45 protein-coding genes are annotated in these 53,261 nt (G+C 58.0%); 11 read left to right on the top strand and 34 right to left on the bottom strand.

The window, feature by feature from the left end; genetic code table 11:
* From BM007_RS16630 to BM007_RS16505, 25 genes are all read right to left on the bottom strand, one after another.
* A partial coding sequence (locus BM007_RS16630; protein ID WP_217642347.1) for a contractile injection system protein, VgrG/Pvc8 family occupies positions 1 to 421 on the bottom strand: 421 nt, incomplete at its 3' end.
* A 64-nt stretch (positions 422 to 485) separates the two neighbouring features.
* The gene (locus BM007_RS16625) at positions 486 to 896 is read right to left on the bottom strand and encodes a hypothetical protein (protein WP_231597158.1); all 411 of its coding nucleotides are present in this window, start codon (positions 894 to 896) and stop codon (positions 486 to 488) included.
* A gap of 233 nt (positions 897 to 1,129) precedes the next feature.
* On the bottom strand, positions 1,130 to 2,548 hold the full coding sequence (locus BM007_RS16620; RefSeq protein ID WP_090419883.1) for a serine/threonine protein kinase: 1,419 nt from the start codon (positions 2,546 to 2,548) through the stop codon (positions 1,130 to 1,132).
* Positions 2,549 to 2,572: 24 nt separating this feature from the next.
* Positions 2,573 to 5,188, bottom strand: coding sequence for a type VI secretion system ATPase TssH (gene tssH / locus BM007_RS16615; protein ID WP_090419880.1), 2,616 nt, complete (start codon positions 5,186 to 5,188; stop codon positions 2,573 to 2,575).
* A gap of 34 nt (positions 5,189 to 5,222) precedes the next feature.
* A complete protein-coding gene (tssG, locus tag BM007_RS16610) occupies positions 5,223 to 6,263 on the bottom strand; it encodes a type VI secretion system baseplate subunit TssG (protein WP_090419877.1) in 1,041 nt (346 codons plus the stop codon).
* Positions 6,260 to 8,131 carry a type VI secretion system baseplate subunit TssF gene (gene tssF, locus BM007_RS16605; protein ID WP_090419874.1) on the bottom strand — a complete coding sequence of 624 codons (1,872 nt, stop codon included), beginning with the start codon at positions 8,129 to 8,131 and terminating at the stop codon, positions 6,260 to 6,262. The genes tssG and tssF overlap by 4 nt, the downstream gene beginning before the upstream one ends.
* Positions 8,132 to 8,133: 2 nt before the next feature.
* Positions 8,134 to 8,697, bottom strand: coding sequence for a type VI secretion system baseplate subunit TssE (gene tssE / locus BM007_RS16600; RefSeq protein WP_024909842.1), 564 nt, complete (start codon positions 8,695 to 8,697; stop codon positions 8,134 to 8,136).
* Positions 8,690 to 9,502: a type VI secretion system accessory protein TagJ gene (locus tag BM007_RS16595; RefSeq protein ID WP_024909841.1), complete on the bottom strand. Its 813-nt coding sequence runs from the start codon at positions 9,500 to 9,502 to the stop codon at positions 8,690 to 8,692. The genes tssE and BM007_RS16595 overlap by 8 nt, the downstream gene beginning before the upstream one ends.
* 9 nt (positions 9,503 to 9,511) lie before the next feature.
* Complete coding sequence (locus BM007_RS16590) at positions 9,512 to 10,510, bottom strand: hypothetical protein (RefSeq protein WP_032647680.1); 999 nt, start codon at positions 10,508 to 10,510, stop codon at positions 9,512 to 9,514.
* A 16-nt stretch (positions 10,511 to 10,526) separates the two neighbouring features.
* Positions 10,527 to 11,324 carry a PP2C family protein-serine/threonine phosphatase gene (locus BM007_RS16585; RefSeq protein ID WP_008502637.1) on the bottom strand — a complete coding sequence of 266 codons (798 nt, stop codon included), beginning with the start codon at positions 11,322 to 11,324 and terminating at the stop codon, positions 10,527 to 10,529.
* Positions 11,321 to 13,093 (bottom strand): type VI secretion system-associated FHA domain protein TagH, encoded by a 1,773-nt coding sequence (tagH, locus tag BM007_RS16580; protein WP_090419872.1) that lies wholly within the window; start codon positions 13,091 to 13,093, stop codon positions 11,321 to 11,323. Before tagH ends, BM007_RS16585 begins: the two co-directional genes overlap by 4 nt.
* A gap of 87 nt (positions 13,094 to 13,180) precedes the next feature.
* Positions 13,181 to 13,534 carry a T6SS amidase immunity protein Tai4 family protein gene (locus tag BM007_RS16575; RefSeq protein WP_090419870.1) on the bottom strand — a complete coding sequence of 118 codons (354 nt, stop codon included), beginning with the start codon at positions 13,532 to 13,534 and terminating at the stop codon, positions 13,181 to 13,183.
* Complete coding sequence (locus BM007_RS16570; RefSeq protein ID WP_032645536.1) at positions 13,531 to 14,022, bottom strand: type VI secretion system amidase effector protein Tae4; 492 nt, start codon at positions 14,020 to 14,022, stop codon at positions 13,531 to 13,533. Before BM007_RS16570 ends, BM007_RS16575 begins: the two co-directional genes overlap by 4 nt.
* A gap of 58 nt (positions 14,023 to 14,080) precedes the next feature.
* Positions 14,081 to 14,563, bottom strand: a complete 483-nt coding sequence (locus tag BM007_RS16565; RefSeq protein WP_008502640.1) for an Hcp family type VI secretion system effector — start codon at positions 14,561 to 14,563, stop codon at positions 14,081 to 14,083.
* A gap of 180 nt (positions 14,564 to 14,743) precedes the next feature.
* Entirely contained in the window at positions 14,744 to 15,163 is a 420-nt protein-coding gene (locus BM007_RS16560; RefSeq protein ID WP_254780653.1) for a T6SS amidase immunity protein Tai4 family protein, read from the bottom strand.
* A 71-nt stretch (positions 15,164 to 15,234) separates the two neighbouring features.
* Positions 15,235 to 15,666 (bottom strand): Rap1a/Tai family immunity protein, encoded by a 432-nt coding sequence (locus BM007_RS16555; protein WP_090419868.1) that lies wholly within the window; start codon positions 15,664 to 15,666, stop codon positions 15,235 to 15,237.
* A gap of 342 nt (positions 15,667 to 16,008) precedes the next feature.
* Positions 16,009 to 17,508, bottom strand: coding sequence for a type VI secretion system contractile sheath large subunit (gene tssC, locus BM007_RS16545; protein WP_014884232.1), 1,500 nt, complete (start codon positions 17,506 to 17,508; stop codon positions 16,009 to 16,011).
* 3 nt (positions 17,509 to 17,511) lie between these two features.
* Positions 17,512 to 18,036 carry a type VI secretion system contractile sheath small subunit gene (gene tssB, locus BM007_RS16540; protein ID WP_008502644.1) on the bottom strand — a complete coding sequence of 175 codons (525 nt, stop codon included), beginning with the start codon at positions 18,034 to 18,036 and terminating at the stop codon, positions 17,512 to 17,514.
* A gap of 75 nt (positions 18,037 to 18,111) precedes the next feature.
* Positions 18,112 to 19,128 (bottom strand): type VI secretion system protein TssA, encoded by a 1,017-nt coding sequence (gene tssA / locus BM007_RS16535; RefSeq protein ID WP_090419862.1) that lies wholly within the window; start codon positions 19,126 to 19,128, stop codon positions 18,112 to 18,114.
* Between the two features lie 11 nt (positions 19,129 to 19,139).
* A complete protein-coding gene (gene tagF, locus BM007_RS16530) occupies positions 19,140 to 19,856 on the bottom strand; it encodes a type VI secretion system-associated protein TagF (protein ID WP_024909832.1) in 717 nt (238 codons plus the stop codon).
* A 16-nt stretch (positions 19,857 to 19,872) separates the two neighbouring features.
* Complete coding sequence (tssM, locus tag BM007_RS16525; protein WP_090419859.1) at positions 19,873 to 23,493, bottom strand: type VI secretion system membrane subunit TssM; 3,621 nt, start codon at positions 23,491 to 23,493, stop codon at positions 19,873 to 19,875.
* A gap of 3 nt (positions 23,494 to 23,496) precedes the next feature.
* Positions 23,497 to 24,735, bottom strand: coding sequence for a DotU family type VI secretion system protein (locus BM007_RS16520; RefSeq protein ID WP_024909830.1), 1,239 nt, complete (start codon positions 24,733 to 24,735; stop codon positions 23,497 to 23,499).
* Positions 24,736 to 24,752: 17 nt separating this feature from the next.
* Positions 24,753 to 26,096, bottom strand: a complete 1,344-nt coding sequence (tssK, locus tag BM007_RS16515) for a type VI secretion system baseplate subunit TssK (protein WP_024909829.1) — start codon at positions 26,094 to 26,096, stop codon at positions 24,753 to 24,755.
* A 28-nt stretch (positions 26,097 to 26,124) separates the two neighbouring features.
* Positions 26,125 to 26,628 (bottom strand): type VI secretion system lipoprotein TssJ, encoded by a 504-nt coding sequence (tssJ, locus tag BM007_RS16510; protein ID WP_024909828.1) that lies wholly within the window; start codon positions 26,626 to 26,628, stop codon positions 26,125 to 26,127.
* Positions 26,629 to 26,651: 23 nt separating this feature from the next.
* Positions 26,652 to 27,146 (bottom strand): hypothetical protein, encoded by a 495-nt coding sequence (locus tag BM007_RS16505; protein ID WP_024909827.1) that lies wholly within the window; start codon positions 27,144 to 27,146, stop codon positions 26,652 to 26,654.
* Positions 27,147 to 28,147: 1,001 nt separating this feature from the next.
* On the opposite strand from BM007_RS16505, the gene BM007_RS16500 reads away from it, so the two are divergent.
* Complete coding sequence (locus tag BM007_RS16500) at positions 28,148 to 30,436, top strand: FdhF/YdeP family oxidoreductase (protein ID WP_090419856.1); 2,289 nt, start codon at positions 28,148 to 28,150, stop codon at positions 30,434 to 30,436.
* Positions 30,437 to 30,458: 22 nt separating this feature from the next.
* The gene (locus BM007_RS16495; RefSeq protein ID WP_090419853.1) at positions 30,459 to 31,355 is read left to right on the top strand and encodes a LysR family transcriptional regulator; all 897 of its coding nucleotides are present in this window, start codon (positions 30,459 to 30,461) and stop codon (positions 31,353 to 31,355) included.
* Here BM007_RS16495 and BM007_RS16490 read toward each other — a convergent pair.
* Both BM007_RS16490 and BM007_RS16485 read right to left on the bottom strand, forming a co-directional pair.
* A complete protein-coding gene (locus BM007_RS16490) occupies positions 31,334 to 32,092 on the bottom strand; it encodes a phosphate/phosphite/phosphonate ABC transporter substrate-binding protein (protein ID WP_090419850.1) in 759 nt (252 codons plus the stop codon). The two genes, BM007_RS16495 and BM007_RS16490, sit on opposite strands and share 22 nt — an antisense overlap.
* The gene (locus BM007_RS16485; RefSeq protein ID WP_090419848.1) at positions 32,085 to 33,056 is read right to left on the bottom strand and encodes a fatty acid desaturase; all 972 of its coding nucleotides are present in this window, start codon (positions 33,054 to 33,056) and stop codon (positions 32,085 to 32,087) included. The genes BM007_RS16490 and BM007_RS16485 overlap by 8 nt, the downstream gene beginning before the upstream one ends.
* Before the next feature lie 149 nt (positions 33,057 to 33,205).
* Here BM007_RS16485 and BM007_RS16480 point away from each other — a divergent pair, with 149 nt between their 5' ends.
* Complete coding sequence (locus tag BM007_RS16480; RefSeq protein ID WP_090419845.1) at positions 33,206 to 34,186, top strand: GlxA family transcriptional regulator; 981 nt, start codon at positions 33,206 to 33,208, stop codon at positions 34,184 to 34,186.
* Between the two features lie 78 nt (positions 34,187 to 34,264).
* Positions 34,265 to 35,275: a type I glyceraldehyde-3-phosphate dehydrogenase gene (gap, locus tag BM007_RS16475; RefSeq protein WP_090419840.1), complete on the top strand. Its 1,011-nt coding sequence runs from the start codon at positions 34,265 to 34,267 to the stop codon at positions 35,273 to 35,275.
* A gap of 40 nt (positions 35,276 to 35,315) precedes the next feature.
* Here the strand turns inward: gap and BM007_RS16470 are convergent, their stop codons facing one another.
* Positions 35,316 to 36,503: an MFS transporter gene (locus BM007_RS16470; RefSeq protein ID WP_090419838.1), complete on the bottom strand. Its 1,188-nt coding sequence runs from the start codon at positions 36,501 to 36,503 to the stop codon at positions 35,316 to 35,318.
* Between the two features lie 115 nt (positions 36,504 to 36,618).
* Between BM007_RS16470 and BM007_RS16465 the strand changes: the two genes are divergently transcribed.
* Both BM007_RS16465 and BM007_RS16460 read left to right on the top strand, forming a co-directional pair.
* Positions 36,619 to 37,575, top strand: a complete 957-nt coding sequence (locus BM007_RS16465; protein ID WP_024909819.1) for an AraC family transcriptional regulator — start codon at positions 36,619 to 36,621, stop codon at positions 37,573 to 37,575.
* Positions 37,576 to 37,677: 102 nt separating this feature from the next.
* Positions 37,678 to 39,363 (top strand): alpha,alpha-trehalase, encoded by a 1,686-nt coding sequence (locus BM007_RS16460; protein WP_090419835.1) that lies wholly within the window; start codon positions 37,678 to 37,680, stop codon positions 39,361 to 39,363.
* A 64-nt stretch (positions 39,364 to 39,427) separates the two neighbouring features.
* Here the strand turns inward: BM007_RS16460 and BM007_RS16455 are convergent, their stop codons facing one another.
* Positions 39,428 to 41,530 carry a TonB-dependent siderophore receptor gene (locus BM007_RS16455; protein WP_090419832.1) on the bottom strand — a complete coding sequence of 701 codons (2,103 nt, stop codon included), beginning with the start codon at positions 41,528 to 41,530 and terminating at the stop codon, positions 39,428 to 39,430.
* Between the two features lie 112 nt (positions 41,531 to 41,642).
* Positions 41,643 to 41,897, bottom strand: coding sequence for a GlsB/YeaQ/YmgE family stress response membrane protein (locus tag BM007_RS16450; protein WP_008502662.1), 255 nt, complete (start codon positions 41,895 to 41,897; stop codon positions 41,643 to 41,645).
* Between the two features lie 208 nt (positions 41,898 to 42,105).
* Here BM007_RS16450 and BM007_RS16445 point away from each other — a divergent pair, with 208 nt between their 5' ends.
* Positions 42,106 to 42,837 (top strand): flagellar brake protein YcgR, encoded by a 732-nt coding sequence (locus BM007_RS16445; protein WP_024909816.1) that lies wholly within the window; start codon positions 42,106 to 42,108, stop codon positions 42,835 to 42,837.
* Between the two features lie 37 nt (positions 42,838 to 42,874).
* Here BM007_RS16445 and emtA read toward each other — a convergent pair whose 3' ends face one another.
* Positions 42,875 to 43,486 (bottom strand): membrane-bound lytic murein transglycosylase EmtA, encoded by a 612-nt coding sequence (gene emtA / locus BM007_RS16440; RefSeq protein WP_024909815.1) that lies wholly within the window; start codon positions 43,484 to 43,486, stop codon positions 42,875 to 42,877.
* 107 nt (positions 43,487 to 43,593) lie between these two features.
* On the opposite strand from emtA, the gene ldcA reads away from it, so the two are divergent.
* Positions 43,594 to 44,508 carry a muramoyltetrapeptide carboxypeptidase gene (ldcA, locus tag BM007_RS16435; RefSeq protein ID WP_090419829.1) on the top strand — a complete coding sequence of 305 codons (915 nt, stop codon included), beginning with the start codon at positions 43,594 to 43,596 and terminating at the stop codon, positions 44,506 to 44,508.
* A gap of 97 nt (positions 44,509 to 44,605) precedes the next feature.
* A complete protein-coding gene (locus tag BM007_RS16430; RefSeq protein ID WP_090419826.1) occupies positions 44,606 to 46,339 on the top strand; it encodes a potassium/proton antiporter in 1,734 nt (577 codons plus the stop codon).
* Positions 46,340 to 46,436: 97 nt separating this feature from the next.
* Here the strand turns inward: BM007_RS16430 and dadX are convergent, their stop codons facing one another.
* Both dadX and BM007_RS16420 read right to left on the bottom strand, forming a co-directional pair.
* Complete coding sequence (gene dadX / locus BM007_RS16425; RefSeq protein ID WP_032647719.1) at positions 46,437 to 47,507, bottom strand: catabolic alanine racemase DadX; 1,071 nt, start codon at positions 47,505 to 47,507, stop codon at positions 46,437 to 46,439.
* A gap of 9 nt (positions 47,508 to 47,516) precedes the next feature.
* The gene (locus BM007_RS16420; RefSeq protein WP_032647721.1) at positions 47,517 to 48,815 is read right to left on the bottom strand and encodes a D-amino acid dehydrogenase; all 1,299 of its coding nucleotides are present in this window, start codon (positions 48,813 to 48,815) and stop codon (positions 47,517 to 47,519) included.
* 321 nt (positions 48,816 to 49,136) lie between these two features.
* On the opposite strand from BM007_RS16420, the gene BM007_RS16415 reads away from it, so the two are divergent.
* Positions 49,137 to 50,669, top strand: a complete 1,533-nt coding sequence (locus BM007_RS16415) for a SpoVR family protein (protein ID WP_024909810.1) — start codon at positions 49,137 to 49,139, stop codon at positions 50,667 to 50,669.
* 117 nt (positions 50,670 to 50,786) lie between these two features.
* On the opposite strand, the gene fadR is transcribed toward BM007_RS16415, so the two are convergent.
* Positions 50,787 to 51,506: a fatty acid metabolism transcriptional regulator FadR gene (gene fadR, locus BM007_RS16410; RefSeq protein WP_024909809.1), complete on the bottom strand. Its 720-nt coding sequence runs from the start codon at positions 51,504 to 51,506 to the stop codon at positions 50,787 to 50,789.
* Positions 51,507 to 51,707: 201 nt separating this feature from the next.
* Between fadR and nhaB the strand changes: the two genes are divergently transcribed.
* Entirely contained in the window at positions 51,708 to 53,246 is a 1,539-nt protein-coding gene (nhaB, locus tag BM007_RS16405; protein ID WP_090419823.1) for a Na(+)/H(+) antiporter NhaB, read from the top strand.
* Positions 53,247 to 53,261: the final 15 nt, after the last annotated feature.

The raw sequence follows: 53,261 nt of genomic DNA, 5'->3' as shown, positions 1-53,261 counted from the left end.
CCCATACCCGGTAGCTGCCGGTGAGTTTGTCCTCAACGTTAACCTGATGCTCACCCAGCAGGGTTTTCACAATCTGCGGCACCGTCTGCCCCTGGAAAATACGCAGGTTACGGTCGCGCTTCATCGGCCACAGGTCCGGCTCCACCGTCAGCTGGTACACCGCATAGCGGGTGCCCGTCAGCTCAACGGCGCTGACCGCCACGCGGGTAATCTTGCCGTTAATATAGCGGGACGTCAGCAGGCTCTGCGTCGGGATGGTCACCGTGACCGGCTGGCCCAGCAGCTTACTGCGGTCGATGCGCGCGTCCGTGCCGAGCACGGTCAGCGTCAGCGCGAACGACTCGGACATCGCCTCGCGGCCCGTCAGTTTCCAGAACAGAAGCCCCTCCACCGGGAGCTGAACGGTAATTCGGTTGAGCATAATCTTTATTCCATCTAGCTTATGCGATGCAGAAAAGGGGTTCGCATCTGTGATAAAGTGTCATTCAAGAAAGGGGCTTTTCCCTCTTGATCATCCAAAAAACAAGAGAGTAGATTTTCAGTGACTCTGATGTGACAAATAAACCTACATTCAACCAGATGTTTGAAATATCAAACATACTTAATAAAAGAGGGAACAATGAGACCGAACATCTGAATGAAATCAAGCGAAATAATTCCTGAGCAAGGGCAAATTTAACCGCTCCAATCTTTCGCTTGAAGAATAACCAGGCCGAAGTAAACAAAGAGAGTAATAAAAGTAAGTCAAGCACAAAAAAAAGCATGACCAAAATGCTGAAACCATCACCTGCATAATAATGCAACGAATCACCAAACGCTTTTGCATCAGAAATGAATGGAATTCTGTCGTGGCGAACTGAATTCACGCAATAAAGTAACATTGCGAGAAGATCCATGCTTCCCCAGAAATACCATAGATTGCTATTTAAATGAGCGAGGTTGTTTTGTGTACGCCCGATATTATTATTTACAAAAATGGGGAGGCACATGTTGGCTTCAACTCAACTCTCCAGATTAGGGTTAAATTCAAAACGCATAAACAGGAGAGACAACCTTCTCACATTCCTTTGGATGTGAAGCCTCTGGCTTCGAAGATTGTACACTTCCATAGTATCTCCTGTTTATATTCCTACGGATTCACCAGCCAGGTGCCCGGCTTGGCAATATCCAGCGTCTGGCCACGCGTTCTTCCGTTGCCCTGTAGTTCAATCTTCGCCTCACCGGCTGGCAGCTTGAGCGATGCATAGCCGTTGGTTCCCGGGCGCAGCGCTTTTGGCTCGCCGTTTACTTTCAGCGTTTCGCCGTCGAGGATGCGGATATAGACCAACGCAACAGGGCTCGCGACAGGCGGTGGCGTCTGCTGTGCCGTCGCCGGTTCGCTTACCTTCGCCGTTTCTGGCTTCACGTCTGGCGTGTTCGCGGCGGTTTCGGTTGGACGCGTCTCTGCCGGTGCCTGCGCAGCCTGCTCAGGCGCATCGTTACCGCCGCTGAACAGCATCGCGCCAGCGACAACGCCGACCAGCACGCCTGCGGCAACCATGCCCGGGATCTTGTAGCGGCGCCAGTCGAGTAGCGAAGCCGGTTGTTCCTCCTCCACCGGTACCAGCATCGTGCCGGGCTTTTTCGCCGTCAGCACATCGTTGATACCGGCGACCGGCATCTCTATCAGCGCGGCGAACTCGTCGATGGACTGCGGACGGTCCTCCATGTGCAGCGCCAGCGCGCGGTCAATGGCCTGCAGCAGCGGAATGGAATAGCCCTGCGGCATGATTTCCACCAGCGGTTTGCAGGTATCCTGAATAGAGCGCACCACGCTGACCGGCGGCGGAGAACCCACAATCAGAGTACGCAGCACCGCGCCGAGGGCGTAAATATCCGTCCACGGGCCCTGCTCGCTTTCGTTGTCGTCGGTGTACTGCTCAATCGGCGCAAATCCCGGACGCAGCATGGTTTCCGTTTCGTCGGAGAGATTACCGATGGTGCGTCGCGCGGAGCCGAAATCGAGCAGCACTGGCAGGCCGTTATCCTGAATCTGAATGTTATCCAGAGAGATATCGCGGTGCAGGTAGCCTTCGTCGTGGATTGTCTTGATCGCACCGAACAGCATCGGCAGCGTGCGGCGGATCCAGGCTTCGTTGATCAGCTCCGGCTTTTCTTCGCGCAGGCGCGACAGCGTGGTGCCGCTGTAAAACAGCGTCCCCATATAGGCCGTGTCGTTTTGCACCCAGAAACGCAGGACGTGCAGCAGGTTCGGGTGGTTAAAGCGCGCCAGCAGACGCGCTTCCTGAATAAAGCTGTTCAGGCCCGCGGAGAACGCTTTGCCAAAGCGCTCGCTGCGCAGCACCAGGGTCATGTCGTCGCCGCGCACGGCGAGCGAGGAAGGCATAAATTCTTTGATAGCGATAGTGCGTTCGAGCTGGTGATCCCACGCGCGATAGACAATGCCAAAACCGCCGCCGCCGATCACCTCTTTGATTTCAAACTCGTTGAAGCGGTACCCGACCGGGAGCGCGTTTGGGACAGTCCGATTGTTATCATTATCCGTCATCTTTTACAGTTCTCTTGATGATTATTACGCGGCAAACTGACAGTGAAACTCGCCCTGCTCGCAGGTGACGTGCAGACGTCGGTACTGCTCGTCGCTGCGGCTGGCGGTAAGTAAGATCTGGCTCATCTGAGGCAGCAGAGTGTTGGTCAGAATAGCGTCCACCATGCGGCCGCCGGACTCCACCTCGGTACAGCGCTGAACAATTTGTTCCACCACGCTGTCGTCAAACTCAGAAATAATGCTGTGATTCTCTTCCAGACGACGCTGAATGCGCTTGAGCTGCAGGCGAACAATCTGCCCCAGCATCTCGTCGCTGAGCGGGTAATACGGCACCACCAGCAGACGGCCCAGCAGCGCGGGCGGGAAGACCTCCAGCAGCGGCTGGCGCAGCGCGCCGCTCAAGGCGTCCGGCTCCGGCACCAGCTCCGGATCGGCGCACATGGCGCTAATCAGGTCGGTGCCGACGTTAGACGTCAGAATAATGATGGTGTTACGGAAATCAATGTGGCGCCCCTCTCCGTCTTCCATCCAGCCTTTATCAAAGACCTGGAAGAAGATTTCGTGGACGTCCGGGTGCGCTTTTTCAATTTCGTCCAGCAGCACCACGCTGTACGGGCGGCGGCGCACGGCCTCGGTCAACACGCCGCCTTCACCATACCCTACGTATCCCGGAGGCGCACCTTTTAAGGTGGACACGGTGTGCGCTTCCTGGAACTCACTCATGTTGATGGTGATAACGTTCTGCTCGCCGCCGTACAGCGACTCCGCGAGCGCCAGCGCGGTTTCGGTTTTACCGACGCCGGACGGGCCGCACAGCATAAAGACGCCCACCGGTTTGTTGGGATCGTCGAGCTTCGCCCGCGAGGTTTTCACGCGGCGGGCAATCAGATCCAGACCGTGACGCTGTCCGATAACGCGCTGGTTCAGCGTGTCGGCAAGGTTTAGCACCGCGTCGATCTCGTTTTTCACCATCCGGCCCAGCGGGATCCCGGTCCAGTCAGAGACCACCGCGGCAACCACGTTTTCATCCACCGCCGCAAACAGCAGCGGTTCATCACCCTGTAAGGCGTTCAGCGCCTGCTGCTGTTCCGTCAGCTTGCCGCGCAGCTCAGCGGTATCTTCTTCGCCCGCCGCGAACAGCGCGGCGCGCAGGCGGATAATCTCCTGCACCAGACTGCGCTCTTCTTCCCAGCGCCGGGACAGGGCTTCGCGTTTTGTCTCATACGCGTCACGTTCGGCGCGTAACGTTGCTACGCGCTCAGCGTCTCCGGCACCGACGCGCGCCTCGCGTTCTGCGATCTCAATTTCCACGTCCAGCGCGGCAAGATGGCGCAGGCAGTCTTCCAGCTGCGCAGGCGGCGCGCTCTGGCTGACCGCGACGCGGGCGCAGGCGGTGTCGATCAGCGCAACGGCTTTATCCGGCAGCTGACGCGCCGGAATGTAGCGATGCGACAGCTTCACCGCCGCGCTGACCGCTTCGTCAAGCAGCAGAACCTGGTGGTGCGTCTCCAGCGGCGACACGGTGCTGCGCAGCATCAGAATGGCTTTCGCTTCGTCCGGCTCGTGCACCTGCACCGTCTGGAAACGACGGGTCAGCGCGGGGTCTTTCTCGATGTACTTTTTGTATTCCGCCCAGGTAGTGGCGCCGATGGTGCGCAGCTGACCGCGCGCCAGCGCGGGCTTCAGCAGGTTTGCCGCATCGCCGGTCCCCTGCTGGCCGCCTGCGCCAATCAGGGTGTGGATCTCATCAATAAACAGAATGATCGGCGTGGCGCTGGACTGGACTTCATTAATAAGCGCCTGCAGCCGGGCCTCGAACTCGCCTTTCATGCCTGCGCCGGCTTGCAGCATGCCGATATCCAGCAGCCACAGCTGAATGTTCTGCAGCGGCTCCGGCACGTCGCCGTCGGCGATACGCAGCGCCAGACCTTCCACCACCGCCGTTTTCCCGACCCCGGCTTCCCCGGTCAGCAACGGGTTGTTCTGGCGACGACGCATCAGGATATCCACCATCTGGCGGATCTCCTCGTCGCGCCCGACAACCGGGTCAATCTTCCCGTCGCGGGCGCGGGCGGTCAGATCCTGGCCGTACTGGGCCAGCGTCCCCTGCGCAGCCGGTACTGCACCCGCCGGCGCATCGACGGCGGCAGCGGCCTGCTGCGTCTCTTTGCTGTTGGCGCAAATAGCGTCGAACTGCTCAATCAGCACCTCGACGTTAAGGCGGGTGAACTGCGGCGAGATGCTTTTCAGCACGTTGGCCAGATTCCAGGTTTTCAGCATGCCGATCAGCAAATGGCCGCCGCGAATACGGCTGACGCCAAACTTCAGCGAGCCGAAGACCCAGGCACGCTCAACGGCGCTGTCGATGTGTTCGGAGAGATCGGAAACGGAACTCGCCCCGCGCGGAAGGACATCCAGCGCCGCAACGATATCGCGCGTCAGCTGCTGTTCATCAAGGGCAAAGTGGCGGATGACCTGCTGCAGATCGCCATCCTGCTGCTGCATCAGCTGATGCAGCCAGTGCACCAGCTCAACATAGGGGTTGCCGCGCAGCTTGCAGAACGCAGTGGCGCTTTCCAGAGAGGTAAATAACAGCGTATCCAGTTTGCCGAAAAGCACGGCACGGCTTATTTCTGACATGTTCGGTTCCATTGATAACAATGCGTTAGAAAAATTATCGCTCTGCGCAATACACCAGATCGCCACGCGGGACAGGCCGCGGCTGAAGGCCCAGCCAGGTGTTGTAGCCTAATCGCCCGGCACCGCCGAGCGTGGTGCCCTGCACCGCGTCTTCACGCAGGATCACCCGTGTTTCCCATTCAAACTCCACCCCGGCGTACTGACGCACCCAGTCACGCAGTTCGGTGACCCACGCTTCCCCCGGCAGAAAACGGTTGTACTCCTCCGCGCTCAGCGGGCCAATGTCGATGCGAAACTTATGCTGCACGTCGCGGACGGCGACGCCGAGAAAAGCGGACTCACCCATGCGCGGCATGCGGCGTCCTGCTCCCAGCTGCGCCTGCTCGCGCGTGGAAAGCGGCATCCACTGCGGCACGTTGCTCACCAGCTTAACCGGCGCCTTAAAATAGCTGCGCAGGATCTTCTCCAGCCCCTCCGGATCCCGCCCGTGACGGGTCAGGTGTCCGGCGTGGGTAAAGCGGGCATGCGAGCTCAGGCTGCCTTTGTTCATCTGACCCGGCTGCCCCATGCCAATCAGCGACGCCAGGTAGTCCTCAAAGCGCCTGTTATCAGCGCGATCCAGCGAGACGGTGGGCTGCGCATCCGCCCAGGCGCGGTAAAACAGCAGCGCAAGGCGGTGATGGAACAGATCGGCAAACGCGCTGAGGCTGGTGTCCTGATGATGATAAATACGCTCGCGGGCGTATTCGGTCATGTGGACCGGCAGCGGGCCGTTCGGGCCAAACAGGCCGAAGCTGAGGATAGACACCTCATGCAGCCCGCTTTCCTCCCGCTGACGCACCTGAGCCAGCGTCGACGGGGCAAAACTCATCGACGGCTGCTGGCCGATGCGCAGCGGTTCAAATTTTGGCAGCGGCGCGCGGCCCAGCGGGTAGCGCTCGCCGCCCTGGGCATCAATGCGCCTTAACAGCTGAAACAGATCGTAGCGCCAGGGCGTCTCGCGGACCCCGTGCCAGAACGCATCCGGCAGCTTCGTCAGGCGATGCACGCGCAGCGGTGCAGCGGTGTCACTCATATCAGCGCCCTTTTACCCATGCGCGGCGCCCAGTAGCCAATCTCGCCGCGCTGCTGACTTTTCAGGGTGAACTCCGTAAAGCTGTTGATCGACACCAGACGGGCAAAGAGACGCTCCATCACGCTGCCGAAGAGCCACGGACTGGCGCCGGAAAAGGCTCGCTCATCCACCGTCAGGGTAATGCCGATCCCGCGGGCGAAAACGACCGGGCCGGGTTCTGGCACGCGGCGGTGAACCGGTTCCAGCACGCAGTGACGAACGCCTTCCACCTGACGCGCAACGGGCGTTTCTGCCAGGTTGGCGTACAGCCCTAACAGCTGTCGCAGCGCGGCTGCGCCCTCTTCGTTTTCGCTGTCCATCAGGCTGAGGTAGTTCATCTGCAGCTGGCTGATGAGCCGCCAGGTACTGAACCCTTCGGCCAGCGCCGGACGCGGCGGCGTCGGGCCTTTACGCAGCGTGAGGGATTTCACCGGCATGGAATCGGCCATAATGAACTGCCCGAGCTCCTGCTGCAGCATCAGCGGCAGGTCGCGGCTGGTGCAGAGTACCTCGGCAGAGATATAGCGCAGGTTTTCCTGCCAGGGGGCGTGCTGTTCATCCACCAGCGAGACAAAGACCTCCGAGCCGATATAGCCGGTACGGGTGCCGTAGCGCAGAGCATGCTCGGACAGCACGCGCTGTTCGCGGCGCAGGGAAAAATAGGCCCCGTAGTTGCCCGCATCGCCGCTCCAGGTGCTCCAGAAAGGACGAAACGTCTGGTCATCACGCTGGCCGTCCGCGCTGCCATAGATTTTTTTGACCGCGTAAATTTCATAATCCAGCGGACGGATGTTATCCACCACCAGATGGTATTCATGCTGGCCCTCATTCAGCTTCTGACGCGCCGCGACCTTTGGGAACAGGTTGATGACCGGCGTGCAGTGCAGCGCCAGGTGGCTGGCATCGACCACGCGCTCCAGCTGTTCATCCGACTTATCCAACAGAATAAAGATATCGAAGGCTTTTTCGTCTTCACAGCGCTGGATGAGCTTGCTCAGGCCGCTTAGGCTAATGAAGCGGAAACGGGCCGGAAAGGCGAAATACTCCTGCAGCAGGCGATAGCCGTCAAAGTTGCGCAGATCGTCCGGAAGCAGCGCCTGGTCAGGCTCAAAACCCTCCTGGCGCAGCGCATCCGACGCCAGCAGCTGTCGCTGCGGCTGCGGGCCGACCGTCTGACAGACGATCCCAACGTGGTGCTCCATCACCAGCTCCAGCAGCTTCAGCGCTTCAATGTCCGGACCGCCGAGGAAAAATTCCAGACGGTCGAAATCCAGGTGCCCGAGGTTTTGCGGGCCGTCGCAGGCGATGCGGATCCGCAGAGCGCTGCCGATCCCCCGCTGGCTCAGCCCCAGCTGCGCGAGCGGCAGATCGGCGGGCACGCCGCCCAGCTCGACCTTGTCGATTTTCAGCGGCAGCAGGTTGACCTCGTGCGCCGTGGTATAGCTGCAGGTCACGCCGGTTTTTTTCAGCGCCAGGCTGTCCATCATGGTACCGCGCGGCACAATGAAGCCCTTGCTCAGGTCACCCCTGCTGCTGTCGGGCTCAATCTCCGCGATCGCCATCGACGGCGTGGGCGCAAGATAGTTCGGCGCAATCATCTCCAGCAGACGCTGAGAGAAGCGCGGAAACTCCGCGTCCATTTTCATCTGCACGCGGGAGGTCAGGAAGGCGAAGCCCTCCATCAGACGTTCGGTATACGGGTCCGCCACCTCGATGCCGCGCATGCCCAGCCGCCCGGCGACTTTAGGATAGCGTTCGGCAAACTCGGCCCCCATTTCGCGCAGGTAGGCCAGCTCACGGTTGTAGTATTCGAGCAGTTTACTTTCCATGATTACCCCGCATCTTTCAGTTCAAAATGGCCGTTTTCCAGATCGACATCGGTACGAAACAGAAACTCCAGCGGGTAAGGCACACACCATAAACGCCCTTTGATCTCGATGGAGAGCACGTTGTGCAGATCCAGCGAGGAGGTATCCGACACGCAGCGGACCTGCAGCCCCTGCGGCAAAATGCGCGGTTCAAAATTGATGATGGCCTCGGTGAGCTTGCGCTGAATGTCGTGCCATTCGATGTCCGACATTCTTTTCCCGGCCAGCGGCGCGACGCCGAAGTTAACCACCGAGCGGCTCACATGCGGTAACGCGCTCAAATCACCGGAGGCATCGTGGTTGATGGTATTAAACAGCCACTGCAGATCGCGCAGAACATTGCGTCGCAGGGCGGCGTGGGTGATCAGATTGCTGTTGGCCGACTCGCGCTTTTTTTCCGGGTCGTTATCGGTGAGGCGATCCAGCAGCGAGGGCTGCATTTTGTCGCGCGCCCCCACCTTCTCCTGCTTGCTGCGGGCTTGCCAGCCGCTGCGCAGCAGATCGCCTTCGCCAGCGGGATTACTCATCGGCTCCATCCGTTGCAAACGTCACGAGGCTGAGCGACAGCAGCGGACTTTCGCTTTGCTCGCTCAGCCAGGCCTTCTGGCCCTGGCCTTCATACAGCGTGCCGTCAGTATCGAGCGGGTGCCAGTCGGTGGTGCGCCCCAGTTTGACCGCATCAGAGGCGTCGTCTGCAAACGGATAACGCGCCGGGATCTGACACACCTGCTCCGTACCGTCGGTCAGGCGCACCAGGGCGTGACGCCAGACTAGATCGGTCACGCTGGCGGGCGCCTGGAAACGGATCTCCGCGATAGCGCTAAAGGGCAGCCAGAAATAGCGGCCGTTCACGATGGTTTCGCAGACCGGGCCGAGACGGGCGTCGCCGTCCATCAGCCAGTCAAAAGCCTGCGTCTCCTCATTTTCGAGGGCGATGTGACCAGGGTTTGCCTGAGCCTGTTCAAGCGCTTCAAGACGCAGCGCCCGGGCGCGCTCGCCCTCCTCGCTCAGCGCCGCGGCAAGGGTAGTCAGCCACGGCCACTGGGTTTCAGGCATGGCCGGACGCGCCTGTCCCGCCATCACCTGCGCGCGCTGCAGCTCGCCCTGGATGGACTGCTCCAGCAGCGTGACGGTGGGTTTCGCCTGCGGCTTCAGCGCCAGCCAGCTTTTCAGCTGGGTCAGGGCGCGCGTCCAGTTGCCGCTGAGGGTTAAAAACTGCACGAACGCGGCGCGGAGGTCGGCATCCGCCGGACGGGCTTTGATTTCAGCTTCAAGGCGCGCGAGCGCGTCGTTGAGCGACTCACCCGCCAGGTGTTGATAGAGCGTATTCATAGCCATTCCTTAATTCGCCGCGCGCCATGCGCCGACGGCCGGATCGCGCAGCTGAGGACGCAGGGTGTCAATCAGAACGATATTCAGCGGCGTGCCGGGTGCGACCCAGGCGCTCCAGGTTTTTTTCACCGCCGCGATACGCGCCTGCAGCTTTGCATCATCGCTGGCGGTTTCACGGGAGATCTCCACCGCGACCGTGCCGTTGCTCTTCCAGCTGTTCAGGGCGTTGTCGTAAGGCAGGATCATCCAGCTCTGGTCGCTGTTTGGGGTGCTGAATACCATGCGCTCTTTGTTGACGGAAGTGATCAGCGCGTTTTCCGGATCGGCGCTTTGATTCAGTCCGGTCACCGGGAAGCCATGAATGTAGGTCACCGCCATCTCTTTCTGCCCGCCGTTGCGGGACTGCGACACAACGGTGTGTCCGCTCAGCCAGCTGCCGTTCCCGCAGCGGGTGGTGTCAGAATCCGGAATAAAGAGCGCCGGAGCGGAAGCGCCACCTTCCCAGAAGGTGCGCAGGTGGCAGCCGTCCTGCAGGGTGAATTCCTGCCACGGCGTGCGGTCGGCCGCGACAGTGCGGGATGCAGCGTTCTGGTCTGGCGGCAGTAACGCGCCGCTGGCTGGGGTTGCGGTGACGGTCGCAGCAGGTGCGGCCTGCTCCTGTTTCACCACCAGCGCCCAGTCCTGCGCTTTGCCAGCCGTGCCCTGCGCCAGCGTGGTACCCGCCGGATCGTTGAGCGTCCAGCTAAGCTTATTCACTTTGCTGCACTGGTGTTCCAGCAGTGAGCCAAGACGCGGCACAAAGTTCTCCAGCACGGAGACGTCTTTCTTGCCGTTTGCCACAATGCGCAGCGCCACCTCAGGCTTACACCAGCTCTGCGGCGTGTTGTCTTTGATGTTGTCGATCCAGATATCCAGCTTCTGCGCAGGAGACTGCACGATGCGGAAATTTTCAGCCTGAGCGGTGGAGGTCGCCGCCAGAAGTGCCAAACCCGATAGCCAAAGTTTCATATCGTTCCTTGTGTGTCTAATCAGTTCCGCAGGGAAGAAATTGTGCTGCGTCAGAGAGGGTGTGCAGCAAAGTGGTGTCCTGAGGGTTGCCCATCCATACCGCCAGGGCAGTATAGTTATCCTGAGCATTCCCCTCCTGTTCGCCATTCTTTTGAATGATTTGGTTCATTAAGGTCAGCCACTCCTGCGGCGTATTGACCATATGCAGCGACTGCTTCATTTGCTCTTCGCTGACGCCGTGCCAGAACCCGTCGGTGCACAGTAAAAAGGCATCGCCGTCCTCAACCTGCACCACGTCGCTGTAGCTCGCTTCCGGCCCGCCGTTTTCAATCCCCAGCGCCAGATAGAGCAGGTTGCTGTTCAGGTTGTCGGTCTGGTGCCCGGCATCTTTCATCTGCTGCACCAGGCTGTGGTCGGTAGTCACATGCCACAGCCATCCCCGGCGAAACAGGTACAGGCGGCTGTCTCCGGCGTGCGCCCAGTAGGCCAGCCCGTAATCACGGTCAATGAACAAGCTGACCAGCGTCGTGCCCATCCGGCGATAGTCCTGCACGGCCTGCTGCTCGCTGAGGATCGTGCGGTTCGCCGTCTGCACGTAGTCGCGGATGTGCTGCGCATTAAGATGTTTGTCGCCATCGAAGCGGGAGATAATGCTGTTGCGGGCCAGCGCTGCGGCCACCTCGCCGCCCGGCAGCCCCGCGATGCCGTCGCAGACGACAAAGCAGGCTGAACGTTCCCCTATGGTTTCTCCCGTCTGATCCTGGTTGCTGGCGCGCGTCCCCTGGCGGGAGAGAGAAGCCGTTGCGATATTCATTTGTCTTCCGATCCGCTCTGTGAGTCTTTGTACTGATTGACCTCCATGTCATACGCATGAAGGAAGGCCTCGCCGAACAGGGTGTGGAAGTCGTCCTCAATCTCGCCCGCCGTCTCGCCATAGCTGCGAACAAAGTAGTCCCACAGGGCCGCTTTGCGGCTGCCCGGCAGCGCCAGACGCGAGGTCATCCCGTTCTGCTTCGCCTGCTCTTCCAGCTGCTCAGGGTTAAAGGACTGCAGCATCGCGGCGATAATGGCGCGGATGCCGGAGATCATGCCCAGCTGGTGCGCCTGCAGATCGATCAGCGCGTCGCGCACCGATTTGGTCGGCGGCATAAAGCCCGGCATCGGTGTGCCGAACATCTGGATCAGCACGGTTTTGCCGGTCGGCAACAGCTTGAACGGGTTGTTGGCATCGTCCAGCACCATGGTCATATCGGCTTTCACGCCGCGCTTGAGGATAGAGCGCGAGGAAAGCAGCGCCACGGTCCCCTGAGAGAACATGCCGAGGATCTGCCCCAGCTGACGCATATTTTCACGGTCAAACTGCGGGACGGGCTGCATTTCGCTCAGCCCCATCCCCTCCAGCAGTGCCTCCAACAGCTCACCCTGCAGCACTTCGCCCTTCTCACCGCTGTTTGCCGTGGTGGGCGAGGCGGCGTTATTGACCGGGTCGATGCGCAGGCGGCCCTTCGGGGCCTGCGCGCTGCTGCGCGCAACGGCCTGTGGCGTAGGCATGGTGAAGCCTGCGTAATCCGGTCGCGCGGGCTCTTCTTCAGCACGCGGTTCTTCCTGCGGCTCTGGGGCGAACAGCGGAGAATCGGCCAGCACGTCCTCTTCCTGTTCAGGTTCAGGTTCCGGCACTGGCGCAGGCTTCTCGGCAATAATGTCATCCGGATGGGTTAGTGGCGCGCCGCCCATCAGCCCGAGCGGGTCGTCATTACGCGCGGCTGGTGCGCTGGCCTTACCGCCAAACAGGGCCAGCGGATCGAGCTCATCCGTCGCCTCTTCTTCTGGCTTCACGGGGCTCGTCTCGCCCGGCGGCACCAGCGTTGACGGGGTGACGTCGTCAAAAATACTCTCTTTTTTGAACAACGCTTCGTCGCTGAACAGCATGTCCGGATCGACATGCTTACGCTCGAGTTTTGGATCGCTGTCGTTGAACATCGCCAGCGGATCTTCGGCGTTACGCTCCGGGGCCGCAGGCTGGGAGAACGGATCGTGCGATGCAGCAGGCTGCGGTTTTGTACGGTTGCTGGAGATGCTGTCGGAGATGGAGAACTCCTGCATCAGGCTATCCCAGATCTCCGTTGGCACGGCGGTCGGCTCGGCTTTCCCGCGCGGTGCGGCACTTGCCGGTTTCGGTTGAGAAGCTGGGGCGGTCGCGGGTGCGGCTGTCGGACGCGCCTGCTGGTGCAGACTGGCCGCCATACGGCTCACGGGCTGGGTATCGTGGATCAGTTCGGTCACTTCGATACGGTAGTCATCAATACCGAGAATGTCGCCATCCTGCAGTTCAACCTGACGCCCTCGCTCCAGCGGAATGTCATTTAATACCACGCGGGTGACGCTGCCACGGTTGGTCACGCGGCATTCACCCTGGGCGTCCACGTGAACAATGGCCTGCAGACGAGAGATGGTGCGGTCATTATCCGGCAATACCAGATTGTTATCCGTACCGCGCCCAATGGTGCCGCCCGGGGCGTAAAAATCACAGCTGCTTTGCGGCGGCTGATGACCGGGTTTCGTAGAAATAATCGTGAATCGCATGGCGTATTCCTGCTGGTATGATTAGCGCTCAAACGCTGCCGCTCTCGGGGCGAGAACGGCGGCGTTTGGGGCCGAATTCCATTGATTCTATTTTGCGGTTTTGAGCGGACGAATCGCGTCGCTGTTGGCGATTAAGCTGCACTTTAAAACCTGATATTGACCCGGTTCGGTACCGCCTACTTTCTCTTTCAGTAAAGAAACAATCATCTTGTCAGCTTTTTCAAAATTCTCTGCAGGGAGATTGCTTGCTTCCAGCCATGCGGCCGCGCTGGCCTCTGCATCGTCTTTCAGACTTTTGCTGTCCGCAATCTTACTGATGCATCGATTTTGCACCCAGTTTTCAAAGATTTGTTGCTGAGAAAAAGCGCTGACATCAGGCAGGGTTTGGGCATAAACAGCAGAGGCATTTATAGCCAATACCAGCAGTAATAAACGTTTCATTTCAGGCTCCAGAATGTTGCGTTGGTCGGAATAAACGAACCATTACCCGGTGAGCCCAGAAAATGGCAATCATCAGAGCAAATATTACCATTCCAGAGTGTGACATGCCCGGTTGCGTCGCTCCAGCCGTGCCCGGTAAAGATGATAATGCCTTGTTTGCCTGCAAATTGCGCAGGAGTGGGAGAAGAGACAGACATATCGGCATTGCCCAGTACCGTGGGTAGAAATGCAATCATATCTTTAACGCGGAACATATAGCGCTTTTTGTCGTTTCCGGTCACTGTCGCATATTTACTGTTAGAAGGAATAGGAATGCCACAGTAATTTAAAACGTAGCTCATACGAATTGGGCAGGCATTTTTAAAAATACCGGCGTCGATATTATGCTGAACTTTTCCACCCAACAATTTGCCAACCTGTTCTACGCTTACGTTCACTTCTCTGAATCTGTTCCAGGCGGCACCAAAAGCAGGACGCATTTGAGACATCTTGTTTCTCCTTGATAAGAAGCTCCGGATAAAGTGAGCCCTTTCGGGCCCACTATTATTACGCTTCTTTGTTCTCTTTGATGTTCCAGCCAGCGCTGCTTTCAGCACCTTTACCACCCGACGTGGTCTGCTCCCAGTACTGCTGTTTCACTTTCGCAGCCTGGAATGCATAGGTCACACCAACGGTGTCGCCGTTGTCAGCACCGGTGTACTGAACAGAGGTCACCAGCACATCTTCCAGCGTGATGCGGGAGTATTCCACCTGCTGGCCGCCCGCTTTACAAACGGACAGTTCAACTTTAGTCAGGTGTTTACCGCTGGCGCAGTGTTTCAGGATAGCGGTGGTGGATTTGTCGATCAGCGCGTTAACGTGCAGGTCGTTAAAGTTAACTTTACCGGCACCGCCGCCACCGCCAACGCTCATATTACCTGGCTGGGAAGCGCCCCAGGAGAAGGAGGTAATATCAGTCCAGCCGGTGTGGTTAGAATCTTTCGATTCGCCCGTAACACCCTCGACCTTCAGAAACATATCAATAGCCATAATATCTACTCTTCGTGGATGAACAATATTGCTTTCGAAAAAGCACTTATATGGCAAACAGGAAAGCATGGGGCTGAATAAAACCGTCCATATTTTACCTCTGCCTCATATCAAATGACCCGTGTCATTTGACAGTCTTACATTCCCCCTGAATGAACGGAAAGAATGTGAAGTCTTTTACTACTCTGGGTTATCCTGGATCCAGCTACGGTCAGGATCGCCAATGATGACCTGCGGAACCAGTTTGTTCAGTTCGTCGCTATGATAAAGACGTATACAGTTTAAGGTTACGCCTTTGACATCGGGTTTTCGCTCTGAATGAAAACCATTAATTTGATTTTTATATTTTTCGATGAGGGCATTCACTTTATCCGTGCCATTTTCAGCATCAAAAGGTATCCACTCAATAAATGCGCTCGCACTTCTGGCCGCATCAGCAGAAAACTGACTGCCTTTATCTGCCACTTGAGCAAGACAGCGCGCCAGAACTAAATCTTTTAAAACCTGCCGGTATGTTTGCTGCTGATAAAAATCAGGATAGTTATTTCCGGCACACACATAAAAGGTCATAAATACGAGGAAAAAACAGAAAAGTTTCACCTTATATCCTTTGCCATCGGCCCCACAGCGCATCAGCTATCCAATTCCAACCGGTTCAGCAGTGGAGCGTTCTATAAGCCAGTCCGATGTTGACAGGGGCTTAATTCTCCCATTGCATCGGTAATGATTTCAGAAGCCCGCCGTTTGCTCTCCTGCTCAGATAAATGGGCAAAGCGAGAGTAAAGAAATTCATGAACCGTATTGGGCAAAATCGGATGACCTTTACACCAGGCCTTCCCCTCTGATGCATCAACCACGCCTAATAGATACATATCCGCCTTAATGCGCTCGCGTTCATTCGTTTTTGAAAGCCAGGCACTGGCGAAGCGCGCTGCGCTGAGATTGAAATCGTACCCCGTTAATAAGCCCGGGTCGCGAAGCAAATTTGACGTATCATCCTGCGGTAATGCTGTTGCGTCAGGATAAGAATAATTTCCCGTTTGTGCTTCAGCCAGAGACGCGATAAACAACAAAGCGATTGCAAACAGGTTTATTTTATTCATTGTAATATCGCGTTAGTGGAATGCCTTAATTAAATATAAGCCAGCACGAGGTATTAACGTTTCTCTTTCCATTTCTCTGCAACAACGTAGATAACTATCGCTAATGCATTAAGTCCAGCACATAAGAATCCATGCATTGCGATTCGCGGGACATCTTCTGGCCAGTCAAAGATAAACAGATAGTAGCCGGATACCGTCACAAACAGCATGAATGAAATAATTAACAACGCATAAACGATTAAATAGATGATGAATTTTCTTGTTATCGCTTTCACAGGTAAATTCATTAGCTATCTCGTACTCACAATAAGGTTGCCGGCCCCAGGAGGCCGGCTATCTGCATCACGCGTCTTTCGTCTTCAGCGACGGCAGTTTAGATACCAGACGCAGAGAAACGGTCAGACCTTCCAGCTGGTAGTGTGGACGCAGGAAGAACTTCGCGGCGTAGTAGCCTGGGTTGTCCTCAATCTCCTGCACCTGCACTTCCGCAGCTGCCAGCGGTTTACGGGACTTGGTCTCCTGGGAGGAGTTCGCCGGGTCACCGTCGACGTAGTTCATGACCCAGTCGTTCAGCCAGCGTTCCATCTCTTCGCGCTCGCGGAAGGAGCCGATTTTGTCGCGCACGATGCACTTCAGGTAGTGGGCAAAACGGCAGCAGGCGAACAGGTACGGCAGGCGTGATGCCAGGCGCGCGTTAGCGGTCGCATCCGGGTCATGGTACTCCGCCGGTTTCTGCAGGGACTGCGCGCCGATGAAGGCGGCAAAGTCGGAGTTTTTGCGGTGAACCAGCGGCATAAAGCCGTTTTTCGCCAGCTCGGCTTCACGACGATCGCTGATGGCGATCTCGGTCGGGCACTTCATGTCCACACCGCCGTCATCGCTCGGGAAGGTGTGGCACGGCAGGTTTTCCACCGCCCCGCCTGACTCCACGCCGCGAATCGAGGTGCACCAGCCGTACTCTTTGAAGGAGCGGTTGATGTTGGCTGCCATCGCGTACGCGGCGTTCGCCCAGGAGTAGCTGTTGTGGTTCGCGCCGTCGGTCTGCTCTTCAAAGTCAAAGCTGTCGACCGGGTTGGTGCGAATGCCATACGGCAGGCGCGACAGGAAGCGCGGCATCACCAGGCCCAGATAGCGGGCATCTTCGGATTCACGCAGTGAACGCCAGGCCGCGTATTCGGTGTTCTGGAAGATCTTGGTCAGGTCGCGCGGGTTAGCCAGCTCCTGCCAGGACTCCATCTGCATCACGCCCGGTGCGGTACCGGTAATGAACGGACAGTGCGCCGCAGAGCCGATGCGCGCCATTTCACCCAGCAGCTCAACGTCCTGCGGGCTGTGGTCGAAGTAGTAGTCGCCCACGATGCAGCCAAACGGCTCGCCGCCGAACTGACCGTATTCCTGCTCGTAGATTTTCTTGAAGATCGGGCTCTGGTCCCAGCCCACGCCCTTGAAGCGCTTCAGGGTACGGCCCAGCTCCTGCTTGGAGATGCTCATAAAGCGGATCTTCAGCATCTCGTCAGTTTCAGTGTTGTTCACCAGGTAGCTCAGACCGCGCCAGGCGCTCTCCAGCTTCTGAAACTCTTCGTGGTGAATGATCTGATTCACCTGCTGCGACAGCTGCTCGTCGATACCGGCAATCAGGTTCTGAATGGTGCGGTAGGTATCGTTCGAGAAGGTGACGGTATTTTCCAGCGCCTGCTGCGCCAGGGTTTTGACCGCGCTTTCGACGGCGGAGCGGGCCTGATCGGTTTTCGGGCGGAATTCTTTGTTCAGCAGCGCGCTGAATTCATCCTGACTGAACGCCTGACCCGCCTGCTGCTCGTGTTGTTGAGTCTGGTTGCTCATCGATTATTCCTCGCTACCTTTCGCGCTTTCGTCATTTTTCGGCAACTGGCTCAGGGATTTGAGCAGCGTCGGATCCTGCAGAATTTTAGCGATCAGCTCTTCCGCACCGTTTTTGCCGTCCATATAAGTCAGCAGGTTAGAGAGCTGGGTACGCGCTTCCAGCAGCTTGTTCAGCGGCTCAACCTTGCGGGCCACCGCATCCGGCAGGAAGTCGTCCATGCTGTCGAAGGTCAGATCCACGTTGAGCTTACCTTCGCCGGTCAGGGTGTTATCCACCTGGAACGCCACGCGCGGCTTCAGCGCCTTCATGCGTTCGTCAAAGTTGTCGATGTCGATTTCGAGGAATTTACGCTCGTCGACGGCCGGCAGGTTTTCCACCGGTTTGCCGACCAGATCGGCCATGACGCCCATCACAAACGGCAGCTGAATTTTACGTTCTGCACCGTAGATCTCTACGTCGTACTCGATCTGCACGCGGGGAGCACGGTTACGTGCGATGAATTTCTGCCCACTGTTACTCATTGCCATGATGTTCTCCATCAAAGATGCGCGGTGAAGGTGAAACGGCAGGCTCCATGCCTGTCGTCATAATGCCTGGACGCGCTATTCGCGGCGCCCAAAGATGTTTTCCAGTTGGTTAACGCCGTCTGGCGCCAGGTCGCGAATAATGTCCATAAAGTTAAGTTCTGACAGCCGCTGCACCCGTTCAATCATCAGCGGTGCGGGGTGGCTCGGTTCGTACTGCGCAAAATACTGCTTCGCTTTTTCCAGCATCAGCTGCGCGTCGGCGCGGCTGGTGACCTGCACGCTTCGCCAGTCGGTGACCGGCTGAGCGGGCTGCGTTGCCGCCGATTGCTGCTCGGCCTGTGGTTCTGCCTGCACCTCACGGTTCGGCAGCAGCTTGCTGATGTCGGTCACCTGACACGCGCTGGCTACCAGTCCGACGGTTTTCAGCAGCTGCTCCATCTCGGGCACGCCGCTTTCACCGAGATGCCCGGTGAGCAGCTCGCGAATCGCCAGCAGCCGTTCGTTAATGACGATAACCGCTGCGGTTCCCGGCTGGTCGCCGCGGGCCAGCTCGTCAATCAGCCGTGGACGGCCGCCGGGATAGTCCGGACATTCCGTCTTACTGCCGTCCAGCAGGGCCTGGGCATCCCGGAGCGAAATTTCATCGCCGTTTGAACGCAGAAGCGAGGCGTTTCGCACGGCGACGGTGAGGTCGGATTTATCGCTGAGCCCCGCCAGGGCGTTAATGCGATAGAACGGATCGGTTTCGCCATACTCTTCCAGCAGCGGATAGAGCGGTTCCCAGTAACGGGCGATCGCCTCCTGCACCAGCAATAATCCGTCCGCGTAGCCCGCCAGCCCGCGGCGGCGCGTCCAGGCATGGGTTAACGCCAGCAGGACGCGAAGATCTTTGGTGCGGGTCAGCAGGCTGGTGGCGTATTTTTCTACCGTGTTCCAGTCTGCGGGCTCTGCCGGGATAATGGTGTCGCCAAACTGCTGTTCCGCTTTCCCAAGACTTGCCTGATTCATGATCTGGAAGTCAGCGTCGTACTCCAGGTTTTCGCCGCAGGGCTTGTCGGGGCTTATTGGCGCGAGAAATTCTTCGATATTCATAAGATCCCTGCTTATTCAAACATGGGCGGATAGAGACCGTGACGCCCCGGACGGGCGCCCCCTGCCGGGTCGAACAGCAGGGTGAAAAGCTGCCCGGTAAAGTTACCGCTGTGCACGTGGGTGTATAGCGGGTAACCGTCGCAGCGGTTGGTCCACCAGTAGCTGGTCTGACGTAGCGGATCAAAACACTCCGCCGCCTGAGGCCAGCCCAGCGTGCTCTGGCCGTCCTCGTCATAGCCAATCACATCCAGGATGTCGGAGCGCTTTTGCGGCTCGACGGGCTGCGGCGCCGGAATGGTCATCAGCATCTCATCCAGCTGCGAGGCGGAAAAACTGTTGCGCACCGCGTGCAGCCCCAGGCGCCCAATCTGCTGGTACCAGCTTTCTGCCTGGCTGAGCAGGCTGGTCGACCACTCTGACGGGGCGAAGCTCAGCTGAAGGCAAACCGGGTACTGTCGGCCAACGCTGTCGCGGCCGGGCAGCAGACAGCCCATCTGGATCATCTGGCTGCCCAGCATGGGCGGTACCACATAATTCCAGACTGGCGCTTTCTGGAACTGGCGCTCGCCGCTGCGCTGCTCTTCCTGCTGCCAGGCCAGCAGACCGACCTGAAACCAGTGTGACCACTGGCGCTGTAAAGTGTCAGGAAAGCGACGCTGCAAAAAATCTCCGGCGCTGGGTAATTTGCCATACCAGCTGTAGCGGTTCATCGCAGGGGTATTCGTCATACGGCTGTCCTTGCGGTTATGGGCATGAGAAACGGGGAAGCTGGAACGGGTTGCGAATGCTGTTTGGCGCAAACTCCAGCGTGACCTGATGTCCGTCGACGTTGAAGGTGGCCTGACGGCTCAGGCTACCCGCGCCCGGGCTGGTGCTCGCTTTATCGAAGAAGCGGTTGAGCGCCCAGGCGCCGTTGGTGACCAGCGTCGCCGTGCTGCCGTTCGCCAGCCCCAGCTGCATGCGTACCTGGTTGGTGCCGCCCGGCCCCGGCCAGTTCATGATCTGCACGGCCTGCGGACCGTGGCTGTAGCGCAGCAGCTGGCCGTCAACGTCCAGGGTCAGGTTCAGAATGGTGTTATCCATTCGCACGGTGCGAACCGTCACCTTGAAGGACGGCGTCGTTGCGCCATTAGCAAAGAAGGCGTCGCGAATCGACTGGGCCTGCTGGAACGGTCTCAGCAGCCCTTCACTTCCCGGCAGCGTTTTCCCGTCGATGCCCGGCATAAAGCGCCAGTTGGCCTGCGTGGTGTCCACCTTATTGGTCAGATTGTCGCGGAAGAAGGCGTCCATGAGCCCGGTTCCCGGCGCAAACATGCGCGCGAGATCGTCAGGGGTGACCTCGGTGCTGGCGCTGCGCACCAGCGGGTAGCGACCGGCAATCGCCTGACGGCAGAAACCGCCCACTTCAACGTTAATTCGCTTACGCACGTTTTCCAGATCACGACGCTGGGTATCGCTGCTGGCGCCCACCGCCATGTTGCTGAACATGGTTTGCAGCCCGCCCGGCAGACGACCGGCGCTGGCCTGCAGACGGCTGATCGCCTCACCGCCCGGTGCCGGCATCCCGCTGTTGGCCGCGTCCTGAACGGCGGTCAGGTAGCGATAGAGTTCATCCACCTGCTTGAGAAAATCATCAAACACGATGGTCTTTCCCCCCTTCTCCAGCGGCTGCGCCAGCTCAATCATCGGCGCATAGTGGTCGGTGACCAGCTGTTCCGGCGACTGGGTGACCACGGCGGTCTGGGTCGGCGCTGCGTCATTGTTGCTGAACAGGGCTTCCAGCGTACGGGTGGCGCGGTTGCTTTGATCCTGCGCTTTGCCTGCATCTTCTGGCGCTGGCGCATTGCGTGACAGCGTCAGGACCTGGCTCAGGTTCTGCACCAGACGGCGCAGCGGCGAGTTGGCGCCGGAGAGCAGGCGCGCGGTGTTGATGCGCTGGGAAAGGTCGGCGCTGTTATTGAGCTGAATGTCGGCGAGGAAGCGATCCCAGTTAGCGATAAAGTCGCGCATGTAGAGCTGGCGCACGGCGTTATCGATCTGCTGCTTATCCTCCTGCGCGGTGGCGGCCCCCAGCACCCAGGCGTCGTCCTCGTGCAGGGCGGTGGTCACGCTGTCAATCTGGCCGTTAAAGCTTTTCCAGTAGCCGTCCGGCGTATACAGACCCGGTACGCCTTCGCTCACCGGCTTGCCGCTTTTGCGGGAAAATACCAGCTCGCTCTGCGGTCCGCCCAGGTCGGAAAGGGAGACCGGCTTCAGGTTGTCATCATGTTCCAGCAGGCGCTTGAGGCGACCGTATACGCGCGTGGAAAGCGGCTGCTGGTTGATCATCGCTCTTTCGCGGGCAACCAGAGATTCATCCTGCGCGTACGGCGAGGCCTGAATTTTCGGTTCCAGCAGCTGCGTCAGGTGCCATTCAAGCTGCTGCAGCTGTGCCTTCGTGACGTTCTGCGGCAGATTCCGCTGCAGATTGAGCATCACCCACGAATGCAGGAATTTGCCGTCATAGTGCTTCGGCTGATACAGCATCTGATAGGCTTTCAGCGCTTCATAGCTGTATTCCACATCGCTGCCGTTGTCGTTGCGAAGCCAGGTAGTGATATGCATGGCGACGGCAGGGAGCAGCATCTGATCCAGCGCTTTCTGGTACAGAGACTGCGCGGCATCGCTGACGTCATCCCCGCGATAGAGCCCCATACGGCGGGATACGGGCGGATCGTTCACATCAAACGCGTCGCTTTTCGGCAGGTCAACCAGACCATTCAGCAGCGGCAGCAGATCGAACAGGTCGCGCTGCGGCTGGTTCTGTAGCGCTTTGCTCTGCTGGTCGAGCAGCGGCACCTTCGCATCCACCTCTGCCAGATAGGTTTTGTTCTTGGCATAGCTGGTCAACCACAGACCGCCGAGGATAACCAGCAGGGCCAGCAGCGCCGCGTAGCCGGACCAGATCACCGCCCGGTTGCGCAGCTCCCACCAGCGGTTTTCCCCTGCGATCCCGGCTTCCTGGAAGATGACGTTTTGCAGCAGGTTCTTAATGAAGAAACTCTGGCCTTTAGCACCCGGAATAGGCGCTTCTTTGCTGACCGAATCCCAGTTATCCGCCTCGCTCCCTTCCGGCAGCGACAGGGCGCGGTTCAGTTCGCCCATCACGCGGTCGAACGGCATGCCTTCCTGCGTCCCGCTGGCGAAGTAGATCCCGCGCGGAGAGAACTCGGTTTCGAAGTTGGAGCGGGCAAAGACCGTGCTCAGGTAGTCTGCCAGCAACGGACGCAGCGCGGCGAACTCCTGCGGGAAGAGATACGCTTCTGCGCGGGTTTTCGCGTCATGCTCTTTCAGCATGGTTTCCGGCAGCCCGGCATCAAGGCGCTGCTGTAGCAGAGAAAACTCCTGCTGGAAATTGCCCATCAGGTCGTAATCAGCGTGCTTGGTTTGCTCCCACGGCAGCGTAAAGCCCCAGATCTGGTCGCGCTGCGCTTTATCGTAGTCGGCAAACCACGCGCGGAAGCCTTTAAGCAGGTCGGCCTTGGTCACCATCACGTACACCGGGAAGCGGATACCCAGCTGTTCATGTAGCTCGGACAGACGCTGGCGCAGGTTCACCGCCTGCTGGCGGGACGCCTCGGCGGACTGGGTGAGCAGGTCAGAAATGCTGATGGTGATGATGACGCCGTTGATCGGCTGGCGGCGGCGATACTTACGCAGTAACCCCATGAACTCCAGCCATTCGCCGGCGTCCTGCACCTGCTCGCTCTCCTGGGTGGTATAGCGGCCCGCCGTGTCCAGCAGCACCGCCTCATTGGTGAACCACCAGTCGCAGTTGCGTGTGCCGCCAATGCCCCGCAGCGCGGTCTTACCGAAACGATCGGCCAGCGGGAACTGCAGCCCGGAATTGACCAGCGCCGTGGTTTTACCGGAGCCCGGCGCGCCGATAATGACGTACCACGGCAGCTGATAGAGATATTGCGTGCTGAAGCGCTGCGTCCACTGGGCGCCCTGGCCCGCTTTGCTGAAGTGTGCTTTTTTAAGCATCTGCGCGGCTTCATCAAAACGGCTGGCGAGGATCTGCTCCTCGCTGTTCAGCCGCTTCTGCGGATCCGCCGCTTCCGGGCTGGCGGTATTCTCCTTGAGCTTGTCCATCAGCTTGCGGTTCAGCCAGGCGTTGTACAGGCGCGGCAGAATGTGGCCCTGCGCCCAGAGCAGATAGACCACGGCAATGCTGATAATACGGTTCTGCTCAGACTCAAGCGGTCGAGTGTCCACGATGGACAACAGGGGACCAATCATCCAGATCACCGCCGCCAGCGCCGTGACGCCGAGGAAGCTCCACAGAATGCGGTTGGTCAAAATGGAAAGAAGTGTAGTCAGCATTCCTTAGTTTCCTTGCGGCAATCCGTTCAGCTCAGCCTGAGTGTTTTCAGGCGACACCAGCAGAGTAATTTCCACACGGCGGTTACGGGCGCGATTTTCAGGCGTCGTGTTCGGCGCCACCGGGTTAATCTCGCCCCGCCCTTCCGCTTTCACGCGGCCAGGCTGAGAGAGGCTTCCCTGCAGCATTTTCTGTACCGAGCGGGCGCGTTCCAGAGAGAGTTCATAGTTAGAGGCAAAGCGCGCGCTGCGGATCGGCACATTGTCGCTGTAGCCCACCACCAGAATTTTGCCGCTGACGTTATTCATCGCCTGCGCAATGCGGTGGATGACCGGTTCATAGCGGTCACGCACGACGGTAGAGGCAGAAGCAAACAGCCCGTCGCCCTTCAGGATAACGACGCTGCGATCCGCTTCGTCTTTCACCGCGACCAGGCCAGCCTCGATTTCAGGTTTCAGGAAGCCGCGCAGGTTCAGCACAGCCGGAAGCTGACGCGCCGGTTGCTGAATAGTGGTTTCCGGCAGCTGAGACTGATAAATCTTCGCCAGCACCGGGTTGGTGTTATCGCCAAGACGCCAGTTAAGCACGATATAAAACAGGCAGGCGATAAACCCGGCCAGCGCCACGCAGGCCCACAGGGGAACCATCGGCCGCCAGAGCTTGCGCAGCACGGGACGATCTTCCGGATGAGGAGAAAGCGGCGGCGGATAGCTGCCGCGCACGCCGCGGATCATCTGCCACAGCCGCTGCTTGATGGTTTCAAGCTGGGTGCGGCCGTTATCCAGCACCCGATAGCGTCCTTCGAAGCCCAGCAGCAGGCAGTAGTTGATCATCTCCAGCAGCAGAATGTGCTCGCGCGGGTTTTGCGACAGGCGCGCCAGCAGCTGGAAGAACTTCTCGCCGCCCCAGGTTTCGTTATGGAACGTCACCAGCAGACCGTTGCTTGACCAGACGCCGCTGCTGCCCCAGGGGGTGAGCGCGGCGGCCTCATCGAGCGCCGTACACAGGCAGTAACGTGCCCCGACGATCACTTCGTAGGGCAGCCCCGCCTGCTGGCAGCGGACTTCGAAACGGCGAATTTCATCAATCAGGCGCTGGCGTAACGCCACCTGATCGTCATGGGAGATCGAGTGACGGATCTGCGGAATCGCATTGAGCAGCGGATTGGCGGCCGCCACCAGCTGATTGTTGCTACTGGCTCCGGTAAAGGCGGCATCACTGCCGGTGTCCTGTCGTTCCTGCATATTAAGCGCTCGCTTTATTATTCTGTCGGGCTACGGATGGCCCAAAACTCCATATCCAGCCCCGGGAATTCCCCTGCAAGATGCAGGGCGAATGCACCGGACTTATCCATCTCGTGCCACAGCTCGCTGCCCTTCTCCAGTTCAAAGTAGCTATAGCCGGCATGCCACGGGATCTGCGGCGGCGCGACCGGCATGGCGCGCAGCATAATGCCCGGCAGCTGAAGCTGAACCAGATCGCGGATTTTCGAGACCGGCGCGACCTTCATCTGCGCCGGGAAATGGGTTTGCAGGTGTTCGCCTGGCACGTTGGCTTTAACCGCCAGCACGAAGCCGAACTCACGCACCATGCTGGTTTCAGGCACCGTGGCGATGTTCAGGCCGTGAGAGCGTTCGTTAAGCGGCAGCTGAATCGCGTGGTCTTCCATCACCAGCGACAGCCCCTGACGCAGCATCAGCATCAGCTTGCTGAAGCAGTTTGCCAGATCGTCATGATCGTAAATCGGCAGCACGCTTTCAGCGGTACGCTGGGACGTCCAGGTGGCAAGCTCGGTCGCAAACGGCAGCCAGCTGCGCCAGAGCGTTTCCGGATGCAGCAGCGGGAGGGTTTTTAAATGAGAAACCTCGCCCAGATGACGGTTAACCAGCGACAGCAGCGTGAACTCAATCAGCTCGGAGGTATTAAAGCGACCGGGCTGGCGCAAACGACCGCCAATTTGCTGGCTGCGCTGCACCAGCAGACCGTGCAGATCGTTGATCATGCTGTAGATCTGCGGGCTGTTGTTGGCGTTGAGCATCGGCGGGATGTAGCTGTTGTCGAGCCGCACGTGGTTGTCGTTACGCTTCTCGGTCACAAACGCCACGCCGATGGCGGTCCACTCTGCCGTGAGGTCTTTTTCCAGCATCAGGGTCAGACGCAGGCGGCCAAACTGGACGGTGGCATCCCCCACCGACATGGCGTTATCGTCTTCCACCTCTTGCTCGAAAGCGATGAAGCGCGCCAGCGAGGCCGGTTCTTCGCTAAAAATCACCTCTTCTCTCTCGCCACGACGTACCGGCAGCGCAAGCACCACCTTTTCGTTAGTGAGATTGTCAGGAATTTTCAGCGGTGCAGGGCCGTTGCGCCCGTTACGTACCTGGAAAAAGGTGCCGTCCGGCAGCAAACCGCTGCAGTAGCTCAGGGCAATGCATCCCTGACGAAGCATCGCTTCATCCAGTTCAACGTCGAGAAAGCCCCAGAGATACGACCGCTGTAGTGCGCCCCATTCACGAACATGGTTGAGCAGATAGCTTTCAGTCCGCTGAAAATGGTGTGGACGCAGGAACATGCCTTCGGTCCAGACGACCTTTTCTGCTTTCGTCATGATGATGTGTTTCCTGTTTTGAAGCGCGTTACTGGCTGATGACACGAATGCCGTTCACGTCGAGAAAAACGTTGGCCTGAAGTTCATCTGCGGACCATTTCCAGAACTGGTAGATATGATTTTCGCCAGGCACAGGCAGAGGGAGTGAAACGCGCCATTTTTTGCCATCCAGCACCTGATACTCCGCCATCACGCCGATGTAGCGGGCCTCCGGAGAGCTTTGCCCGCTGAGGGTTTTGGACAGCTGTCCCGGCATCAGGAAGAACACGTCGCTGTTCAGCAGATTCGCGCCAAGCGTGGCTGACGCGTTGTTCTGCAGGGAGTAGAAGTCGCTGGACATGAAATCCGCATCGGATTTCAGCAACAGCACCCGGACCTTAAGCGGCGCAGATTCATTGATTTGTGGATGAGCCTGAAACTGCAGATTGTAGCGGGAGGGGTCGCTGTGTGAAGACGACGTACAACCACTGACCAGGGCGAAAATCGCCGCGTAAAAGAATAACCACAGCTTATGAAAATTTTTATTATTCATAAAAATGCGCTCATGAAAGCCGTTTAGTTCAGGATCCAGGTACCGTTAGCGCTGTCTTTGCAGGCTTTGCTGTTGCCATCGACATCGACACAGGTCGCTTTTTTACGCACCTTTGGACGAATCGCCTGTTTACGCACGGCGGCGTCGTACTGGTCGGCCTTGATAACCGCACGCATCGGGACGTAACCAATCAGCTGATCGTTGCCTTCGTCGGCAAGCGCCATCCAGTAGTGTTCAACCTGCCCCAGCACCACGTACGTTTTTCCGGTCTCGAGATTACGGATAACTTTGCCGCCGAAGTCAGGTCGGCTCATCAGGGAAGCCGGATACATGGCACGATACGGTTCGTTGACCGGCGTGAACTCCGTCGGCGGCGTCACAGCGTGACGGTGGGTTAAGGTAACGCCGTTGACCTGGCTGGTCTCGATCGTATCGTCGTTGATCACAGGTTTTTGCGGCGCTTTACAGCCCGCCACCGCCATTACAAACAGAAGTGAAAACAGTACGCGCATTTTCATATGCTTTTCCGTAGCGATATTTCGATGATGGAGATAAGGGGATGAAGTTTGACTTAAGTGCTATTGTTAAAATAGCCAGGATATTTTCGGGGCGTTACTATTTTAAGGACATAGCTACCGCACGAGCCCTTCAGAATAAGGCCCAGTGTCTTCCTGACATATTTTGACAAACGGTAAGCAAGTTTACATGAGCTTCGCATCAATTCAATATTTACCGCCGCGTAACTGTTGGTAAATGAAGCAGTCGGAAAATTATAGGATTAATCCTATGAAAAAAAACGATTTGCCCCACCCTTTCTTATTTCCTCACTGCAAAACCACATAACATGATGTTTTATCTATTAAAAACACAAAAGAGAACCACTTTCATTAACGCAATAACGCTATTATCGCCACTACCATAATTAGTAGAATTCGCGTTTTTTTGATGTCAAAGGAATATATCTCCGATGAATTATTTGTTGCACTAACAGGGTATCTTTAATATTTAACACACTTCATCACCTGGCTGGGAATATTTCACTTATGCAGCGCTACGTTAATTTCACGTCGCAAAAAAACTGTATATTCACGCGGTGAGAATTCCACAGTAAGGTATACCTTATATCTATTATTCATTAAGCCTGAGTAAACCTTCCTGTCATTTCCTCAAACCCAAAATGCCGCCAGAAGCCCGCCAGACGTGAATCGTGGCGATATCTCCAGCGCATCAGCTTCATTCGAAGTTTTACTGGTACTACATCCTTCCTTGCTCACCGCTATCTATCTCGCCTACCGACCGATAGATAAGATTTATTATTAAAATGATAAAATTTCGTTATAATTTCTTTAAATATTTAAACATCAGTTAACATAAACCGCTGTAATAAAAAGAATTTAAGATAAGGCATCTTCCCGCACCGCATGCGCGTAGCCATACGGTCGTCATTGCTTTTGCTTATTGTCCTGTGCAGCGCTTTTATGGGTTCAGATGTTGTTGACCGAACAAATCAGGAGTGGGTATGAACAAGAAAAGACGCTCGGTGCCAGGCATCAGACATTATGACGGTCCTGCCGGCGGCTGGGGGGCACTAAAAGCGACGGCCATCGCGGTACGTACCCAAATGGATACCCTTGACGCTCCCGCGACGCTGCTGCGCACCAACCAGCCTGACGGCTTCGACTGCCCGGGCTGCGCGTGGCCTGATAAAGAACACAAATCGACGTTCCAGTTCTGCGAGAACGGCGCCAAAGCGGTGACCTGGGAAGCGACCAGCAAACGCGTCACCCCCGCGTTTCTGGCTGAAAACAGCGTCTCCTCGCTGCTGGCAAAATCGGACTTTGAGCTGGAAGGCTACGGTCGACTCACGCACCCCCTGCGCTATGATCGGGCAAGCGACACCTTCCGCCCCGTCGACTGGGACGCGGCGTTTCAACGTATCGGCGAAGTATTGCGCGGGCTCGATCCGGACCAGGTCGAGTTCTATACCTCAGGACGCGCCTCTAACGAAGCGGCGTATCTGTTCCAGCTGTTTGCTCGCGAATACGGCACCAACAACTTCCCCGACTGCTCGAATATGTGTCACGAGGCCACCAGCGTCGGTTTACCGCGTTCAATTGGCATCGGAAAAGGCACCGTTTCGCTGGACGACTTCGATAAGACCGAGCTGGTGATCTCAATTGGTCACAACCCCGGCACCAACCATCCGCGAATGATGGGGACCCTCCACGAGCTGGCCCGCCGGAAAGTGCCGATTATCGTCTTTAACCCGCTGCGCGAACGTGCCCTGGAACGTTTCGCCGACCCGCAAAGCGTGATTGAAATGGCAACCTACAGCTCCACGGATATCGCTTCGACCTATTTCCAGGTGAAGGCCGGGGGCGATGCCGCCGCGCTGAAAGGCATTGCCAAACACCTGCTGGAAATGGAAGCCGAACGCGGTGACGTGCTGGACCACGCATTTATTGCCGAACACACCCAGGGCATTGAGGCGTTCGCCGCCGATATCGCGCAAACCCGCTGGGACGAGATCGAGCGCGAGTCGGGTCTGAGCCAGGCGGCGCTCAAAAAGGTCGCCGAAGCCTATGCAAAATCGAAGGCCACCATCATTACCTACGGGATGGGGATTACGCAGCACAACAAAGGTACGGCGAACGTCCGCCTGATTGCCGACGTGCTGCTGCTGCGGGGGAATATCGGGAAACCTGGCGCGGGAATATGCCCGCTGCGCGGCCACTCAAACGTGCAGGGGAACCGTACCGTCGGGATCAGCGAGAAACCCACGCCGGCATTCCTTAATCGCCTGAAGGACGTGTTCGGCTTTGAGCCACCGTCACACCACGGACACGACGCGGTGCAGGCCACGCAGGCGATGATCGATGGCCGCGCGAAAGCGCTCATTTGCCTCGGCGGTAATTTTGCGGTGGCGATGCCCGATCATGAACGCGGCTTTCCGGCTATGGGATCCCTGGATTTGAGCGTGCACGTCGGCACCAAGCTCAACCGTACCCATCTGCTGGTGGGCAAAGAGACCTTTATTTTCCCGTGTCTTGGCCGTACCGAACTGGATATTCAGGCGACCGGCCGCCAGTCCATTACCGTCGAAGACTCCATGTCGATGGTGCATGCTTCATCCGGCAAGCTGAAGCCTGCATCGCCGTTGCTTCGGTCAGAACCCGCTATCGTCGCGGGCATGGCGAAAGCCACCCTGCCGGATACCCGCGTGGACTGGCTGACGCTGGTTGAGGATTACGACCGCATCCGCGAACTGATCGAGCAGACCATTCCGGGGTTTGAGAACTATAACGCGCGGATCCGCGTTCCCGGTGGTTTCCGTATGCCGCTGCCACCGACGCAACGTATCTGGCCAACGGCGACGGGAAAAGCGATGTTCTCGGTGTTCGACGGGGTTCACGAGAACGCCAGCGGTGAAGGTGAGCATGTTCTGCGCCTGATCACGCTGCGCAGCCACGACCAGTACAACACCACCATTTACGCCCTGGACGACCGCTACCGTGGCGTATTTGGCCGTCGCGACGTGCTGTTTATGAACGAAGACGATATGGCGCAGTCAGGGCTGGAACACGGCGACCGCGTGGATATCGAAACCGCCCTGCCCGGCAGCGTTCAGCGTCTGAAAGACATTACCGTGGTGGCGTACAACATCGCGCCGGGGACCGTCGGCGCCTATTATCCGGAAGCCAACGTGCTGGTACCGCTTGATTATCTGGATAAGGACAGCGGTACGCCGTCGTATAAATCCGTTCCGGTTCGCATCACCCTGCGCTCAAAAGAGATTCGCATGCTGTAAGGCTGTTCGCGCAGAGAAAAAGATGGATATTAAACAGTTAAAATATTTAATCGCGCTCGACGAGACCCGCCATTTTGGCAAGGCTGCCTCGCAGTGCAACATTACCCAGCCGACCCTCTCCATGCGCATCCGCCGCCTGGAGGAGGAGCTCGAGCTGGTATTGATTGTGCGCGGGCAGCGCTTTGAAGGGTTTACGCCGGAGGGTGAACGCATCCTCGCGTGGGCCCGCTCGCTGCTGGCCGCGCATGACGGGCTACAGGCGGAAGCCGCGCTGTGCAAAGGCCAGGTGGTGGGCGAACTCCGTCTGGGGATGGTGCCGCTGGCGAGCGTGGATCCGATGATTTTTATTCGCCATTTGACGCAAAAATACCCGGAGCTGACCTACAGCCTCTATTCTATGTCCTCCGCGCAGATTGCCGACGGCGTCAGCCGCAATCAGCTTGAGCTGGGAATTTGCTACCTCAACAGCATTGACACCAGCCAGTTCGATATTATCCAGCTTCCCAAAACGAAGATGGGCCTGCTGCACGACGTCCGTCATTTCCAGCTCGGCCAGGAGACATTGACCTGGCGCGATCTGACGGATTTTCCGCTGGGGTTCCTGACCAAAGGGATGCACTACCGGGCGCATATGGAAGCCGGCTTTAAGTCTGTCGGCATTGAACCGACGGCCGTTTTCGAGAGCGACTCGACGTTCCAGATCATTCAGGCGGTTCAGAGCGGCGTATGCTGTGCCGTCATGCCGCTGAACAACGGGCTGGAAGCACTGAACAGCCATTTCAGGATTGTCCCCATCGCTGACGCGAACATTGAGGCCCCTGTCGGCCTGATTATGCGCAGACAAAAGCCTATCTCCTCGCTGGCGCTGCGCTGTTTTACCGACGCGCAGGAGATTTATCACGCGGACAATGAGGCGTAGGCCTCGCGCGTCACCACGCTAAAACCGCCGATCAGCACCGCGTCACAAATCGCCCGATGTTCCGGTGAACTGACCAGCGCATGGAGCGCATCGCGAATGGCGTTTAGCGTTTCAGGTGAGGTGTTATGCGAAGCGATCAGCGGCAGTCCCGGCGTCAGCGGGGTATGGTCAATGATCGCCAGCCCCGCAAGCCGTTCCGGCTCATGGCGCTGCAGCAGTGCCCAGGTTACGCAGTCGATGGCCGCGATATCCCCTGCCCCGCGTTTCACATCAATCAGCGACTGGCGATGGCTGCCGCTAAAGGACGTTTGCGCGAAAAATGGACCGCCACTCAACAGGGGAGCCACTTTTTTTCGCAGCGCATTATAGCCAGACTGGGAATCCGCAGAGTTACAGACCGCCCGTCGTCCGCGAAACTCCGCCAGCGTCAGGTGCCGATCCTCCTCGCGCACCACCAGAAAGCTGCGGTACCGGATCCCTTCGCAGCCCGGTGCCGTGTAGTGAAAACAGCCGACCACCTGCACGTCCGGGAGCTGCGTGACCAGCGGGTAACCGCAGGTCTGGCTAAGGATAAGCCCGGGCTGTTGCCAGTGCGTGAGCAGACCGGACTCCGGCCAGTCGGGGACATCATCGACGGGCACACCGCGTGCAGCCAGCAATCCCTTAACCGCCAGCCAGAGCGCGAGCGTGTCGGCGCGATCCACCGCATACATGGGAAACGCCAGCAGGTTACTCATACCCTTCTCCCTGTTGCTTTCCGGGGTGAACGGTGACGTCGACGGGTCTGAACCAGAACCGGCGCAGCCATTCACCGTAGCCCCTGACGAGAAAACCGTGGTTTCGACGCTGGTACGCCTCCCGGTTTTGCTGGTAGATCGTCTTCAGCCCGTACCAGGGAACGCCCGGCAGATCGTGATGTACTGAATGGTAGTTGAGATTCAAAAACAGCACCCGCCAGAACAGCCCGGCCTCGTTAATGACGGAGCGCGCCAGCGGATCGTCCGCCGCACGATGTTCGAAAAACGATCGCACCTTGGTCAGCGCGAGCGCGGGATAACTGACCGCAAGCACGAACCAGACGGGTGAAAAACCGATATGCGTCATCCAGACGAAGAGTACCGCCAGCAGCGTGATGTGAACCAGCCACATCGTCATCGCCCTCAGGTGAAGATGACGAAACGCCGCCGCGGCGCTGCCCAGCGTCTGGACGATATCCAGCAGCGGCGCCAGCAGAAGCCGCCCGGCAAAGGTATTTCGGGCCCGGATCAGGCGCTTCTGCCTGGGGGAAAAGCGCCCCCAACTCTCGTCGGTAAAATAGTACGACTCCGGGTCATCCACCGGATGGGTCAGGCTATGGTGCCGATGATGGGCCAGATGGGAGTCCCGGTACAGGCCGTACGGATACCAGACCGCCAGCGGGAGCGTGCCAAACAGCTGGTTAATCCAGGCAAAACGCGTGGGGTGTCCGTGGATCAGCTCATGCTGCAGGGACATGTACCAGGCGCTAAACCAGACGAGCAGCAGCGTGGAGGGCAGCAGGCCGAGCGTTTGCCAGAACGTCAGCGTGCCAAACCAGCCTGCATAAACAGTGATAATCAACAGCCAGGTGGGCAGTTCGCTTCGCCATATAAAACCCGATGCAAGATGGCGGATTTGTTCGCGTTGTTGCGGATGTAAATAGAGGGAGCTTCGTTGACTCATTCCTTCGGACGCCGTTTCGCCAGAGACAGAGCCCTGACGATCGGGGATAACGCCTGAAATAACAAAGAACTTAAATCGCTTTGCTTTGCCAGAAACACAGAGCGCACGCGTTGCTTGACTTATTCTGTGATAAAGGTACTTTTCAGGACATGAAGAAGATCCTGATTATCGTTCCCGACGGCGGCATGCTGTTTGAAGCCGCCGGTATCGCCGACATTCTGATGCAGGCCAACCGGCTGCATCCGGAAGGGCTTGCGCAGCCCCGCTACCGGATTATCATCGCCACCACGCAGCCTCACCAGGTGATCCACGGCCAGTCCGGCCTGAACCTGCTGGCGGACTATCGTCTGCCTGAGCTGGATCCGCGTGAACCGCTGGATACCATTATCATCACCGGACGCGGCATGAACGAGCTGGAGAGCACGGCGGTGGTGGACTGGCTGCACCTCGCTGCACCGCATGCCCGGCGGGTAGCCTCTATCTGCGGCGGCGCGATGCTGCTGGCCCAGACCGGCTTGCTGGACGGTCGTCGCGCCACCACCCACTGGCGGCTGCTGGAGACGATGCAAACCCAGTATCCGGCTATCCACGTCGAAGGCGGTCCGCTGTATATTCAGGACGGCCCCATCTGGACCTCCGGCGGCGTAAGCTCCGGGTTCGATCTGACCCTGGCGCTGGTGGAGGACGACTACGGATTTACCCTCGCCCGCGACGTGGCGCAGGATATGGTGATGTATCTCCGTCGTCCCGGCGGCCAGCTGCAGTTCAGTCGTTACAGCCTGCAGCAGCCTGGCGCATCGGGCCCGATAAGCGAACTGCAAACCTGGATCCTGCAGAACCTCACCGCCGATCTGTGCGTGGAAAATCTGGCCGAGAAAGCGGCAATGAGTCCGCGTAACTTCACCCGCGTGTTTACCCGCGAGGCCGGAGTCTCTCCGGCCCGCTACGTGACCGAAGCGCGTCTGGCCGCCGCCCGCCAACTGCTTGAGCAGACCCATGACTCCCTGGAGCGCGTTGCTGAGCAAAGCGGGTTTGGCACCAGCATTAATTTGCGCCGCATCTTTGAGAAACAGCTTCACCTTACCCCCGGCGAGTACCGCCAGCGATTCCACTGCCGCAAGATGGCGTAATATGATCCTTTTTTGTCATTTACGCCAACCGACCCGACGCCTAGAGTGACTCCAGACAACAGAGATAAGGAGTGCACCATGGTTAAGGTCGGTATTAACGGTTTCGGCCGTATCGGACGTAATTTCCTGCGCGCGGCGCTGGGTAACCCGGACCTGCAGATTGTGGCCATTAACGATCTGACGGACAGTAAAACCCTCGCCCACCTGCTGAAACATGATTCCCTTCTGGGCAAACTGCCCGCGCCCGTTGAAGCGGCAGAAGGCGCGCTGCAGGTAGACGGGCAGCGGATCACGGTGTTTAGCGAACGCGAGCCGGCGAATATCCCGTGGCGTGATGTCGGCGCCGACGTGGTGATTGAGGCCACGGGCTTCTTTACCGAGCGGGAGAAAGCGGCGGTACATATCACCCACGGTGGCGCTAAGCGCGTCATCATTTCCGCTCCCGGGAAGAACGACGACCTGACGATTGTGATGGGCGTTAACCATGACCAGTACGATCCCGCCCTGCACGCGGTGGTAAGCAACGGGAGTTGCACCACCAACGGTCTGGCACCGGCCGCGCAGGTGCTGCACCAGCAGTTCGGGATTGAGCATGGCCTGATGAACACGACGCACGCCTACACCAACAGTCAGGCGCTGCACGATCAGCCGGAGAAAGATCTGCGCGGCGCACGCGCGGCGGCGCTGTCGATTGTGCCCTACTCCAGCGGCGCGGCGAAAGCGCTGGGGAAAGTCATCCCCTCCCTGGACGGCAAGCTGACCGGGTACTCCCTGCGCGTGCCGGTGCCGGTGGTGTCGATTGTGGATTTAACCGTGACGTTGAGCCGCAACGTGACCGCCGAAGAGGTGAATGACGCGTTCCGCAACGCGGCCGCCAGCGGGCCCCTGAAAGGCATTCTGGGGTATAGCGATGAGCCGCTGGTCTCCAGCGATTACCAGGGCGACCCGCGATCGTCGATTATCGACGGGCTTTCCACGCTGGTCATCGGCGGGAACATGGTGAAGATCCTGGCGTGGTATGACAACGAGTGGGGCTTCTCCAACCGCCTGGTGGATCTGGCGGTGCTGATGGATAAGAAAGGGCTGTAAGCCTGAGGCCGGGTGGCGCTAACGCTCACCCGGCAAAAAATCATTCCGCTTTCACTTTCACACCCATAAACACAATCACCATCGCCATCACCAGCAGGAAACCGCTTCCCGCGAATACGCCGCTGGCGCCGTTGAGGTCAAATACTGCCCCGCCTCCGGCCGCACCGGCGCTTATCGCCAGCTGGATTGAGGCCACCAGCAGCCCCCCCGCACTTTCGGCTTCATCCGGGACAGTGGTGGCAAGCCAGGTTGACCAGCCCACCGGAACCAGGCCAAATGCAAAGCCCCACAGCGCGACCAGCAGCCCGTCCAGCATGGCCAGATGACCAAAGGCGACCATCATGAGCGCGAGTACGCCCATCGCAAACGGCACCAGCGCCAGCGTCAGGCGCAGATTGCGTGCCAGCAGATGCCCGGCAACGGAGGTGCCCACAAAGTTGGCAATACCAAAGCCCAGCAGGATCAGTGAAATGGTCTCCACGCTCGCCCGCCCCACCGTTTCCAGGAACGGACGCAGATAGGTAAAGAAGGCGAAATGGCCGCTGAAGATCAGAATGGTCGCCAGCATGCCGCCGATCATCCCCGGACGACGCAGCACGCGGAACAGCGTACTCAGGCTGCCGCTGCTCTCCGGCTTCATGGACGGCAGGACCCAGAGCTGCCACAGCAGCGCCAGCATGCTTGGCAGAATGCAGAGGATAAACACGTTACGCCAGCCGATCAGGCTGCCCAGATAGCTGCCCAGAGGCGCCGCGACTACCGTGGCAATCGATACGCTGGAGAAGATCACCGCCAGCGCCTTCGGCACTTTATCCGCCGGAACCAGACGCATCGTCGTGGCCGTCGACATCGCCCAGAATCCCCCGATGGCTACCCCCAGCAGCAGGCGCCCCATCAGCAGGACGTGCAGGTTGGGCGCAAAGGCCACCAGCAGGCTGGAGATAATTTGCAGCACCGAGAAAAACATCAGCACCCAGCGGCGGTCAATACTTTTGGTTGCCGGGGTGATCAGCAGCCCGGTGACCAGCGCCACCAGCGCGGTGGCGGTGACGGCCTGTCCGGCCATCCCCTCGGTCACGCCCAGGCTCGCGGCCATTGGCGTTAACAAACTGGCCGGCAGAAATTCTGCCGTAATCAAACCAAACACCCCCAGCCCCAGTGAATAAACGGCCCGCCAGGCGGGTTTTGCAGGCGCTACCGCCTCGCTCGCCGCGACACATGAACTCATCTGTTGATCTCCCGTTATAAAAATGTGACTACAGTCGCAAAAGAATAGAAGGTTCACCCTGGACGATCTATGACATATAATCTCCACTTATTGATTATTCGTCCGGAGTTGCGCCATGACCGTACAGTCACCCGATTTGATCAGCGAACTTTTACGCGGCATGCGCCTGTCAGGCGTGAAATACCGGCGCATTGAAGCCAGTGCGCCATTTGGCGTCGCGTTTCATCAGGCTCCCGGCCGGGCGCAGTTTCATTTTGTGAGCCACGGTAGCGCCCTGCTGCGCATGGAGAGCGGAGCAACGTTCGAACTGAGCGGTGGCGACGCCCTCTTTATTCCCGGCGGGAATTCCCATGCCCTGCTCTCTGACGAGCAGGCCCCTCTTACCCCTGTCAACGCCTTTCCGAGCGAGCCTATCTGCAGCTCGGTCTGCGCCATCACCTGCGAGCCCTGCCCGGAGAGCGAGAACACCCTCATCTTTAGCGGGTGCATGGATTTTGAGCTGGGCGGAATGCAGCCGCTGATCAAGGCAATGCCGGAAGTGATGATGGTCAGCCGGCTGATGTCCACCTGGCCTGAGATCCACCCGCTGCTGGCGGCGATGGAGCGGGAGTCCGTGGCGCGTCAGGCCGGGTTCGCCGGGATCCTTGCGCGACTGGCCGACGTGGTCGCGGCGTTAATTGTGCGCGGCTGGGTTGAAGGCGGCTGTGGTAAAGCCACCGGCTGGGTGCAGGTTTTGCGCGACCCGCGCCTGAGCCGGGCCATTTACGCCATGCACCAGCAGCCGGGCCTGAACTGGAGCGTCGCGGATCTGGCAAAAGAAGCGGGCACGTCCCGCTCCGTGTTCGCCGAACGGTTTCTGGCCGCGACGGGAACCACTCCGGCAAAATATCTCAGCGAGCTGAGGATGCGCCTGGCCATCCAGTACATTCGCCATGAAAATCAGCCGATAGAAACCGTCGCGCTGCGGCTGGGGTACGGCTCTCTGGCGGCATTTAGCCGGGCATTTAAGCGCATTATTGGACATGCGCCGGGCACGCTGCGGGAAGCCAGCCAGACGCCGGAAGAGGTCTGACTGGCCAGCAATATTTAACGCGAAGCGGGCAATATTCGTCTAAGGTTTTCAGGTGATTGACAACAGCGGTCACGCTGTTTAGTGAAGACAGGAGACGAACTGATGATAAGACCTCGTACACTACGCCCCGCGTTCTTGACCCTTGCGTTGGGCGGCGCGCTGCTCGGCGTAACGACATTCGGTTATGCCGACGATAGCCCCGCAGCCCAGACAGCCTCACCCGATATTTTGCTGGGCCCGCTGTTTAATGATGTGCAGAGCGCCAAACTGTTTCCCGATCAGAAAACCTTTGCGGATGCCGTCCCCAAAAGCGACCCGCTGATGATTCTGGCGGACTATCGGATGCAGCGCACGCAGTCCAGCTTTGACTTACGCCACTTTGTCGAGATGAACTTTACGCTCCCTGCGGAAGGGGAAAAATATGTTCCGCCTGCTGGACAAAGTCTACGTGAGCATATTGACGATCTCTGGCCCGTACTGACGCGCACCACGGATAAAGCCAGCAACAAATGGGATTCCCTGCTGCCGTTACCCAAACCTTACGTTGTGCCCGGCGGACGTTTCCGCGAGGTCTACTACTGGGACAGCTATTTCACCATGCTGGGCCTGGCAGAGAGCGATCATTGGGACAAAATCAGCGACATGGTGGATAACTTTGCCTATGAAATTGACACCTTCGGCCACATTCCCAACGGCAACCGCAGCTATTACCTGAGCCGATCCCAGCCGCCGTTCTTCTCGCTGATGGTGGAACTGCTGGCAACGCACGACAGTGATGCGCTGAAGAAGTATCGTCCGCAGATGGAAAAAGAGTATGCCTACTGGATGGACGGCGTCGACGCCCTTCAGCCGGGTCAGGCCAACAAGCGCGTGGTGAAGCTGGATGACGGCGCTGTCCTCAACCGCTACTGGGATGACCGCGACACTCCGCGCCCGGAGTCCTGGCTTGACGATGTAAATACTGCCAAAAGTAACCCTAACCGACCGGCAACCGAAATCTACCGTGATTTGCGTTCCGCCGCGGCCTCGGGATGGGACTTTAGCTCCCGCTGGATGGACGATCCGCAAAAACTCGGCACCATCCGGACCACCAGCATTGTCCCCGTGGACCTGAATGCCCTGATGTTCAAAATGGAAAAACTGCTGGCGCGGGCAGCCCAGGAGAGTGGCGACGCCGCCAGCGCAAGCAAATACGAGGCGCTGGCCACCGCGCGTCAGAAAGCCATCGAGAGCCACCTGTGGAATGATAAAGAGGGCTGGTACGCGGATTACGATCTGAAGAGCAAGAAGGTACGCAATCAGCTCACGGCGGCAGCCCTGTTCCCGCTTTACGTGAAGGCGGCGGCGCAGGATCGTGCCGATAAAGTCGCTGCGGCAACCTCCTCACGTCTGCTACAGCCGGGCGGAATAGCGACCACCACCGTCAACAGCGGTCAGCAGTGGGATGCGCCAAACGGCTGGGCCCCGCTGCAATGGGTGGCGGCGGAAGGGTTGCAGAATTACGGGCAAGAGAAGGTCTCGATGGATGTGACCTGGCGCTTCCTGAAAAACGTTCAGCATACTTATGACCGGGAAAAGAAACTGGTCGAGAAATACGACGTGTCGACAACCGGTACGGGCGGCGGCGGCGGCGAGTATCCGCTGCAGGACGGCTTCGGCTGGAGCAACGGCGTGACGCTGAAGATGCTGGATCGGGTCTGCCCGAAAGAGAAACCGTGCGACAGCGTGCCGGAGAATCGGCCTGCCGCGAATGATGAGGTGGCGCCGGTGAAGGCGACGGCGCAGTAAGTGAGTATTGCCGGGTGGCGGCTACGCCTTACCCGGCCTACTTTTTAAACTCACAGGGCTTTGCTTAGAAACTGTAACTCGCCCCTAACTGATACGTTCTGTCGCGCCCAATCCAGCAGTTGGTCGCATCGTAGCAGGTCAGCGTCTCTTTGTTGGTGATGTTCTGCGCGCTGGCCTTAAGCGTCAGCCCTGCCAGCGAAGGCAGGATTTCGCCCATCCGATAGGATGCCGCCAGATCGTACTGGGTGGTACCGCCCAGCTTACCCGCATCGTTAGCCGGTGAGATTTCCATCGGGCCGGTATAGCGCGCCCCCGCCCCCAGCATCAGCCCTTTCAGCGGCGTGTTCTCAAAGGTGTAATCCCCCCAGAGATTGAAGGCATTCTCCGGCACCTGCGTTGGACGTTTCCCTTTGTACTTATCATCTTCCGTGTTGATCGCGTGGGTGTAGGCATAGTTAGCAATCAGCGTCAGGTTGTCCGTCGGGCGGCTGATGGCAGACAGCTCAGCCCCTTTGGATTCCACCTCCCCGGTCTGACGATAGTTCAGGAAGCCCGGATCGGAGGTGACGACATTTTTCTGACGGATGTTGAACACCGAAGCGGTAAAGGTGGTGGCGTAGTCGGCCAGCAGATATTTCACGCCGCCCTCCACCTGCTTGCTGGTGGTCGGCTTGACGTCTTTCGCCGCAAGCGTTCCCTTCGGCGACACCGGCGCAAAGCCTTCGGAATAGCTGATAAACGGTGACAGACCATTATCAAAGGCGTAAAGCGCGCCCAGGCGTTTGGTGACGCGATCCTGAGAGACCCAGTCCTTATCACCGTTTTGCAGATAATTGGTGGTCACGGAGCGATAATCGTCGTAGCGCAGGCTACCCAGCAGATTTAAGCCCCCCCACTCCACCTGATCCTGCAGGTAGTAGCCGTTCTGCTGATAGCTCAGACGGTTTTTCTGGGCGGTATACAGCCCTAATGCGCTTTCACTGATTTGCGAATAGTCAGGATGACGCATATCCATGCCCGGCGTGGTCGACGCGTAACGGTAGTGGAAATGGGAGTTCAGCTTCTGGTAGTCAAACCCGGCCAGCAGATGGTGTTTCCAGTCGCCCAGCGCCACGGTTTTAGTCACCTGGTTATCGATGTTGAAGCTCTGCAGATCTTCATCGGTGGTGTAGGCAAAGCGGTTAAGCTGATAGACCTCGCTTCCCGTGCCCGTCGCATAGACGCTGCGCTGATGCGTATCGACGTCGAAATAGCGCGCCTTCTGGTTAAAGCCCCAGCCGCTGTCGAACGCATGTTCAAAGCTGTAGCCCAGCATCCACTGGCGCTGCTTAAATCCGTTCCACTCATCACCGGCATAGTCGCGCTTGCCCGCGTATTTCGAGCGCAGGTAGGCGAGCGGCAGCGGGTTCGACGGCGTCAGGCTCGGGGAGTTCTGCGCCAGCGCATCCAGAGTCAGGCGGGTTTTGCTGTCGGGTTGCCAGGTGACGGACGGGGCAACCAGGTAGTTTTCATACCGGGTGGTGTGCGGCTGATCGTCATTTTCCGTCGCTTTACCCAGCAGACGGTAGTTCCAGTCGCTGTCGGCGATCTGCCCGGTTGAGTCGAGATACCCCTCTTTCAGATTGCGGTTGCCGGTGTTAAATCCGAATTCGGTTCGCGCTTCTCGCTGTGGCTTTTTACTCTGGATATTCACCAGCCCGCCCGGCGAGCCGCCGCCGTAGAGAACCGATGAGGGGCCTTTCAGGATATCAACGCTGTCAATCAACAGCGGATCGATGCGGGCTTTGGTATTGCCGGTGACGTTATAGGGCAGCTGCAGCCCGTTGTAGAACTCCTGGTCGACGGTAAAGCCACGAATTTTATATTCGCTCATGTAGGAGGTATTCCCCCGCACCTCGGTTGAGACCCCTGGCGCATAGCGCAGGATTTCATTCACGGAATTCGCATGGCGCTTGTCAATTTCCGGCGCAGAGAGGGTCGTGATGACCTGCGGCGTTTTACTTTCAGCAACGGCCGATTTCGTGGCGCTGTTCGTCCAGGCCGGCAGCGCGCTGCCCTGCTCTGCGCCGGTGACGACGATAGTGGATTCTTCGGCGAATGCCGGAACGTGCAGTGCGAGCGAGACGGCGCCTGCCAGGGCGCATAGCGTAAAACGTGAAGGAGTCATAATGTCGTCTTGTTGTTAGATGCGATACGGAACGACAATTATTATCATTTAGATTAACAAATCAATACGCAGGCAAAAAAACGGCCCTCCGCAGAGAGCCGTTTACGTCATGTTATGCTCGTCGCAGTAACCTGAATATGCCCAGCACCACAATGGCGCCCACGACAGCGACCAGAAAACTGTGCAGGTCAAAACCACTTATGTTGCCTCCGAAGCCAAACATCGTCGCCAGCCAGCCGCCCACAACCGCACCAACGACCCCGAGTACGCAGGTCAAAATAAAGCCGCCGCCATCGTTTCCCGGCATGATCAATTTCGCGATAGCGCCAGCAATAAGACCAAAGATAATCCAGGCGATGATACCCATAGCGATGCCCTCTTGCAGGTTTAACGCGTGCGCAGAAAACCTTCTGCACAGCTAACTTAAGTATAGGTCATCGCCGGAAAACCATTTTCATCTCACCGACTTATCTTTACGTAAACAGGCAAAAAAAACTCACCGGTTTGTATTAAGTTTCATTGCAGATTGCCGATAACGCTAAGACAGTCTGTCATCAATCAAGGAGCCATCCGGCGTGAGTCATTACAGTGAGCAGTTCCTCAAGCAAAATCCGCTGGCTGTATTAGGGGTATTACGCGACCTGCAAAAAGGTGAAGTGCCGCTGCGCATCAGCTGGTCGAATAATCAGTTCATCAGCAAGATCCTTGACGCCTCGCAGGAGCGGCTGGTGATTGATTTAGGCAGTCAGGAGTATGAAAACCGCGCGGCGCTGAAGGCGGAGAATATCGCGGTGATGGCCGAAACGCAGGGCGCCAAAGTGGAGTTTGTCCTGTCGCGACTGGAACTGAGCGAGTACCAGGGACTCCCTGCTTTTGCTACCCCACTTCCCACCAATCTCTGGTTTGTTCAGCGTCGTGAATATTTCCGCATTAGCGCTCCGCTTCACCCCGCCTATTTTTGTAAGGCCAAAATGCCGGATAAAAAAGAGATCCGCTTCCGCCTCTTCGATCTGTCACTGGGCGGCATGGGTGCGCTGATGGATACGCCGAAACCCGACGGACTGGTAGAAGGCATGCGGTTTACGCAAATTGAACTGGATATGGGGGGCTGGGGTCGCTTTTATTTCGATGCACAGCTGATTGCCATCAGCGACCGTACCGTCGTGGACAGCAAAAATGAAACCATCACCACGCCGCGTCTGAGCTTCCGCTTCCTGAACGTCGGGCCCGGTGCAGAGCGTGAGCTTCAGCGCATCATCTATTCGCTGGAGCGGGAGGCGCGGGAACGCGCAAATAAAGTTCTGTAAGAAAATCGGGCAGCGTGACCGCCGCCCGTCTGCGGCATTACATGGCATCCATCGCTTTCTGTACTTTCCAGATATAACGAGGCGCCTGTGGTGCCGGGTGATTTTTCGCTACATGCTCAAAGAATTCGTCTTTGTCCATGCCGTTAATTTCTTCTATCGCCTCTTTGCGGTCAGAGGAGAAGGTTCTGAGCAACGCGCCGGCACCGTTAACGTAAGAGACCACCAGCGCGTACTGCATCACCTCCGGATCCTTAATACCCTTCAGCACGCCGTGCTCCATGATGCTCAGATAGGCCGTGCCCATTGAAATGTTACGTTCCGGGTTCTTCAGCTCGCTGGTTGACGGCTGACCGCTCCAGCCCATATAGCGGTAAACTTCTTTCCCCGCCGTTGACGCTTTAAGCTGCATCAGCCCCACCGCGTTGGATTTGCTGACAAGCGTAGGGTTACCGCCGGACTCCACCGCAATGATCGCCGTGATAAGACGCGGACTGACGCCCCAGGCCTTCCCGGCTTGTTCACTGATCGGCATCCACTGCATGGCCCGTTTAACCGGCACCTCCGGGTTCCAGGGTGGGTTTTGATAATCATGTTTTGAACTACAGCCAGCAAGCAACACAATCAAAAAAGCAAACCATCTCAATTTCACGTCATCTATCCTTATAGCCGGTCATCGCGGTGCGCCGCCTCTTGAAGCAGGCGTCGTATACGCGGCATGATATAGACAATTAGTTTCTCATTCAGCAAGGAATTGCCATGTCTCAGTTTCATCTCATCGCGCCGTCGGGCTACTGCATTAACCAGGACGCGGCGCAGCGGGGCGTTCAGCGTTTGCTGGAATCGGGTCATCAGGTAGAAAATCAGACGATTATCCCCCGCCGCCAGCAGCGTTTTGCCGGTACAGAAGCGCAGCGGCTGAATGATATCAACAGCCTGGTGAACCTGAAGGGTGACAACCGGATTGTGCTGGCGGTGCGCGGCGGATATGGCGCGAGCCGGCTGCTGGAGAGCATTGACTGGCAGGGTCTGGCGCAGCGCCAGCAGCATGATCCGCTACTTATATGCGGCCACAGCGATTTCACCGTCATCCAGCTTGGGCTGCTGGCGCTACATAACGTTACCACCTTCAGCGGCCCGATGCTGGCCGGTAACTTCGGCGCCCCGGAGCTGAATGCGTTTACCATGGAACACTTCTGGCGCGCGCTGCGCAATCCCACCTACAGCGTGGAGTGGCAAGGCAATGGACCGCACTGGGAATGCGAAGGTCAGCTCTGGGGCGGCAACCTGGCGATGCTGGTTTCGCTTATCGGCACGCCGTGGATGCCGCACATCGAGGACGGCATTCTGGTGCTGGAAGATATCAACGAACATCCGTTCCGCGTCGAGCGCATGCTGTTGCAGCTCTATCATGCCGGTATTCTTGAACGCCAGTCCGCGATTGTGCTGGGCAGCTTCAGCGGTTCTGCGCCGAATGACTATGACGCGGGTTACTCCCTGGAGACCATGGTTGAGTTCATTCGCTCGCGGCTGGATATTCCGGTCATCACCGGTCTGGATTTCGGCCATGAGCAGCGCACCGTGACCCTGGCACTGGGGGCACACGCCTCGCTGATCCACAATGATTCCGGCAGTCGGCTGACCATCAGCGGCCATCCTGTCATAAAGGCATAAAAAAGCCGTTATACCCCCTTAATAAAACGCTGTTGCCGTCGTTAATATGTTAGGGTTTTAGTAACAGCGTTAACATTGAGGTGGGAGTAAGAGAACATTGGATGCCGCAGCGATAATCAGCCTTTTCATTTTGGGTTCGGTCCTTGTAACCAGCAGTATTTTATTAAGTTCATTTTCATCGCGTCTCGGCATACCTATTCTTGTCATTTTCCTCGCCATCGGCATGCTGGCCGGCATTGATGGCATTGGCGGTATCCCTTTCGATAACTACCCTTTCGCCTACATGGTGAGTAACCTCGCGCTGGCGGTGATCCTGCTGGACGGCGGGATGCGCACCCAGGCGAGCTCCTTCCGCGTGGCCTTAGGGCCCGCGCTGTCGCTCGCCACGGTCGGCGTGCTGATTACCTCCGGCCTCACCGGAATGATGGCCGCGTGGCTTTTCCATCTCAATATCATGGAAGGTTTGCTGATTGGCGCGATTGTTGGCTCAACCGATGCGGCAGCGGTATTTTCCCTGCTTGGCGGAAAAGGGCTTAACGAACGCGTGGGTTCAACGCTTGAGATTGAATCCGGCAGTAACGATCCGATGGCGGTGTTTCTCACCATTACGCTTATCGAGATGATTCAGCAGCACGAAAGCGGGCTGAGCTGGACGTTTGCGTTACATATTCTGCAGCAGTTTGGCCTGGGGATTGTCATCGGCCTGGCAGGGGGATATCTGCTCCAGCAGACGATCAACCGTATATCGCTTCCTCTGGGGCTTTACCCGCTGCTGGCGCTGAGCGGCGGCATTCTCATTTTTGCCGTCACTACCGCAGTGGACGGCAGCGGCATTCTCGCCGTCTACCTCTGCGGGTTCCTGATGGGCAACCGCCCTATTCGTAACCGGCATGCCATTTTGCAGAACTTCGACGGTCTGGCCTGGCTGGCGCAGATCGGCATGTTTCTGGTGCTGGGTCTTCTGGTTACGCCATCGGACCTGCTGCCGATCGCCGTTCCGGCGCTGCTGCTCTCTGCATGGATGATCTTCTTTGCCCGTCCGCTGTCGGTATTTGCAGGCTTATTGCCGTTTCGTGGCTTCAACCTGCGCGAGCGGATCTTCATCAGCTGGGTGGGCCTGCGCGGCGCGGTGCCGATTATCCTTGCGGTGTTCCCGATGATGGCCGGTCTGGATAACGCGCGGCTGTTCTTTAACGTGGCGTTCTTCGTGGTACTGATTTCGCTGCTGTTCCAGGGAACCTCGCTCGGGTGGGCGGCTAAAAAAGCCAAAGTGGTGGTCCCTCCCGTGGGCTGGCCGGTCTCCCGCGTGGGGCTCGACATTCATCCGGAGAACCCGTGGGAACAGTTCGTCTATCAGCTGAGCGCCGACAAATGGTGCGTGGGGGCTTCGCTGCGCGATTTGCATATGCCGGCCGAAACGCGCATTGCCGCTCTGTTCCGCGACAACGTTCTGCTGCACCCTACCGGCAGCACCCGCCTGCGCGAAGGGGATATTCTCTGCGTGATTGGCCGCGAGCGCGACCTGCCCGCGCTGGGCAAACTGTTCAGCCAGTCGCCTCCGGTGGCGCTGGATCAGCGTTTCTTCGGCGATTTTATTCTCGAAGCTAGCGCTAAGTTTGCGGATGTGGCGCTGATTTACGGGCTGGATGAAGGTGCTGAAGACGGAGATAACCAGCAAACGCTGGGCGAAATCATCCAGCAGCGGCTTGGCGCTGCCCCGGTCGTGGGAGACCAGGTGGAGTTTGCCGGGATGATCTGGACCGTTGCCGAAAAAGAAGATAACGCGGTGCGGAAAGTCGGTTTGAGGCCGATGGAAGAGGAAGCGGAGTAGCGGTTTTTTTGCCGGGTGGCGGCTTCGCCTTACCCGGCCTACAAAACCCTCGAACGTAGGTCGGGTAAGCGTTAGCGCCACCCGACGCAAACATTCGTTACACCGTCACAACTGGCACTCTCGGCGCCAGCGCGCACATCAATTCGTACCCCACCGTGCCCGCCGCGGCAGCAACGTCATCAATCTTAATTTCGTTACCCCACAGCTCGACCGGTGAACCGATGCCCGCCTGCGGGCAGGGCGTCAGGTCAACGGCCAGCATATCCATTGATACGGTGCCCACCGTTCCCGTGCGAACCCCATCGACCCACACAGGCGTACCGGTCGGCGCGATGCGCGGGTAGCCGTCGGCATAGCCGCCCGCCACGATGCCAATCCGCTGCTCGCCCTTTGCCCGGTAGCGGCTGCCGTAGCCCACCGTGTCGCCGGCCTTCAGGGTTTGCACACCAATGATTTCGCTGCGCAGAGTCATGACCGGCTTCAGGCCGCTGTTGGCGATATCCTGCCACTGGCCTGAGGGAGACGCACCGTACAGAACGATCCCCGGACGCACCCAGTTATAGTGCGCCTCGGGATGCCACAGCGTGGCCGCCGAGTTCGACAGCGAGCGCGGGCAGTCCAGCCCTTCTGCCGCCTGCTCAATGCGGACCATGGCATCGGCAATGCCGTCCGGTCTTTCCGCGTCGGCAAAATGCGCCATCAGCGTCATTTCACCTACGTTCTTCAGCGCGCGCAGCTGCTGCCAGACCGTATGCACCCGCTCAGGCTGGAAGCCCAGGCGGTTCATACCGCTGTTCACCTTGAGATAGATATCCAGCGGAGCATGGAGCTTCGCATCCTGAATCGCCTTAATCTGCCAGTTGCTGTGCACGCTGGTGGTCAGCCGATACTTATCCAGCAGCGGCAGATCGTCGGCGTGGAAGAAGCCCTCCAGCAGCAGTATCGGCCCTTTCCAGCCGCGCTCGCGCAGCAGAATGGCCTCTTCCAGATTAAGTAACGCAAAACCATCGGTGGCGCTCAGGGCGCTCCAGATACGATCGATACCGTGGCCGTAGGCATTCGCTTTCACCACCGACCAGACGCGCGAACCAGGTGCCGCCCGACGAACAATTTGCAGATTATCCTTCAGGGCCTGCAGGTTCAGCTGGGCCAGAACAGGACGGGACATGACAACTCCTTAGTTATGCGCGCCGTGCAGATGCTGTGGACGCGAAGGCGTAAACCCCGATTGATAGCGTGCGGCGCTTAAATCGTCAAACGGAATTGCCGGCGTGCGCCCGGAAATCAGGTCGCTCAGCAGTTGGCCCGATCCGCAGGCCATCGTCCAGCCAAGCGTGCCGTGGCCGGTATTGGTCCACAGGTTTTTAAACGGCGTGCGGCCCACGATCGGCGTGCCGTCCGGGGTCATCGGACGCAGGCCGGTCCAGAACGTCGCCTGCTCCACAAAGCCACCGCGCGGGAAGAGATCGCCCACCACCATCTCCAGCGTTTCACGACGCGGCTGTAGCAGTTCGGTGTTGAAGCCGACAATCTCCGCCATGCCGCCTACGCGAATGCGGTTATCGAAGCGGGTAATGGCTATTTTGTAGGTTTCATCCAGAATGGTCGATACCGGAGCGCCGCTCTCTTCTTTCACCGGAATGGTCAGCGAGTAGCCCTTGAGTGGGTAGACCGGAATGTCGAGAATACCTTTCAGCATGGCGGTGGAGTACGAACCAAACGCCATCACGTAGGCATCGGCTTTGATCACCTCGTCGCCGCACTTCACGCCGTAAATTTTTTCCCCTTCCGACAGCAGCTTGTCGACAGAGGTGTTAAAGCGGAACTTCACCCCTGCCTGCTCGCACATTTGCGCCAGACGTTGCGTAAAGAGCTGGCAGTCGCCGGTTTCGTCATTCGGCAGGCGCAGGCCGCCCGTCAGCTTATGCGCCACTTCCGCCAGCGCCGGTTCAACCTGGCCAAGCTGGCTGGCTTCCAGCAACTGGTACGGTACGCCGGCATCTTCCAGCACGGCGATATCGCGGGTGGCATTTTCGTACTGTTGCTCGGTGCGGAACAGCTGCAGCGTTCCGCCCTGACGGCCTTCGTACTCAATCCCCGTCGACGCGCGCAGCGCTTTCAGGCAGTCGCGGCTGTATTCCGCCAGGCGCACCATGCGCCCTTTGTTCTCCATGTAGTGGCGGGTGTCGCAGTTGCGCAGCATCTGCCACATCCACTTCAGCTGGAACTGCGTGCCGTCAAGGCTGATGGCCAGCGGCGCGTGGCGCTGGAACATCCATTTAATCGCTTTCAGCGGAACGCCCGGCGCAGCCCACGGAGCGGCATAGCCGGGAGAGATTTGCCCGGCGTTCGCCGCGCTGGTTTCGAGCGCCGGACCGGATTCACGATCGATAACGGTTACGTCATGTCCCGCCTGACTTAAATACCAGGCGCTGGTTACCCCAACGACACCACTTCCCAGTATGACAACACGCATAGCCACTCCATTATGTGCAAAAGAACAATCTTCTAATTACAGATTGATAACCTAGTTGAAAATATTATTCAACATATGACTTTTTTATGGTGACTTACCTCACACATCCCCCAGCATCAGGGGATAGCGCTAATTTGGGATCTCCTGCTGCGCGCTATTTTTAACCAGCATAATATGCTGAGACATACCGTTTTTTTGCCGCATCAAAAACGCGAAATCGCAAAGAAAAAATTTCTGCCCCAGCACGCTTTTTAACACGTTGATCTATGCTTGAAAGGAGGCTCTCCAGACAGAGAGAGCACCCACAACGAGGGCGCGCTAATGGCTACTATTGATTCCCTGAACAAGGACAACACACGTCTGAGCGATGGACCCGACTGGACCTTCGAGCTGCTGGATGTTTACCTCGCCGAAATCGACCGGGTCGCAAAACTGTATCGTCTGGATACCTATCCCCATCAGATTGAAGTCATTACGTCCGAACAGATGATGGACGCCTACTCCAGCGTCGGGATGCCGATTAACTATCCACACTGGTCGTTTGGTAAAAAATTTATTGAAACGGAGCGGCTGTATAAGCACGGCCAGCAGGGGCTGGCGTATGAGATTGTCATTAACTCCAATCCGTGTATCGCCTATTTAATGGAAGAGAACACCATTACCATGCAGGCGCTGGTGATGGCGCACGCCTGCTACGGGCACAACTCCTTTTTCAAGAATAACTACCTGTTCCGCAGCTGGACGGATGCCAGCTCCATCGTCGATTACCTGATCTTCGCCCGTAAATATATTACCGACTGCGAAGAGCGCTACGGCGTGGACGAAGTGGAAAAACTGCTCGACTCCTGCCACGCGCTGATGAACTACGGCGTGGACCGCTACAAACGCCCGCAGAAAATCTCACTGCAGGAGGAGAAAGCCCGGCAGAAAAGCCGCGAAGAGTATCTGCAGAGCCAGGTGAACATGCTGTGGCGTACCCTGCCGAAACGTGAGGAAGAAAAAGCGGTCGCCGAAGCGCGTCGTTATCCGTCCGAGCCACAGGAAAACCTGCTCTATTTTATGGAGAAGAACGCCCCGCTGCTGGAGCCGTGGCAGCGTGAGATCCTGCGCATCGTGCGCAAGGTGAGCCAATATTTCTATCCGCAAAAGCAGACGCAGGTGATGAACGAAGGCTGGGCGACCTTCTGGCACTATACCATCCTCAACCACCTGTATGACGAGGGTAAAGTTACCGAGCGGTTCATGATGGAATTCCTCCACAGCCATACCAACGTGGTGTTCCAGCCGCCCTACAACAGCCCGTGGTACAGCGGCATTAACCCGTATGCGCTTGGCTTTGCCATGTTCCAGGACATTAAGCGTATCTGCCAGTCGCCAACGGAAGAAGACAAGTACTGGTTCCCGGATATCGCCGGCTCTGACTGGCTGGAAACGCTGCACTTTGCGATGCGCGACTTCAAGGATGAGAGCTTCATCAGCCAGTTTATGTCGCCGAAGATCATGCGTGACTTCCGCTTCTTCACCGTGCTGGACGACGACCGCAACAACTATCTGGAGATCTCCGCAATCCACAACGAGGAGGGTTACCGTGAGATCCGCTCTCGCCTCTCTTCCCAGTACAACCTGAGCAACCTTGAGCCGAATATTCAGGTGTGGAACGTCGATTTGCGCGGTGACCGCTCCCTGACGCTGCGCTATATCCCGCACAATCGCGCGCCGCTGGATAAAGGGCGCAAAGAGGTGCTGAAGCATGTGCATCGCCTGTGGGGCTTTGACGTGCAGCTGGAGCAACAGAATGAAGACGGGAGCGTCGAGCTGCTGGAACGCTGCCCGGCGCGGTTGAATACGCTGTAGTGCAGCCTTTTTTGCCCGGTGGCGCTACGCTTACCGGGCCTACAAGACCCGCAGGTCGGGTAAGGCGTAGCCGCCACCCGACGAAAAAAAAACCTCTCATACGAGAGGTTTTTTATTTCAGCGGCTCTGAATCGCCAAATCGCCCGGCAACGTTTTCTGCATGCGGTGCCAGATTTCACCGGAATCATGACCGTAGCGGCGCACCGTCTCATAAACCTGATCGTGCAGGCCTTCGGTACAGAGCTTGCTCAGCTTATGGTAGAAGCCCAGCGCCAGGCTACGCGCTTCCGGATTGGCAAAGTAGTGGCGGCCGATGCGGGTATAAAGCCCTTTCATACCGTTGAGGATCAGGCCATACACCGGGTTGCCGGAGGCAAACGCCAGGCCGCGAAACACGTTGTAATCGAGGGTGGCAAAAGCATCGGCGTGATCTTCCACCTCGTTCGCTGTGGCCAGCACCGCAAGGGCGTCTTCCGGATGCTGACGGAAAGCGGTACGAATAAAGATCGTCGCGATGTTGGTGCGAACGGATAGCAGATTATCAATGAGCTGCGGCACGCTTTCATGGTCGAGACGCGCCAGCGTTTCAAGAATGTTCAGCCCGGACGTTTCCCAGAAGTTGTTTACTTTCGTCGGCTTGCCGTGCTGGATAGTCAACCAGCCATCGCGCGCCAGCCGCTGGAGCACTTCACGCAGCGTGGTGCGAGTGACGCCAATCAGTTCAGAGAGTTCGCGTTCAGCCGGAAGAATGGACCCCGCAGGGAAACGATTATTCCAGATGCTTTCAATGATGTACTCTTCCGCGAAACCCGCCGGGCTCTGCGCCTTAATGACCATAGTGAGATTTCCATTACACAGCTTTAGCAAATTGGACTCATCATACCAGAGGCAGCCAGTGGCAGGTAGCACGGCAAAGAGAGAAAAGAGGGATCGCCGTTTCATTTTTATGAAATTTACAATGCAGCCTTATCCGCCTCCAGGCCGCGATTTTTGCGTATACTGATGTTTTGTCTTACTTGACGGGGATGGACGTCTGTCGTGGAAATTTCTTTTGGGCGCGCACTGTGGCGCAACTTTTTAGGCCAGTCTCCGGACTGGTACAAACTTATACTTCTGGTGTTCCTGGTCGTTAACCCTCTCCTCTTTAGCGTAAACCCGTTCATTGCCGGGTGGCTGCTGGTGGCGGAGTTTATCTTCACCCTGGCCATGGCGCTGAAATGCTATCCCCTGCTGCCGGGCGGACTGCTGGCGTTTGAGGCCGTCGTCATCGGCATGACCCGCGCCGAGCACGTCAAAGCCGAGCTGGCATCCAATCTCGAAGTGCTTCTGCTGCTGATGTTTATGGTGGCGGGCATCTACTTTATGAAACAGCTGCTGCTGTTTATCTTCACGCGCCTGCTGCTCAGCATTCCGTCGAAAATGTTGCTCTCGCTGGCGTTTTGCCTTGCGGCCGCCTTCCTGTCGGCCTTCCTGGATGCGCTGACGGTCGTCGCGGTGGTGATAAGCGTAGCGGTGGGGTTTTACGGTATTTATCACCGCGTGGCCTCCTCTCGTCCGGGCGAGGATTTGCAGGATGACAGCCACGTCGATGCGCATAATCGTGAGGTACTGGAACAGTTTCGCGCCTTCCTGCGCAGCCTGATGATGCATGCTGGCGTCGGTACCGCGCTGGGCGGCGTGATGACCATGGTGGGCGAACCGCAAAACCTGATCATTGCCAAAGCGGCGGGCTGGCACTTCGGTGAGTTCTTCCTGAGAATGGCGCCGGTGAGCATACCGGTGCTTTTCTGCGGGCTGGCGACCTGTCTGCTGGTGGAGAAGTTTCGCCTCTTTGGCTATGGGGCCCAGCTCCCGGAGCCGGTACGTCAGGAGCTGCATAAATTCGATCTGCAGAGCCGACGCCAGCGGACGCGCCAGGAGACGCTGCGTCTGATTGCCCAGGGGATCATCGGCGTCTGGCTGATCGCCGCGCTGGCGTTCCATCTTGCCGAAGTGGGGCTGATTGGCCTGTCGGTCATTATTCTCGCCACCACCTTTACCGGCGTGACGGACGAGCATACCATCGGTAAGGCGTTTACCGAAGCCCTGCCATTTACCGCCCTGCTGGCGGTGTTCTTTGCCGTCGTGGCGGTGATAATCGACCAGCATCTGTTCGCGCCGATTATTGCCTTTGTCTTAAAGGCATCGCCGGATGCTCAGCTGTCGCTGTTTTACCTGTTCAACGGCCTGCTCTCGTCGATCTCAGATAACGTCTTCGTCGGGACGGTCTATATCAACGAGGCCAAAGCGGCTATGGAGCAAGGCGTTATCAGCGCCGGACAGTTTGAGCTGCTGGCCGTGGCGATCAATACCGGCACCAACCTGCCATCGGTGGCGACGCCAAACGGCCAGGCCGCCTTCCTGTTCCTCCTGACCTCCGCCCTCGCGCCGCTCATACGACTTTCTTATGGCAGGATGGTGTGGATGGCGCTGCCCTATACGCTGGTGCTCACGATCGTGGGATTGCTTTGCGTCAAAATTACCCTCATTCCCTGTACGCAATGGTTGATACAAGCGGGTATACTTGCGGCGCAATAAACACTGCATCTCGGG

The organism is Enterobacter sp. NFIX59, from assembly GCF_900113755.1.
Taxonomy (GTDB): domain Bacteria; phylum Pseudomonadota; class Gammaproteobacteria; order Enterobacterales; family Enterobacteriaceae; genus Enterobacter; species Enterobacter pseudoroggenkampii.
This window is presented reverse-complemented; position numbering and strand designations above follow the sequence as displayed.

Bases quoted from the DNA above. Each gene is read 5' to 3' on its own strand.
- BM007_RS16565 (WP_008502640.1), bottom strand. From the start codon at position 14,563: ATGGCTATTGATATGTTTCTGAAGGTCGAGGGTGTTACGGGCGAATCG.
- BM007_RS16415 (WP_024909810.1), top strand. From the start codon at position 49,137: ATGGCTACTATTGATTCCCTGAACAAGGACAACACACGTCTGAGCGAT.
- tssJ (WP_024909828.1), bottom strand. From the start codon at position 26,628: ATGAATAATAAAAATTTTCATAAGCTGTGGTTATTCTTTTACGCGGCG.
- BM007_RS16570 (WP_032645536.1), bottom strand. From the start codon at position 14,022: ATGTCTCAAATGCGTCCTGCTTTTGGTGCCGCCTGGAACAGATTCAGA.
- BM007_RS16590 (WP_032647680.1), bottom strand. From the start codon at position 10,510: ATGAAACTTTGGCTATCGGGTTTGGCACTTCTGGCGGCGACCTCCACC.
- tssC (WP_014884232.1), bottom strand. From the start codon at position 17,508: ATGAGCAACCAGACTCAACAACACGAGCAGCAGGCGGGTCAGGCGTTC.
- tssH (WP_090419880.1), bottom strand. From the start codon at position 5,188: ATGTCAGAAATAAGCCGTGCCGTGCTTTTCGGCAAACTGGATACGCTG.
- BM007_RS16460 (WP_090419835.1), top strand. From the start codon at position 37,678: ATGATAAGACCTCGTACACTACGCCCCGCGTTCTTGACCCTTGCGTTG.
- BM007_RS16575 (WP_090419870.1), bottom strand. From the start codon at position 13,534: ATGAAACGTTTATTACTGCTGGTATTGGCTATAAATGCCTCTGCTGTT.
- BM007_RS16495 (WP_090419853.1), top strand. From the start codon at position 30,459: ATGGATATTAAACAGTTAAAATATTTAATCGCGCTCGACGAGACCCGC.
- BM007_RS16595 (WP_024909841.1), bottom strand. From the start codon at position 9,502: ATGAATACGCTCTATCAACACCTGGCGGGTGAGTCGCTCAACGACGCG.
- BM007_RS16500 (WP_090419856.1), top strand. From the start codon at position 28,148: ATGAACAAGAAAAGACGCTCGGTGCCAGGCATCAGACATTATGACGGT.
- BM007_RS16505 (WP_024909827.1), bottom strand. From the start codon at position 27,146: ATGAAAATGCGCGTACTGTTTTCACTTCTGTTTGTAATGGCGGTGGCG.
- BM007_RS16620 (WP_090419883.1), bottom strand. From the start codon at position 2,548: ATGACGGATAATGATAACAATCGGACTGTCCCAAACGCGCTCCCGGTC.
- dadX (WP_032647719.1), bottom strand. From the start codon at position 47,507: ATGTCCCGTCCTGTTCTGGCCCAGCTGAACCTGCAGGCCCTGAAGGAT.
- tagH (WP_090419872.1), bottom strand. From the start codon at position 13,093: ATGCGATTCACGATTATTTCTACGAAACCCGGTCATCAGCCGCCGCAA.
- tssK (WP_024909829.1), bottom strand. From the start codon at position 26,096: ATGACGAAAGCAGAAAAGGTCGTCTGGACCGAAGGCATGTTCCTGCGT.
- BM007_RS16625 (WP_231597158.1), bottom strand. From the start codon at position 896: ATGGATCTTCTCGCAATGTTACTTTATTGCGTGAATTCAGTTCGCCAC.
- tssA (WP_090419862.1), bottom strand. From the start codon at position 19,128: ATGAATATCGAAGAATTTCTCGCGCCAATAAGCCCCGACAAGCCCTGC.
- BM007_RS16455 (WP_090419832.1), bottom strand. From the start codon at position 41,530: ATGACTCCTTCACGTTTTACGCTATGCGCCCTGGCAGGCGCCGTCTCG.
- tagF (WP_024909832.1), bottom strand. From the start codon at position 19,856: ATGACGAATACCCCTGCGATGAACCGCTACAGCTGGTATGGCAAATTA.
- BM007_RS16465 (WP_024909819.1), top strand. From the start codon at position 36,619: ATGACCGTACAGTCACCCGATTTGATCAGCGAACTTTTACGCGGCATG.
- fadR (WP_024909809.1), bottom strand. From the start codon at position 51,506: ATGGTCATTAAGGCGCAGAGCCCGGCGGGTTTCGCGGAAGAGTACATC.
- tssM (WP_090419859.1), bottom strand. From the start codon at position 23,493: ATGCTGACTACACTTCTTTCCATTTTGACCAACCGCATTCTGTGGAGC.
- BM007_RS16480 (WP_090419845.1), top strand. From the start codon at position 33,206: ATGAAGAAGATCCTGATTATCGTTCCCGACGGCGGCATGCTGTTTGAA.
- BM007_RS16420 (WP_032647721.1), bottom strand. From the start codon at position 48,815: ATGCGTGTTGTCATACTGGGAAGTGGTGTCGTTGGGGTAACCAGCGCC.
- BM007_RS16485 (WP_090419848.1), bottom strand. From the start codon at position 33,056: ATGAGTCAACGAAGCTCCCTCTATTTACATCCGCAACAACGCGAACAA.
- tssF (WP_090419874.1), bottom strand. From the start codon at position 8,131: ATGGAAAGTAAACTGCTCGAATACTACAACCGTGAGCTGGCCTACCTG.
- BM007_RS16585 (WP_008502637.1), bottom strand. From the start codon at position 11,324: ATGAATATCGCAACGGCTTCTCTCTCCCGCCAGGGGACGCGCGCCAGC.
- ldcA (WP_090419829.1), top strand. From the start codon at position 43,594: ATGTCTCAGTTTCATCTCATCGCGCCGTCGGGCTACTGCATTAACCAG.
- tssE (WP_024909842.1), bottom strand. From the start codon at position 8,697: ATGAGTAATCCCGCTGGCGAAGGCGATCTGCTGCGCAGCGGCTGGCAA.
- BM007_RS16490 (WP_090419850.1), bottom strand. From the start codon at position 32,092: ATGAGTAACCTGCTGGCGTTTCCCATGTATGCGGTGGATCGCGCCGAC.
- gap (WP_090419840.1), top strand. From the start codon at position 34,265: ATGGTTAAGGTCGGTATTAACGGTTTCGGCCGTATCGGACGTAATTTC.
- BM007_RS16555 (WP_090419868.1), bottom strand. From the start codon at position 15,666: ATGAATAAAATAAACCTGTTTGCAATCGCTTTGTTGTTTATCGCGTCT.
- tssG (WP_090419877.1), bottom strand. From the start codon at position 6,263: ATGAGTGACACCGCTGCACCGCTGCGCGTGCATCGCCTGACGAAGCTG.
- BM007_RS16450 (WP_008502662.1), bottom strand. From the start codon at position 41,897: ATGGGTATCATCGCCTGGATTATCTTTGGTCTTATTGCTGGCGCTATC.
- tssB (WP_008502644.1), bottom strand. From the start codon at position 18,036: ATGGCAATGAGTAACAGTGGGCAGAAATTCATCGCACGTAACCGTGCT.
- BM007_RS16470 (WP_090419838.1), bottom strand. From the start codon at position 36,503: ATGAGTTCATGTGTCGCGGCGAGCGAGGCGGTAGCGCCTGCAAAACCC.
- BM007_RS16520 (WP_024909830.1), bottom strand. From the start codon at position 24,735: ATGCAGGAACGACAGGACACCGGCAGTGATGCCGCCTTTACCGGAGCC.